This is a genomic window from Methanobrevibacter sp., assembly GCF_030539875.1.
Taxonomy (GTDB): Archaea; Methanobacteriota; Methanobacteria; order Methanobacteriales; family Methanobacteriaceae; genus Methanocatella.
Map to the genome: position 1 here is coordinate 1 of NZ_JAUNXI010000005.1, position 57,671 is coordinate 57,671.

Annotated in this window: 57 protein-coding genes, 1 pseudogene and 1 riboswitch (1 of these 59 running past the window's edge); of the genes and pseudogenes, 26 read left to right on the forward strand and 32 right to left on the reverse strand. The window is 32.1% G+C overall.

Annotated features, from left to right (window positions below; genetic code table 11):
- The first annotated feature begins 174 nt into the window (after positions 1–174).
- Both cfbB and Q4Q16_RS02600 read left to right on the forward strand, forming a co-directional pair.
- A complete protein-coding gene (gene cfbB / locus Q4Q16_RS02595) occupies positions 175–1,530 on the forward strand; it encodes a Ni-sirohydrochlorin a,c-diamide synthase (RefSeq protein ID WP_303346036.1) in 1,356 nt (451 codons plus the stop codon).
- A gap of 1 nt (position 1,531) precedes the next feature.
- On the forward strand, positions 1,532–2,593 hold the full coding sequence (locus Q4Q16_RS02600) for an oligosaccharide repeat unit polymerase family protein (RefSeq protein WP_303346037.1): 1,062 nt from the start codon (positions 1,532–1,534) through the stop codon (positions 2,591–2,593).
- Here the strand turns inward: Q4Q16_RS02600 and Q4Q16_RS02605 are convergent.
- Positions 2,579–3,490 carry a restriction endonuclease gene (locus Q4Q16_RS02605; RefSeq protein ID WP_303346038.1) on the reverse strand — a complete coding sequence of 304 codons (912 nt, stop codon included), beginning with the start codon at positions 3,488–3,490 and terminating at the stop codon, positions 2,579–2,581. The two genes, Q4Q16_RS02600 and Q4Q16_RS02605, sit on opposite strands and share 15 nt — an antisense overlap.
- 236 nt (positions 3,491–3,726) lie before the next feature.
- On the opposite strand from Q4Q16_RS02605, the gene surE reads away from it, so the two are divergent.
- Positions 3,727–4,503 (forward strand): 5'/3'-nucleotidase SurE, encoded by a 777-nt coding sequence (gene surE / locus Q4Q16_RS02610; protein ID WP_303346040.1) that lies wholly within the window; start codon positions 3,727–3,729, stop codon positions 4,501–4,503.
- A 5-nt stretch (positions 4,504–4,508) separates the two neighbouring features.
- Here the strand turns inward: surE and Q4Q16_RS02615 are convergent, their stop codons facing one another.
- Complete coding sequence (locus Q4Q16_RS02615; protein ID WP_303346041.1) at positions 4,509–4,652, reverse strand: hypothetical protein; 144 nt, start codon at positions 4,650–4,652, stop codon at positions 4,509–4,511.
- Between the two features lie 77 nt (positions 4,653–4,729).
- Here Q4Q16_RS02615 and Q4Q16_RS02620 point away from each other — a divergent pair, with 77 nt between their 5' ends.
- Complete coding sequence (locus Q4Q16_RS02620; RefSeq protein ID WP_303346043.1) at positions 4,730–4,930, forward strand: LSM domain-containing protein; 201 nt, start codon at positions 4,730–4,732, stop codon at positions 4,928–4,930.
- Between the two features lie 2 nt (positions 4,931–4,932).
- On the opposite strand, the gene Q4Q16_RS02625 is transcribed toward Q4Q16_RS02620, so the two are convergent.
- The 5 genes from Q4Q16_RS02625 to Q4Q16_RS02645 all read right to left on the reverse strand — a co-directional run bounded on the left by Q4Q16_RS02625 (position 4,933) and on the right by Q4Q16_RS02645 (position 9,844).
- Positions 4,933–5,940, reverse strand: a complete 1,008-nt coding sequence (locus Q4Q16_RS02625; RefSeq protein ID WP_303346045.1) for a methanogenesis marker 12 protein — start codon at positions 5,938–5,940, stop codon at positions 4,933–4,935.
- A 58-nt stretch (positions 5,941–5,998) separates the two neighbouring features.
- Positions 5,999–6,991: a ketol-acid reductoisomerase gene (ilvC, locus tag Q4Q16_RS02630; RefSeq protein WP_303346046.1), complete on the reverse strand. Its 993-nt coding sequence runs from the start codon at positions 6,989–6,991 to the stop codon at positions 5,999–6,001.
- 143 nt (positions 6,992–7,134) lie between these two features.
- On the reverse strand, positions 7,135–7,662 hold the full coding sequence (locus Q4Q16_RS02635) for a carbonic anhydrase (protein ID WP_303346047.1): 528 nt from the start codon (positions 7,660–7,662) through the stop codon (positions 7,135–7,137).
- A gap of 1 nt (position 7,663) precedes the next feature.
- Positions 7,664–8,149 carry an acetolactate synthase small subunit gene (ilvN, locus tag Q4Q16_RS02640; RefSeq protein WP_303346049.1) on the reverse strand — a complete coding sequence of 162 codons (486 nt, stop codon included), beginning with the start codon at positions 8,147–8,149 and terminating at the stop codon, positions 7,664–7,666.
- Positions 8,150–9,844 (reverse strand): acetolactate synthase large subunit, encoded by a 1,695-nt coding sequence (locus Q4Q16_RS02645; protein WP_303346051.1) that lies wholly within the window; start codon positions 9,842–9,844, stop codon positions 8,150–8,152. It lies immediately after the preceding gene.
- A 73-nt stretch (positions 9,845–9,917) separates the two neighbouring features.
- Here Q4Q16_RS02645 and Q4Q16_RS02650 point away from each other — a divergent pair, with 73 nt between their 5' ends.
- The gene (locus Q4Q16_RS02650) at positions 9,918–10,274 is read left to right on the forward strand and encodes a DUF2085 domain-containing protein (protein WP_303346053.1); all 357 of its coding nucleotides are present in this window, start codon (positions 9,918–9,920) and stop codon (positions 10,272–10,274) included.
- Positions 10,264–10,524, forward strand: a complete 261-nt coding sequence (locus Q4Q16_RS02655; RefSeq protein WP_303346054.1) for a zinc-ribbon domain-containing protein — start codon at positions 10,264–10,266, stop codon at positions 10,522–10,524. Before Q4Q16_RS02650 ends, Q4Q16_RS02655 begins: the two co-directional genes overlap by 11 nt.
- Here the strand turns inward: Q4Q16_RS02655 and argF are convergent.
- From argF to purD, 3 genes are all read right to left on the reverse strand, one after another.
- The gene (gene argF, locus Q4Q16_RS02660) at positions 10,521–11,429 is read right to left on the reverse strand and encodes an ornithine carbamoyltransferase (protein ID WP_303346056.1); all 909 of its coding nucleotides are present in this window, start codon (positions 11,427–11,429) and stop codon (positions 10,521–10,523) included. The two genes, Q4Q16_RS02655 and argF, sit on opposite strands and share 4 nt — an antisense overlap.
- A 66-nt stretch (positions 11,430–11,495) precedes the next feature.
- A complete protein-coding gene (locus Q4Q16_RS02665; RefSeq protein WP_303346058.1) occupies positions 11,496–12,323 on the reverse strand; it encodes a TMEM175 family protein in 828 nt (275 codons plus the stop codon).
- Positions 12,324–12,353: 30 nt separating this feature from the next.
- The gene (gene purD, locus Q4Q16_RS02670) at positions 12,354–13,664 is read right to left on the reverse strand and encodes a phosphoribosylamine--glycine ligase (RefSeq protein ID WP_303346060.1); all 1,311 of its coding nucleotides are present in this window, start codon (positions 13,662–13,664) and stop codon (positions 12,354–12,356) included.
- A gap of 104 nt (positions 13,665–13,768) precedes the next feature.
- Between purD and Q4Q16_RS02675 the strand changes: the two genes are divergently transcribed.
- The 3 genes from Q4Q16_RS02675 to Q4Q16_RS02685 are packed head-to-tail and all read left to right on the forward strand — an operon-like array spanning position 13,769 to position 16,075.
- Positions 13,769–15,139 (forward strand): MATE family efflux transporter, encoded by a 1,371-nt coding sequence (locus Q4Q16_RS02675; RefSeq protein WP_303346062.1) that lies wholly within the window; start codon positions 13,769–13,771, stop codon positions 15,137–15,139.
- Positions 15,129–15,545: a MarR family winged helix-turn-helix transcriptional regulator gene (locus Q4Q16_RS02680; protein ID WP_303346063.1), complete on the forward strand. Its 417-nt coding sequence runs from the start codon at positions 15,129–15,131 to the stop codon at positions 15,543–15,545. The genes Q4Q16_RS02675 and Q4Q16_RS02680 overlap by 11 nt, the downstream gene beginning before the upstream one ends.
- Entirely contained in the window at positions 15,542–16,075 is a 534-nt protein-coding gene (locus tag Q4Q16_RS02685) for a nitroreductase family protein (protein WP_303346064.1), read from the forward strand. The genes Q4Q16_RS02680 and Q4Q16_RS02685 overlap by 4 nt, the downstream gene beginning before the upstream one ends.
- Positions 16,076–16,297: 222 nt before the next feature.
- On the opposite strand, the gene argS is transcribed toward Q4Q16_RS02685, so the two are convergent.
- From argS to ilvD, 8 genes are all read right to left on the reverse strand, one after another.
- Positions 16,298–17,998: an arginine--tRNA ligase gene (argS, locus tag Q4Q16_RS02690; RefSeq protein ID WP_303346065.1), complete on the reverse strand. Its 1,701-nt coding sequence runs from the start codon at positions 17,996–17,998 to the stop codon at positions 16,298–16,300.
- Positions 17,999–18,018: 20 nt separating this feature from the next.
- Positions 18,019–18,444 (reverse strand): signal peptidase I, encoded by a 426-nt coding sequence (locus Q4Q16_RS02695; protein ID WP_303346066.1) that lies wholly within the window; start codon positions 18,442–18,444, stop codon positions 18,019–18,021.
- Positions 18,445–18,449: 5 nt separating this feature from the next.
- Positions 18,450–19,724, reverse strand: a complete 1,275-nt coding sequence (gene hemL, locus Q4Q16_RS02700; RefSeq protein ID WP_303346068.1) for a glutamate-1-semialdehyde 2,1-aminomutase — start codon at positions 19,722–19,724, stop codon at positions 18,450–18,452.
- Between the two features lie 9 nt (positions 19,725–19,733).
- Complete coding sequence (locus Q4Q16_RS02705) at positions 19,734–20,363, reverse strand: cobalt-precorrin-8 methylmutase (protein WP_303346070.1); 630 nt, start codon at positions 20,361–20,363, stop codon at positions 19,734–19,736.
- 53 nt (positions 20,364–20,416) lie between these two features.
- Positions 20,417–21,622: an aminoacetone oxidase family FAD-binding enzyme gene (locus tag Q4Q16_RS02710; RefSeq protein ID WP_303346071.1), complete on the reverse strand. Its 1,206-nt coding sequence runs from the start codon at positions 21,620–21,622 to the stop codon at positions 20,417–20,419.
- A gap of 17 nt (positions 21,623–21,639) precedes the next feature.
- Positions 21,640–22,959 (reverse strand): aspartate--tRNA(Asn) ligase, encoded by a 1,320-nt coding sequence (aspS, locus tag Q4Q16_RS02715; RefSeq protein ID WP_303346072.1) that lies wholly within the window; start codon positions 22,957–22,959, stop codon positions 21,640–21,642.
- A 188-nt stretch (positions 22,960–23,147) separates the two neighbouring features.
- Entirely contained in the window at positions 23,148–24,425 is a 1,278-nt protein-coding gene (hisD, locus tag Q4Q16_RS02720; RefSeq protein ID WP_303346074.1) for a histidinol dehydrogenase, read from the reverse strand.
- A 7-nt stretch (positions 24,426–24,432) separates the two neighbouring features.
- Positions 24,433–26,082 carry a dihydroxy-acid dehydratase gene (ilvD, locus tag Q4Q16_RS02725; protein WP_303346076.1) on the reverse strand — a complete coding sequence of 550 codons (1,650 nt, stop codon included), beginning with the start codon at positions 26,080–26,082 and terminating at the stop codon, positions 24,433–24,435.
- A 158-nt stretch (positions 26,083–26,240) separates the two neighbouring features.
- Between ilvD and Q4Q16_RS02730 the strand changes: the two genes are divergently transcribed.
- Positions 26,241–27,353: a radical SAM protein gene (locus Q4Q16_RS02730; RefSeq protein WP_303346077.1), complete on the forward strand. Its 1,113-nt coding sequence runs from the start codon at positions 26,241–26,243 to the stop codon at positions 27,351–27,353.
- Between the two features lie 148 nt (positions 27,354–27,501).
- On the opposite strand, the gene Q4Q16_RS02735 is transcribed toward Q4Q16_RS02730, so the two are convergent.
- The 3 genes and pseudogenes from Q4Q16_RS02735 to Q4Q16_RS02745 form a co-directional block, all read right to left on the reverse strand.
- Positions 27,502–28,020 carry an AAA family ATPase gene (locus Q4Q16_RS02735; RefSeq protein ID WP_303346079.1) on the reverse strand — a complete coding sequence of 173 codons (519 nt, stop codon included), beginning with the start codon at positions 28,018–28,020 and terminating at the stop codon, positions 27,502–27,504.
- Between the two features lie 102 nt (positions 28,021–28,122).
- Positions 28,123–28,887, reverse strand: a pseudogene (locus Q4Q16_RS02740) (ParA family protein); the annotation flags it as partial.
- Positions 28,888–29,299: 412 nt separating this feature from the next.
- The gene (locus tag Q4Q16_RS02745; RefSeq protein WP_303346081.1) at positions 29,300–30,601 is read right to left on the reverse strand and encodes a TrpB-like pyridoxal phosphate-dependent enzyme; all 1,302 of its coding nucleotides are present in this window, start codon (positions 30,599–30,601) and stop codon (positions 29,300–29,302) included.
- A gap of 90 nt (positions 30,602–30,691) precedes the next feature.
- Between Q4Q16_RS02745 and Q4Q16_RS02750 the strand changes: the two genes are divergently transcribed.
- Together Q4Q16_RS02750 and Q4Q16_RS02755 are read left to right on the forward strand one after the other, a co-directional pair.
- Positions 30,692–31,723: a DUF1786 domain-containing protein gene (locus Q4Q16_RS02750; RefSeq protein WP_303346083.1), complete on the forward strand. Its 1,032-nt coding sequence runs from the start codon at positions 30,692–30,694 to the stop codon at positions 31,721–31,723.
- Between the two features lies 1 nt (position 31,724).
- A complete protein-coding gene (locus tag Q4Q16_RS02755) occupies positions 31,725–32,381 on the forward strand; it encodes a PHP domain-containing protein (RefSeq protein ID WP_303346085.1) in 657 nt (218 codons plus the stop codon).
- Between the two features lie 84 nt (positions 32,382–32,465).
- Here Q4Q16_RS02755 and Q4Q16_RS02760 read toward each other — a convergent pair whose 3' ends face one another.
- Entirely contained in the window at positions 32,466–34,004 is a 1,539-nt protein-coding gene (locus Q4Q16_RS02760) for a 2-isopropylmalate synthase (protein WP_303346087.1), read from the reverse strand.
- 131 nt (positions 34,005–34,135) lie between these two features.
- On the opposite strand from Q4Q16_RS02760, the gene Q4Q16_RS02765 reads away from it, so the two are divergent.
- A complete protein-coding gene (locus tag Q4Q16_RS02765) occupies positions 34,136–34,849 on the forward strand; it encodes a sugar phosphate isomerase/epimerase (protein ID WP_303346089.1) in 714 nt (237 codons plus the stop codon).
- Positions 34,850–34,911: 62 nt separating this feature from the next.
- Here Q4Q16_RS02765 and Q4Q16_RS02770 read toward each other — a convergent pair whose 3' ends face one another.
- Positions 34,912–35,706 carry an HAD family hydrolase gene (locus Q4Q16_RS02770; protein WP_303346090.1) on the reverse strand — a complete coding sequence of 265 codons (795 nt, stop codon included), beginning with the start codon at positions 35,704–35,706 and terminating at the stop codon, positions 34,912–34,914.
- Positions 35,707–36,422: 716 nt separating this feature from the next.
- Here Q4Q16_RS02770 and gatA point away from each other — a divergent pair.
- From gatA to Q4Q16_RS02785, 3 genes are all read left to right on the forward strand, one after another.
- Complete coding sequence (gene gatA, locus Q4Q16_RS02775; RefSeq protein ID WP_303346091.1) at positions 36,423–37,793, forward strand: Asp-tRNA(Asn)/Glu-tRNA(Gln) amidotransferase subunit GatA; 1,371 nt, start codon at positions 36,423–36,425, stop codon at positions 37,791–37,793.
- 92 nt (positions 37,794–37,885) lie between these two features.
- On the forward strand, positions 37,886–39,382 hold the full coding sequence (locus tag Q4Q16_RS02780; RefSeq protein WP_303346092.1) for a cobyrinic acid a,c-diamide synthase: 1,497 nt from the start codon (positions 37,886–37,888) through the stop codon (positions 39,380–39,382).
- Positions 39,382–39,792 carry a hypothetical protein gene (locus tag Q4Q16_RS02785; protein WP_303346093.1) on the forward strand — a complete coding sequence of 137 codons (411 nt, stop codon included), beginning with the start codon at positions 39,382–39,384 and terminating at the stop codon, positions 39,790–39,792. Before Q4Q16_RS02780 ends, Q4Q16_RS02785 begins: the two co-directional genes overlap by 1 nt.
- A gap of 1 nt (position 39,793) precedes the next feature.
- Here the strand turns inward: Q4Q16_RS02785 and ribB are convergent, their stop codons facing one another.
- Positions 39,794–40,477: a 3,4-dihydroxy-2-butanone-4-phosphate synthase gene (ribB, locus tag Q4Q16_RS02790; RefSeq protein ID WP_303346096.1), complete on the reverse strand. Its 684-nt coding sequence runs from the start codon at positions 40,475–40,477 to the stop codon at positions 39,794–39,796.
- A gap of 53 nt (positions 40,478–40,530) precedes the next feature.
- Positions 40,531–40,662, reverse strand: a riboswitch (FMN riboswitch).
- A gap of 46 nt (positions 40,663–40,708) precedes the next feature.
- Positions 40,709–41,083 carry a DUF120 domain-containing protein gene (locus Q4Q16_RS02795; RefSeq protein ID WP_303346098.1) on the reverse strand — a complete coding sequence of 125 codons (375 nt, stop codon included), beginning with the start codon at positions 41,081–41,083 and terminating at the stop codon, positions 40,709–40,711.
- A gap of 157 nt (positions 41,084–41,240) precedes the next feature.
- Here Q4Q16_RS02795 and tfrA point away from each other — a divergent pair, with 157 nt between their 5' ends.
- On the forward strand, positions 41,241–42,884 hold the full coding sequence (gene tfrA / locus Q4Q16_RS02800; protein WP_303346100.1) for a fumarate reductase (CoM/CoB) subunit TfrA: 1,644 nt from the start codon (positions 41,241–41,243) through the stop codon (positions 42,882–42,884).
- Here tfrA and Q4Q16_RS02805 read toward each other — a convergent pair.
- Positions 42,877–44,181 carry an amidohydrolase family protein gene (locus Q4Q16_RS02805; protein ID WP_303346102.1) on the reverse strand — a complete coding sequence of 435 codons (1,305 nt, stop codon included), beginning with the start codon at positions 44,179–44,181 and terminating at the stop codon, positions 42,877–42,879. The genes tfrA and Q4Q16_RS02805 overlap by 8 nt on opposite strands.
- Before the next feature lie 42 nt (positions 44,182–44,223).
- A complete protein-coding gene (locus Q4Q16_RS02810) occupies positions 44,224–44,430 on the reverse strand; it encodes a histone family protein (RefSeq protein ID WP_303346104.1) in 207 nt (68 codons plus the stop codon).
- Positions 44,431–44,674: 244 nt separating this feature from the next.
- Between Q4Q16_RS02810 and hisG the strand changes: the two genes are divergently transcribed.
- Positions 44,675–45,535 (forward strand): ATP phosphoribosyltransferase, encoded by an 861-nt coding sequence (gene hisG, locus Q4Q16_RS02815; RefSeq protein ID WP_303346106.1) that lies wholly within the window; start codon positions 44,675–44,677, stop codon positions 45,533–45,535.
- A 241-nt stretch (positions 45,536–45,776) separates the two neighbouring features.
- Complete coding sequence (gene pyrB / locus Q4Q16_RS02820) at positions 45,777–46,712, forward strand: aspartate carbamoyltransferase (protein ID WP_303346194.1); 936 nt, start codon at positions 45,777–45,779, stop codon at positions 46,710–46,712.
- On the opposite strand, the gene Q4Q16_RS02825 is transcribed toward pyrB, so the two are convergent.
- Positions 46,705–47,868, reverse strand: a complete 1,164-nt coding sequence (locus Q4Q16_RS02825; protein ID WP_303346108.1) for a Cdc6/Cdc18 family protein — start codon at positions 47,866–47,868, stop codon at positions 46,705–46,707. The two genes, pyrB and Q4Q16_RS02825, sit on opposite strands and share 8 nt — an antisense overlap.
- A 633-nt stretch (positions 47,869–48,501) precedes the next feature.
- Positions 48,502–48,984, reverse strand: coding sequence for a DUF2299 domain-containing protein (locus tag Q4Q16_RS02830; protein ID WP_303346110.1), 483 nt, complete (start codon positions 48,982–48,984; stop codon positions 48,502–48,504).
- A 63-nt stretch (positions 48,985–49,047) separates the two neighbouring features.
- Between Q4Q16_RS02830 and Q4Q16_RS02835 the strand changes: the two genes are divergently transcribed.
- The gene (locus tag Q4Q16_RS02835) at positions 49,048–50,085 is read left to right on the forward strand and encodes a cobalamin biosynthesis protein (protein WP_303346112.1); all 1,038 of its coding nucleotides are present in this window, start codon (positions 49,048–49,050) and stop codon (positions 50,083–50,085) included.
- On the forward strand, positions 50,082–51,095 hold the full coding sequence (locus Q4Q16_RS02840; RefSeq protein ID WP_303346113.1) for a cobalt-precorrin 5A hydrolase: 1,014 nt from the start codon (positions 50,082–50,084) through the stop codon (positions 51,093–51,095). Before Q4Q16_RS02835 ends, Q4Q16_RS02840 begins: the two co-directional genes overlap by 4 nt.
- A gap of 23 nt (positions 51,096–51,118) precedes the next feature.
- On the opposite strand, the gene Q4Q16_RS02845 is transcribed toward Q4Q16_RS02840, so the two are convergent.
- A complete protein-coding gene (locus Q4Q16_RS02845) occupies positions 51,119–51,364 on the reverse strand; it encodes a UPF0147 family protein (RefSeq protein WP_303346114.1) in 246 nt (81 codons plus the stop codon).
- 141 nt (positions 51,365–51,505) lie between these two features.
- On the opposite strand from Q4Q16_RS02845, the gene Q4Q16_RS02850 reads away from it, so the two are divergent.
- A complete protein-coding gene (locus tag Q4Q16_RS02850) occupies positions 51,506–51,670 on the forward strand; it encodes a Met repressor (RefSeq protein ID WP_303346115.1) in 165 nt (54 codons plus the stop codon).
- Here Q4Q16_RS02850 and Q4Q16_RS02855 read toward each other — a convergent pair.
- Both Q4Q16_RS02855 and Q4Q16_RS02860 read right to left on the reverse strand, forming a co-directional pair.
- Positions 51,667–52,254, reverse strand: a complete 588-nt coding sequence (locus tag Q4Q16_RS02855) for a class II aldolase/adducin family protein (RefSeq protein ID WP_303346116.1) — start codon at positions 52,252–52,254, stop codon at positions 51,667–51,669. The genes Q4Q16_RS02850 and Q4Q16_RS02855 overlap by 4 nt on opposite strands.
- Before the next feature lie 9 nt (positions 52,255–52,263).
- Positions 52,264–53,922, reverse strand: coding sequence for a DNA-directed DNA polymerase II small subunit (locus Q4Q16_RS02860; RefSeq protein ID WP_303346117.1), 1,659 nt, complete (start codon positions 53,920–53,922; stop codon positions 52,264–52,266).
- Between the two features lie 326 nt (positions 53,923–54,248).
- Between Q4Q16_RS02860 and Q4Q16_RS02865 the strand changes: the two genes are divergently transcribed.
- The 4 genes in view from Q4Q16_RS02865 to Q4Q16_RS02880 are tightly spaced (at most 31 nt apart) and all read left to right on the forward strand, a layout consistent with a single transcriptional unit that may run on beyond the window.
- The gene (locus Q4Q16_RS02865; RefSeq protein WP_303346118.1) at positions 54,249–54,746 is read left to right on the forward strand and encodes a hypothetical protein; all 498 of its coding nucleotides are present in this window, start codon (positions 54,249–54,251) and stop codon (positions 54,744–54,746) included.
- A gap of 8 nt (positions 54,747–54,754) precedes the next feature.
- Positions 54,755–55,828: a precorrin-3B C(17)-methyltransferase gene (cobJ, locus tag Q4Q16_RS02870; RefSeq protein WP_303346120.1), complete on the forward strand. Its 1,074-nt coding sequence runs from the start codon at positions 54,755–54,757 to the stop codon at positions 55,826–55,828.
- A gap of 10 nt (positions 55,829–55,838) precedes the next feature.
- A complete protein-coding gene (locus Q4Q16_RS02875; RefSeq protein ID WP_368660207.1) occupies positions 55,839–56,438 on the forward strand; it encodes a potassium channel family protein in 600 nt (199 codons plus the stop codon).
- A gap of 31 nt (positions 56,439–56,469) precedes the next feature.
- Positions 56,470–57,671, forward strand: partial view of a magnesium transporter gene (locus tag Q4Q16_RS02880; RefSeq protein ID WP_303346122.1) — the 5' portion only. 61 nt of this gene lie beyond the right edge of the window; only the first 1,202 of its 1,263 coding nucleotides appear in the window; its start codon is at positions 56,470–56,472; its stop codon lies off the right edge, out of view.

A 57,671-nucleotide genomic window follows, 5' to 3' on the forward strand; every position in this document is an offset into this window, starting at 1 on the left:
TATTGGAATTTAAACAATGAAAAAGAAAAAAATCACACAAGTTTTTGAAAGAGCCACTAATTTATTCAATTTCAAATATAAATAGTGTTAATATATACATTATAAAATATTATTAACAAGTGTTTATTTTTAAAAAGATAAGTTAATAAAATACCCCCCACATATTATAATATCATGAGAATTATTTTAGCAGGAACCGGCAGTGCAGTTGGAAAAACGACAATTGCTACCGGAATAATGAAAGCTTTAAGTGAAAAATATAATGTTCAGCCATTTAAAGTTGGACCAGACTATATTGATCCGTCCTATCACACATTAGCTACAGGCAATGTTTCAAGAAACTTAGATTCTTTTTTTATGAAAGAAGGTCAAGTCAGAGATTCTTACCTAAAAGGAATGAACGGAAAAGACATTGCAATTATTGAAGGTGTGAGAGGATTATATGAAGGAATTGATTCTGTAAACGATATTGGAAGTACGGCTTCAATAGCCAAATCTTTAAAATCTCCAGTAATATTGATTATAAATTCAAGAAGTTTAGTTAAAAGTGCCGCAGCCATTGTTTTAGGTTTTAAAGCATTAGATCCTGAAATTAACATTGCAGGAGTTATTTTAAACAAAGTAAAAAATAAAGCTCATTATGAAAAAACTAAAAGGTCAATTGAAGAAATTACAAACACTGAAGTCATAGGTGGCATTGTGCGTGACAACACTATTTCAATTGAACAGAGACATTTAGGCCTCGTTCCTGCTCGCGAAAGAGAAAATTCACTTAAATTTATTGATTTATGGTCAAATGTAATTAAACAGTCAATTGATTTAGACAGATTAGTTGAAATTGCAAAAACTGCGCCAAAAATTAAGTCAGACATTATACCAATCTGGAATAAACTAAACAAACAACCAGTTAAAATTGGAGTTGCTTATGATGAGGTTTTCAATTTCTATTATAAAGAAAATATTGAATCACTAGAAGCCAATAATGCTAAAATAGAATATTTTTCACCTTTAAAGGATGAAAGTCTTCCAGATGTAGACGGATTATATATTGGTGGAGGATACCCTGAACTGTTTTCAAAGGAACTTAATGCAAATACAAATATGCTATCACAAATCAAAGACTTTCACTTAGAAGACAGACCTATTTTCGCCGAATGTGGTGGTTTAATGTATCTTATGAAATCCATCCATGAAGATGCAATGGTGAATATATATCCATACAAGTCAATTCTAACAGATAGAGTGCAGGCTCTGAAATACACCATCGCTGAAGTTAAACAGGACAATATAATTTCTAAAAAAGGTGAAAAATTCAATAGTCATGAATTCCACTACTCAAAAGTCCTTGCTGATAAGAACAATATTAAAAACGATTTTGCATTTAATATTCTAAGAGGAAAAGGCTCCTATAATAATCAGGACGGATTTATGCAGAGAAACACGCTGGCAAGTTATGTTCACACACATGTTGCCGCCATGCCTAATTTCGGTGGAAACTTCTGCATTTCATCATCAGAACTTGGAGGATAACATGAACTTTAAAGAAATTGATTTTTTTAATCCGTTAATTGTTGTGGTTGCAATACTCGTCTTTTTAGTAATGGGTTATATAGGATCATTTGACTATAGGTTTGACAGCCCATTGAACATTAGCGTGTTTTCAACAGTTATCTTCGTAAGTTTAATATTTATAGCTGGAGTGCTGATTGCAAAACGCAAAATCAGCATTAGTAAAACAAAAGAAATCGATATCTTATCTGAAAAAATATTAGTTGCTCTTGTTCTAATAGCATTATCCCTGCAAACACTGAATCTGTTTTTAATTGGAGGAATACCCCTTTTTGATAGTGTTTTAAAATCGAATGCAACAACAAACATTTGGAGAGTTGCATATCCATTATTTTTAATAATGATAAATATCCTACTTGCCAAATACTACAGCAAAAAATATTTAATTTTAATTGCTCTTGGAGCAGCAATATTTGGTCTTAACGGATATAGAACCTCAGTTCTGGGAATTTTGGGAAGTTCATTTATCACATTATATTATCTCAATAAAATATCTAAAAAAATGGGAGCGTTATTTATTGCAATAATGGCTATCGGATTTCTGGCTATCGGATATATTGCAACCCAGTCAATTGCAAATCAAAATTGGACACTGAATCCTCTTCAATTATTATTTTACAGAGCAGGATTTACCCTAAAAGTATTTGAAAAAATAATTCCACTAGCCGGAACAACAAACGGCCATATTTTTAGTATGATTTTCTCATCAGGAAGTCCCAGAACATTTATTGGTGAATATGTACTACATTACAACGTTTGTTTAACTTCCACATTATTCGGACCAGTTTATCTTGATTTCGGATTAATCGGCCTTGCAGTTCAGATGTTTTTAATGGGAATATTTTTAGGAACCATGAATAAATTAAAAAAAGGAATTGGAGTGGGGATTTACTCCATCATTCTAACACATACATTAATTTGGATAGAAACCGGACCAACAGACATTATGATTTGGTTTTTATATTTGCTTGGACTGATCTTAATAATAACCAATCACAATCATATTAAATTAAACAAAAATTAATATGATTAAGATAATTAATGAAATAAAGAATACGAATGTTCCTTTAACGATGAAATCCCTATTTCTATCTGTGTATAAGGATAAACCGTATGAAAGAAGCAATGCTACAATCATTTCAATTAAACCGGCAATTCCAGTATCCATTTTTAAGAGATTGCCTGCAATGTATGAACAAATGTATGAAATCACAACAACAAAAACAATTAAAATTATCGGGTTTTGAATTAAGTTATAAAGCAATGAACCTCTTTCAAAAGCGCTGTTTCTGGAATTATAATTGTATAATGTAGTCACATTTCTTGATGGTGCATTAAGCACCCTACTATTTCTATTGCCCTTGTTAAAAAGAGAAGATAAACCTTTTCGAGGATTTTCATCAACCTGCCTGTATAAAGTGTTCTTATACATGGCAGGATTTCTTTCTCTATGCATCACATATTCCATATCAGAAGCATCATATGAATATTCGGGATATTCCTCATCAATATATCTGGATGCACCCCCATCATAGAGAGTATTATCTAATGTAGTTTGAGAAGTCCTGTCCTGGTATTTTTTAGCAAGTTCAAGTAGATTATCCCTATCTACTAATTTAATATTTTTTCTATGAGCGTAGCTCTTTGCTTGTTCTGAAAAATAACAAGAAGCGACAATAGTAACTTTAGAAGCATTTAAACTTTGCTGGACAGCCTCCATTTCTCTTAAAACATCGACTCCAATTATAAAATTCTTATCATAATTTTTACATGCTACAACAACACCAAAATCCCCGATAGTTGTAGGCAAAATAGCATATATGTCTATAACCTTCTGAGAAGTTTCAAAATTCTTATGAACTTTAAAACCGGAGTCCTCCATCACCTTAGCTATGAAATTAATTAATTGTGGTTTTTTCAAATTTCCACCTGCATGTGTTTTTTGCTATTAGTATTATAATTTATACAATAAATTGTTATTAAACTTTTTTATAGGGCCTTTTCAAAAACTCAAAAATCAATTTTTTAAAAAAAGCAAATAATGCTTTGATTGTAAAATAAAGAAAATTCAGCACAGAAATTTACTTTTGGCAGTCATGATCAATAAATATAAAAAAATATAAAATTATTTTAACAAGCTCAACACTTATTATATTTATGAAAGCATTGATAAGTAACGATGACGGAATAACCTCTTCAGGTATTCTGGCTTCAAAAAAGGCCGTAGAAAATTTATGTGACACATATGTTATAGCACCGGAGACCCAACAAAGCGGAATAGGTCATGCACTAACATTATTTGAACCATTAAGAGTGAATAAATATACTTTAAGAGACGGCAGTCCCGGCTATGGAGTAAGCGGAACACCAACTGATGCCGTAACCATTGGATTATTTGAAATTATGGATGAAAAACCTGACATCATGATATCCGGCATTAATGTAGGTTTCAATATTGGAAAAGCCGAACTTACAACATCAGGAACAATAGGCGCAGCAATAGAAGCTGCAACATTCGGCATCCCGACAATAGCCATTTCTCAAGAAGTGATGCGTGACGATATTAAATTTGAAAATGGACAGGTGAAAATAGATTTTGATTTTGCAGGCAAAATGCTAAACAAATTAACAAAAATCGTGCTTAAAAAAGGATTGCCTGAAGGAATTGACTTATTAAATGTAAATGTTCCTGCAGACCCTTTAGATGAAGAATTTGAAGTTGCAAAGCTTGGAAAAAGAATGTACTGCCCAGTAGTTCAGCAGCGCTTGGATCCGCGTGGAAAACCATACTATTGGATTGATGGTGAACCTTATGAATTTGATGAACCCGGAAGCGACGGTTATGAATTGAGAAAAAAACAAAAAACTACAATAACTCCATTAAAAATTGATTTAACCGCTGATATGAACCCATTAAAAGAATGGTTTGATTAAAATGATTATAAGTTTAAATCTTTAAGCACTTTATCCCTTTCTTCCCTAAGTTCATTTAAAATTTTTTCATCAGTGCATCCGTCTTTTTTTAACTTGGCTATTGTACGAGTAATAGCTTCCAAATTACTTTCTAATTGATTGATTGGCATATTATATACTATAAATGTTAAACTATATAAAGATGAAACATCAAAATAAATGTAGAATAATCAGGGATTTGAAGAAAATGAGTAAAGATAAAGATAATGTAAACAAACTTTTTAAACAATTTAAAAATAAAAATGTAGCCATTGATTTAAGAGGAGATTATCAAATCGAAGGTAAAATAATAGCTATCGACAATTACTTAAACATCATCCTTGAAAATGAAAATGGTTTGGAAACCGTAAAAGGCGGAAATATTATTTTCGTTAGTGTAAAAGAATAGAATTAGGAAATATCAACTTCAATACCTAATATTTCCTTTTTACCATTATAAACATCCATTGCTATTTGAGCGGCACCAACAGCTCCGGATTCTTTAGAAATCACTTTTAAAGGATACTTATTTTTGAAATATTTATTGATTTCATCTTCAAAGTTAAATGGTTCGGTTGCACTTCCAATAGATCCGGTAAGCACGATACCTTCAACTTCATTTTCACATACAACATCCAAACCGGCAATTTCCATTGCAACGGTCATAATCAAGGTATCAATAGCCAATTTTGCTTTTTCATCACCTTTTTTATAATTTTCTAAAAGCTGGTCCTTCATATTAGCCACTTTACCATCAATTCCGGCTATTCTAACTGCACCTGCATGTGAAAAACAGTCGTTAGCCAAGACTCCGTTTTCATCAATGTCTCTTATCATTTCAAGGTCAATTGGTCCGTGAACAACACCCATTGCACCTAAACAAGCATCAATTGCCCCCTTAATTTTGCCATCTTCAATTAAAATATCAACACTGTTGGATGAAATATCCGCTACAATAAAATTAGACCATCCAGTTTCTCTTAAAGCATTATATGCAATGCTTACCTTCTCAGAACTGGCCTGATGAGAATAAGCCGCTCTGAATAATTTATCTAAAGAATCAGAATTTCTGTGAAGCCCGGGAATCATGATTGAACCAACATCCAATGATTCCAATTCGCTAAAAACAGAAGTTCCTCCGCCAGTAACTTTGCCTGCACCATTAATAGATAAAATTCCCCTGTTTTTAACTTTATTTGTAGGCATAATCTTGTTAATTCCATCACCCATAGCATAAGTAATAGCCATTAGTTTAACAGAATCCAAATCAACACGTTTTGTTATTTCTTCAGTTGCAGAAACCAGACCGTTTTTACTTTCTTCCCTTCCTATCTTAAAAACATCAAGTACTTCGCCTTCATCAGACATTATACAAAAAGAGATTCCGGTAGTTCCATGGTCCATTCCAATAAATACCATGATTACAACTCGTATAATAAAAATTCTTAAAAAAAAAATAGTAAAAGGATTTAAAAGACTATTCGTCTTTTTGTAATCCGCAAGCTTTTCTTAATCTTTCACCAACAATTTCAATTTCTTTTTTACCTTCAGCAGCCCTCATTTCTTTTAAGTTAGCGCCGTCAGTTGCATTTTCATCAGCAAATTGTTTTTTGAAGGTTCCATCTTGAATTTGTTTTAAAGCTACTTTCATACCTTCTTTAGCTTCATCAGTAATGATAGTTTTTCCTCTAGTTAAACCACCATATTCAGCAGTGTTACTTACATCATTCCACATTCCGGCAAAACCTTTTTCATAAATTAAATCAACAATGAGTTTTACTTCATGACAGGTTTCAAAGTAAGCAATTTCAGGCTGATAACCGGCTTCAACTAAAGTTGTAAATCCTGCATTGATTAATTCAGTGATACCACCACATAAAACAGTTTGTTCACCGAATAAATCAGTTTCAGTTTCTTCTTTAAAAGTAGTTTCTAAAACACCTGCTTTAGTCAAACCACATGCTTTTGCCATACCTAATGCAAGTTGTAAAGCATCGCCAGTAGCATCTCTTTCAACTGCAACTAAACCAGGAATACCGAATCCTTCTTCGTAAGTTCTTCTTACCATAGATCCAGGTCCTTTAGGTGCAAACATTACAATGTTTACGTCTTCCGCTGGCTGGATTAAACCAAAGTGGATGTTGTAACCGTGAGAGAATGAGATAGTGTTTCCAGATTCAACATAAGGAGCTATCTGTTCTTTATAAACTCTTTCTTGAATTTCATCAGGAAGTAAAATATGAATGATATCTGCTTCTTTTGCTGCATCTTCGATAGTTTTTACAGTCATGCCATCTTCTTGAACTAAATTCCAAGAACTTCCATTTTCTCTTACACCAACAATGACATTAGCTCCACTATCAGCCATATTTCTAGATTGTGCTCTGCCTTGTGAACCATAACCGATTACAGCAATGGTTTTTCCTTCAAGAGCATCTGTATTTACATCTGCATCGTAATACATTTTCATAAAATCATCTCTTATATTTTTAGTTAATTAATAAAATTGAATTGGACATATAATAAAATATTCAATATATTATTTGTGTTTTAATAATATATTAAGTTTTATATTTATATGAAATTTTTAAAAAAAAATAGATTATAGACGGATTAATAACCATCTACTAAAATTTTTAATTCACCGGTAACAATATCAATGATAAGACCGTGTACAGGCACATCAGGGATTAATGGATGGTTTTTAATTTTTTCTACAACGTTTTTAACGTTTTCTTCCTCATCGTCAAATCCGCCAATCCATTCAGCCAAATCATATTGAGCAATATCCTCTTCTTTAATACCTCTTTCAAGCATCTTCTCTTTTAATGCATCTACATCTGCACCAGCCATACCGCATTCAGTATGACCAACTACCAATACTTCTTCGGCGCCGAGATTGTATAATGCCGCACCAACTGATCTAATTGCATCTTCTCCGACAATGGAATTACCTGCGTTTCTAATAATCTTTGCATCTCCCCTTTTAAGACCTAAAGCAGGTTCGAAAAAGTCAATTAATCTACAATCCATACAGGTTAGGATAACTAATTTCTTTTGTGCATGGTGAGACATTTCTTTGCCTTCAAAGTTTTCTACAAAATTCTTATTATCACTTAAAACATCTTCTAATATAGTCATTTTATACACCTCTAGACATCGCGGTAAGACCGGTACGGGAAATCTTTTTGATTCCGTAGCTTTTTAATAAAGATATAAATGCATCAATTTTATCAATATCTCCAGTAAGTTCAATAATTAACGTTTCTTCAGAAACATCAACGATTTTTGCTCTGAAAATATTAGTATATTGCATAATTTCAGCTCTTGCTTTTTCGTTAGGGACCTTTACTTTTATAAGACATAATTCCCTATTAACTGCATTTTTAGTAATATCTTTAATCTTGATAACATCAACTAATTTATTTAATTGCTTTGTAACCTGTTCAAGGCCTTTTTTATCTGCATTAACAGTAATTACCATACGGGATAATCCTTCAACTTCAGACACTCCAACAGTAATGCTGTCAATGTTAAATCCTCTCCTATTAAATAATCCTGCAATTTTTTGTAAAACACCTGGTTTATCCTCTACTAATGTGGAAATAACATGATATTCATTAACCATTTAAATCACATCCTTTTCAAGTTTATATTCACCAATCATTTCATTAATTCCCGCTCCAGGAGGAAGCATAGGCAATGCCTCTTGAGAATCTATTACTACATTAAATAAAATCGGTTCATTATCTTTAATTGCAGAAGCCAATTCCTCTTTAGTTTCACCAGGTTTTGTAATTCTGACCGCATTTACTCCAAAACTTTCCGCCAGTTTAACAAAGTCAGGACTATTTCCAAGCAAAGTCTGTGAATGTCTTTCATTATACAGTAAGCTTTGCCATTGATATACCATTCCCAATGTCCTATTTTCAAAAACAACTGCAATAACAGGTATGTCATATTCACGAACAGTAGCCAATTCCTGACAAACCATTAAAAATCCGCCGTCACCACAAATTGAAACAACCGGATTCTCAGGACAGGCAACTTTAGCACCGATAGCCGCAGGGAATCCGAATCCCATAGTTCCAAGTCCGCCTGAAGATATGAATTTACGCGGTTTTTGAATTTCAAAGAAGTGTGCCGCCCACATTTGATTCTGACCAACATCAGTGGTTAAAATTGATTCTGGAGTTAGAACTTCAGCTATTTCTTTTATAACAGTCTGTGGTTTTAAGGGAATGTCTGAATAAGTTACTCTTGGACGCAATTCCTGCTTTTTCTCTTGAATCATATTGCTCCATTTAAGTACATCCGGTGAAACCTTATAATCTTTTAAAGAATTATTCAGCGAAGTTAAAACATTGTGAGCATCTCCTACAATAGGCAAGTCAACATCTACATTTTTACCTATCTCTGCAGGGTCAATATCTATATGAATAACTTTAGTATCAGGAAGGAAACTGTCCAATCTGCCAGTAGTTCTATCTGAAAACCTAATACCGATAGCTATTAACAAATCAGATTCATTAATATAATCATTGGAAACTTTTCTACCATGCATACCAAGCATCCCCAATGCCAAATCATCAGTTTCATCAATAGCCCCTTTACCTAAAAGCGAAGTCATAACAGGAGCATTGATTGTATGTGCAAGTTTTTCCAACTCACAACATGCATTAGATATAACAACACCTGCACCTGCCAAAATCATTGGCCTTTTAGCTTCTTTTATTAAATCACAAGCTTTTCTGATTTGTCTAATATTTCCTTTAGTGGTAGGGTTATAACCTGGAGTTTCAATTAAAGAATCATCAAAACTTGACAATTCACCTTCCTGAACTTCTTTTGGAACATCAATTAAAACTGGGCCCGGTCTTCCGCTGGCTGCAATTTCAAAACTAGATTTAATCATAGAAGGGATTAAATTAGGGTCTTTTGGTTGAAAACTGTGTTTTGTAATTGGCATTGTAATTCCAACAATATCGGCTTCTTGAAATGCATCATTTCCAATTAAATGAGTAGGAACCTGTCCAGTAATAGCTAAAATTGGAGAAGAATCCATATATGCTGTAGCAATACCAGTTACAAGGTTTGTTGCACCTGGACCGGAAGTTGCCAAACACACACCCACACGGCCTGAAGCTCTTGCATATCCATCTGCTGCATGAGCTGCGCATTGTTCGTGTCTAACTAATATATGATCCAAGTCTGCATCATATAACATATCATAGAATGGTATGGTTTGTCCGCCAGGATAACCAAATATTGTTTTAACCCCCATATTTTTAAGGGATTCGATTATTGCTTCTCCGCCTCTCATTTTAAAAACCTTTTTAAAGTATTATAATTTAAGTATGAATATAAAAATATATATAATTATTGAAATAATATTAATGTATTTAACCTGTGCTGATATAATGAAATTAACAAAATACATTTGCCATAGAAAACCTGAGAGAAGTTTCTTTATCGGAAATCATCAGTTTCCGGTTTGTGCAAGATGCACCGGATTTTATACCGGCTTACTGGTCTATTTAATTTACAATTATTTTTACCAACACAGTTACGATTTAAATATGCTAATAATTTCAATGATTCTGATGATACCTGTGGCAATAGACGGTTTTACCCAATATCTTGGTAAAAGAGAAAGTACGAATAATTTAAGATTTATCACAGGATTCATAGGTGGAATAGGATTAATAATATTCATGAAAATAATTATAAGGTGGATTTTATATGTTTTGTAGAAATTGCGGTGAAGAAAATCCTGAAGAAGCGGTATTCTGTAAGAATTGTGGAACAAAGTTAAAAGAAGAAGAAGTTAAAAAAGCAAGAGTGATTGAAACACCTGCCCAAGAAAAAACATATACTTCATATACCAGTACTCAACAAAGCACAACATCAGCCAGTTCATCCGATAGTAGCGACACCATTTGCTGCTGTTTATGTTTAATTGGTATCTTTATACTTTTTGCAATAGGATCACTTAGCCCCTAATCTTTCATATAATAATATAAAACTGCCTTTTGAGCATGCATCCTGTTTTCTGCCTCATCATAGATAACAGATTGCGGTCCGTCAATAACTTCACTGGTTACTTCCTGACCTCTAACAGCAGGCAAACAATGCATGAAAATAGCTCCATCATTAGCTATACTCATTAAATCAGAATTTACCTGAAATGGAGCAAAATCAATTTTTCTCTGTTTTGCTTCGACTTCATCACCCATACTTACCCAAACATCAGTATATACAACATCGACATTTTCAAGGGCAACACCGATATCATCACTTATGACAATTTCAGTATTGTTTTCTGCCGCATATTCCTTTGCGGTTTTTAAAATATCCTGTGAAGGTTCATATTTTTTAGGGCAAGCTACAGACATGTCCATGCCAAGAAGGGGAGCGATTAATAAAAGGGAATTGCATACGTTGTTTCCATCTCCTACAAAGCAGATTTTTCTACCTTTCAAACTGCCGAAATGCTCTTTGATTGTCAGCATGTCAGCCAGTGCCTGACAAGGATGTTCAAAATTGGTTAATCCGCTGATAACTGGAACATCAGAATGTTTAGCCAATTCAATTACATCATCATGTTCTATTGCACGAATCATTATTCCATCAACGAAACGGCTTAAAACTTTTGCAGTATCGGAAATTGGTTCCCCTCTGCCCATTTGCAAATCATTAGAAGATAAAAAGATTGCCCTTCCGCCTAACTGATACATTCCCACATCAAAAGAAACTCTAGTCCTGGTTGATGATTTCTGGAAAATCATTGCTAATGTTTTACCTTCAAGAGGCTTTTCCTCTACCTCACCTGCTTTAATTCTACAGGCCAAATCCAAAATGTGATTAACATCATCTTTAATGTCTGTAATTGATAATAAACTACCCATTATAATCCCCTTAATAACTATAATAAAAATATTTATATCTTAATAATACATATTAAAGTTTTCTATTCATTCATTTTTAAATCTTATATCCCTAATTGTGGAAATTATAGGAACTAATAAGAATAAATAAATAAAATTACCTGAAACCTTAAAATCCAGGAAATTTACAATAATAGTTAAAACCATTATCATTCCAAAAGTCTGATAAACATAATTCCTCTCCTTTTTTGAAGGTGAATTATCTAGAAAATCTCTGGAATAGGCATAGCTATACATCAATAAGAAAAATACAATTGTTAGGAAGATGTTCATCCCGAAAATTACTTCAGATAAAAAGAAATGAGAATAATTTCCTATTAATGAAGTTGTAAAAGGAACAAAGGATATGCAAATCAAAAAGAAGATATTTATCCATAAATAGGGAATATTAATATTATTTAATTTTATAAATTCATGATGGTAAATCCAAAAACAGCTCAATAAAATAAAACTGACAATGGTAATTCCGATAGTGGGGCTTAAACTTGAAAAAAAGGTTAAAAATGAAACGTAATTATTAATCTGCAATTCCGGAAGTGCAATACCAAAAACCAAAAGAGTCATTACCATTCCAAAAATTCCATCGGTAAGAGCCATTAATCTTCCAGGGTCAATGTCGATTTTTTTCTCAATGGCTTGTTTAAAACGCTGATAATAACTTAAACCTTTATTAAGTTTATCTAATTTTTCAGTTTTGATTTCATCGTCCTGAGCAAAATGAGTAGATAAATAATAAGTAAATTTATTTAATTTTTCTAATTCTTCCTGGGATTTGACATCTTCTTTTAAAATCTCTATTTTTTCATATATTTCAGATTTTATTTTACCCAAATCCTTAGAATCATCAGAAGTCATTTAAATCAAAAAAAAAAAGAAAAAAGAAATTTAGTTTAAAATTTCTTTCATGTGTTCAACACGTTTGCTAACAAGATCAGAAGTACCGACATCACTTCTGTGGTAAACATTACCTTTAACGAATTTGCAAGCTTCCTCAGCTATTTTTTCAGCTTCTTCGATAGTATTGCCACTAGCCACAATACCTAATGCCCTTGAACCGGACAGGTGAATTCCATCATCTTCAGATGATACTGCTGCATAAAATACTTTGGCGCCTAATTTTTCAATAGATTCCTCATCAACCTCTATTAATTCACCAGCAAATTCAGTTTCAGGATATCCGTCAGGTACAATGTATTTACATACACTAGCCTTGTCTTCAAATTCGGCTTCATCCAAGTTACCATCAACAATAGCCTGGCAGATATTAACCAATGGAGTTTTAAGTAATGGTAAAACGTTCATTGCTTCCGGGTCTCCAAATCTTGCATTGTATTCAATAAGTTTAGGTCCATCAGCAGTTAACATAAATTGACCATATAAAATACCTTTGTATGGTTCAGCTTCGCTAGCTATAGCCTTTAAGGTTGCTTCCATAATTTTAACTGCTTTATCATAATCTTCCTGAGTTAAAAACGGCAATAATCCACCAACATCAGAATATGAACCCATGCCACCAGTAATTGCCCCAACATCTCCTTCAAATGCATGAGGATGGTCTTGTGCTGCAGGCATTGGAGCCAAGTGTTCCCCATCACAAAATGCTTGAATAGTAAATTCTTCACCGATTAACCTTTCTTCAATAATTACTTGAGCAAATCCACCCATTACATTATCAATTACTTCACAAGAGTATTCTTTTGCTTCTTCATTATCTTTTAAATGGTCGCCGACAATTTTAACTCCTTTACCACCAGTTAATCCAACAGGTTTTACAACAACATCACGGTCAAATTCATCCAGGAATTCTGATACATCTTCAGAGTTATCAAATACTTTGTAAACAAGTGATCCTTCGATTTCATAGTCTTCAAAGAGTTTTCTCATAAATGACTTGTCAGTTTCAATTTTTGCCGCACTTTGTGTCGGTCCAACACAGCTTATTCCATTTTTTTGAAGTTCATCTACGATTCCTTTTCCAAGTGGAGCTTCAGGACCAATAAATGCAATGTCAATATCATTTTCAACGGCATATTGGGCTACCTTTTCAACTTCTCCTTCATCACCCTGTTTAAATTTGGCGATTTTGGACAATCCAGGATTTACCTTGCTCATATAACAGTATAAATCCACATCATCTTTTAAAGCATCAGCGATAGCATGTTCACGAGCACCTGTACCTACAACTAAAACCTTCATAATATAGTCTCCTATTAGTATATAGTTATGTTTGTGAAAATATTTATATATTAACACTTGCATATACAAGTGTATAATTGCATATGCAAGAATGAGGAAAAAATATGGAAAAAAATTCAAATATAGAAATAATTACAGGAGACCCAAAAAAGGCCATCAATAAATTGTCACTGCCGATTATAGCAAGTATGTTTTTAATATTTGCAAATAATATAATTGACAGCATATGGGTGGCAGGACTTGGTGCAGAACCGTTAGCAGCACTTGGATATGTTACCCCACTATTCATGGTGCTTATTGGAATCGGGAACGGAATCGGAGCAGGGGGCAATTCATTAATTTCACGATATATTGGAGCCGAAAATAAATCATCAGCAAATAATGCGGCGATACATAACTTAATTTTAGGAGTAATACTGTCAATCGCTGTTTCAATAATCCTACTTGGTTTTTTAAAGCCATTACTTACAATAATGGGTGCAACAGCTGTTTTGAATTATGCAATGGAATATGGAATTGTAATTTTTGCCTTTGCTTTTACAATGCTTCTTCCACCAATTTTTGGAGGAGCATTCAGAGCAGAAGGAGACGTTAAAAGAGCCACAGTCCCTCTTGCAGTCTCAGCAATAACAAACATGTGTATTGACCCGATTTTCATTTATACATTAAATTTAGGAGTTGCAGGTGCCGCATGGGCAACAGTAATTGCACATTTGTTTGCAGTTCTTACAATGCTTTACTGGATGTTTGTTAAAAAAGACACTTACCTTAAATACAACCGTGAAAGCTTTCATAATGATTTAAAAATGTATAAAGACATTTTAGTTGTAGGAATCCCTGCCAGTTTAGAGCAGTTAATCTTATCTGTACTAACAATTGTAGTCAATTTCATGCTCACAATTGTTTCAGGACCTGTTGCAGTGGCTGTTTATACTGCAGGTTGGAGAATAGTAAATATAGGAATGCTTCCAGCAATAGGAGTTGGAACCGCATCAATATCAGTTGCAGGAGTTGCATACGGATCACGCAAATATGAAAACTTAAGAATTACAGCAAGATATGCAGTTAAAGTAGCATTAATAGCTTCAGTTATTGTTTGCATTATTTTGAATTTATTTGCAAATCAAATTGCATTCATATTCTCCTACTCAGAAAGCAGTGCCCAGTTAGAACCGTTGATTGCGAGCTTTATACAACTCATGTGTTTATTCATATTATATGTCCCATTTGGAGCAAGTGCAGGAAATGTATTCCAGGGAGTTGGAAAAGGAACAATATCATTTATATTAACAGCATTTAGGGAATTTATATTAGTGCTTATCTTTGCATATGTACTTGGATTTGTCTTTAACATGGGAGAATTCGGAATATATTGCGGAATGCTTTTAGGTGGAGGAATAGGTTCCCTAATATGTTACGGATGTATTGAACTATATATAAGCAGACTATTAAGGAGAAGAGATAATGGAATTTGATGACAATGCACCTACAGCCCCATTTATTTCAATACTTCACAGAGAACATGCAAAATACATTAACGAAAATGTAAAAGAAGATGACTTAAGTTTTGGTCTTCATCCTCTTTTAATTGTAATATATGAAAGAAAAGGAATAAATCAGGAACAACTGGCGGAAATATTTCGTCTAAATGAAAGTACAATAGCAAGAAACCTTAAAAAACTCGAAGATAAAGGATTTATTGAACGGATTAAAGATAAAAGAAAAAAAATAATCAAAACAACACCGAAAGGGGAAAAAACCGCTCAAAAAGTTATGGACTATGACAGAAAATGGGACAATAAGATAAAAGAGAACCTAGCAGATGAAGAATACAATAATTTCTTAAAAACACTTAGAACCATATGTGAGGAATTAATATGAATCAGACAATTAACGATTTAAAATCAAGAAGAAGCATCAGGAAATTTAAAGACAAGCAAATTTCAGATGAGGATTTAAACATAATATTAGAAACAGGAACATATGCCCCAACAGCAAGAGGAGCACAATCTCCTAAAATAATTGTGATTCAAAATCCAGAAACAATTAAAGAATTATCTGCATGGAATAGAAGCTTTTTCCCAGTTGAAATGCCGGAAGATATGGATCCATTTTATGGAGCAAAAACATTGATAATAGTTTTAGCGGACAGTGAAATTCCAACATTTGTTGAAGACGGGTCAAGTGTTTTAACCGTTCTTGTTAATGCAGCCCATGCAATAGGTGTCGGATCATGTTGGATTCATAGAGCCCGTGACGAGTTTAGCAGCAAAAAAGGAAAAGAACTTTTAAGAAAATGGGGAATACCCGAAACTTATGAAGGAGTCGGCCATGTAGTACTTGGTTATCCCGATATGGAAACACCGGAGCCTATTCCAAGAAAAGAAGACTACATCCTCCGCATAGATTAATTCTTTTATTAAATAGTAAAAAATAGTCAACATACCTATTTTTTACCTTTTAACGGCATTAAAGTCATAGAACCAAAACCATTAATAAAACTAAAATAGTTAGAATTTTCTTTAATAGGCTTTTTTAATTGTAAATATTAAATAGCGTATATTTAATATAATATTTATTCTAAAGTGTGAATAAAATTTAAAAATAGAAATTAAGATGAGTTGAGAACCCATCTACATTTTTTCAGGTGCAGCAACACCTAAAATATCTAAAGCATTTTTTATAGTAGTTTTAGCCCTATCTACTAAAATCAATCTAGTGTCTTCAACATCAGAACCTATAACCTGTTCTGATTTGTAGAATTTATTAAAAGAACCTGCCAAATCCTGACAGTATTGTGTGATGTTGTGAACCCTCTGCTTATTTGCACAGTCTTCAACAATCTGTGGGAATTTAGCTATTTGCCTTACCAAGTCCTGTTCTGTTTCATTTAAAACCCAATCATCACTAACACTTAAAGAACTGATATCCTTGCCTGATTTTTTAAGTAATTTGCATGCTCTTGCATGGGCATATTGAATAGAAGCACATCCTCTCTCAAAGCTTAATGCCTCATCCCATTTGAAAGTTAAGTGTTTTTCAGGAGATAATTTAGCAATAAAGAATCTGATAGCTCCAACACCAATATCTTCAGCCATTGGCGCAATTTCCTCATCACTCAATTCAGGATTTCTTGATTTAATTTCATCATAAGCTCTTAAAATAGCTTCATCAATCAATTCATCAACAGACACGAACTTACCTTTTCTTGTTGACATTGAACCTTCAGGAAGTGTGATAAACTCATAAAATATTACTTCAGGAGCAGTTTGTCTGAATATTTCTTCAAATATTACTTTGATTTGTTTAGCTGCCAGTTTATGATCTGAACCTAAAATATCAAGAACAGTATCGCCCAAAGTAGCCTTATATTTATGATAAGCCAAATCTCTTGTTGAATAAAGTGATGTTCCGTTAGATCTTCTAAGTACAAACTCTTTTTCAATATTGAAGTCTGTTAAATCAATATATAATACATCATCTTCTCTTGTAAATCCTTCTTTCTGGATATAATCTACAAGTCCGTCAACATCACCGTTTCTTACAAATTGACCTTCCCATACAAAGTCATCATGTGAAATATTCATTCTTAAAAGGGATTCCTTCATTCCTGAAATACATTTAGAAACAACATCTTCAAAGATTTTATTTAGCTCTTCATCTGCTCCCTCTTCGTATTTTTGGATTAATTCGTCAACTTTAGCATTTAATGCCTCATCCTCTTCAACAGCACTATTTGCATCAAAGTATAATTTTCCAATCTTATGGTCAATTTTATCCCCTTCATAATCCTCAATATTCAATCCGCATTGGGTTATACCGCATACAATAATAGCTATCTGTCTTCCCATATCATTTACATAATATTGAGTAATCACATCTCTTCCAGCCAGTTTTAATAATCTTGCAAGAGAATCTCCAAAAATTGAGTTTCTGATGTGACCAATGTGTAAAGGCCCGTTAGGGTTTGCTGAAGTGTGTTCCAATACAATTTTTTCACCATATGCAGGAAGCTGACCATAATTTTCATCGACTTTTTCCAATAATAATTTAGAGAATTTACCATAATCAATGAAGAAATTAACGTAAGGACCAAAGTTTTGTACTTTAGAAAAAATTTCAGGCACTTCAATCTTTTCAACTAAATCTTTTGCAACTTCAGGAGGTGAAGTTCTTAATTTTTTAGTAAGTGCAAAAGCAATAGTACTTGCCAAATCGCCTAATTCAGGATTAGGTGGAAATTCTAACTTAAAGTTTCTATCAATTTCAACATCATATTGATCTAATGCTTTATTAATAGCATCAATCGCTTGTTTTTCAATTTCAAAATACATTAACTCACCTTAACAATAAATTATAACCCTCTTAACCAAAGGGAAAGATAACCAATTTTTGGAATTACGACTAAATTATCATCAAAAGTAACAACTTTTTCTTTAATTTGACTTGATTTAACATAATACGGATCAGGAGCATTATTATTATCTCCCTTAATCAGATACATCGTATTTCCATCAATTTCAGTAATATTAATAATTCTATGAATAACCGGTTGGTTAAACCAAGTTGCATCATAGACAACCACGTCCCCAACCTGAACATCATCAGGGTTAAACTCATGAATTCCCAAGAAATCTGCCTTTTGGACTAAAACAATGTCCCCTCTATAAAAAGCAGGCTCCATACTTCCAGATACAACAACATTCAAATGTTGAGCAGCTATTAAAACAATTAAAAGAATAATTACATAGGATGCAATTTCTTTCATATCAATATCCATTTAAATTACCTTCTTCTTTTTTTAAATGCAGCTTCCAGTGCTATTTCAATAGCCTCAGAAGTTTTTTGTAAATCATCCATACTGTGAGCATTTGATATAAAATTACATTCAAATTGAGATGGTGGAATGAAAACACCTTGTTTTAATAATGATTTAAAGTATCTTAAGAATTTTTTTCTATCAGATTCTTGGGCATCGGCATAGTCATAAACAGGTGCCGGATTGAAGTAAATCTGAAACATTGACGCAAGTCCAACCGGTTGGATGTTATATTCCTCATCGTCTATAATGGATTGGATATTTCCTCTAAGGAATTTTCCTTTCCGTTCCAATTCTTTATAAAAAGCATCATCGAGTTGTGTTAAAGTAGAAATACCTGCCTGTACCGATACCGGATTTCCGGAAAATGTACCTGCCTGATAAACCGAACCGTTTGGAGCAATCAATTCCATGATTTCCTTTTTACCACAAAATGCCCCCATAGGAAGTCCTCCGCCAACTATCTTACCAAGAGTAGTTAAATCAGGAGTAACACTATAATATTCCTGAGCCCCACCTCTGGAAGCTCTAAAACCGGTGATAACTTCATCAAATATTAAAACTATATCATTTTCTTCAGTAATTTTTCTGATAAACTCTAAAAATCCGGGTTTTGGTTCGATACATCCAACATTGCCCATTACAACTTCCATGATAATACAGGCAATGTTTTCTCCTTCTTTTTCTATTAAATCAGTTAAAGCTTCTTCGTTATTAAATGGAACTGATAAAGTGTTTTTAGTAGTATCAACCGGAATTCCCGCACTATCAGGTAAAGTTGCAGCGCCGGATCCTCCTTTAACCAAAACATAATCATGAGCTCCGTGATAAGCTCCTTCAAATTTAACAATTTTATCCCTGCCGGTAAACCCACGTGCCAATCTAATTGCACTCATAGTAGCTTCCGTACCGCTATTACAAAATCTTACCATCTCAGCACAAGGAATTCTATCAATAATTTCTTTTGCAAGAGTAATTTCATTTTTAGTTGGAGCGCCGTAAGCACTGCCGATAGTTAACTGATTAGAAACTTCCCTTACAACTTTAGGGTTAGCATGTCCTAAAATTAATGGACCATAAGCTAAACAGTGGTCAATATAACTTTTTCCATCTTCATCAGTGAGCTTTGAGCCTCCTGCACTTTTAACAAAAAACGGATATGGTTTAAAAGCACGTACAGGAGAATTTACTCCACCGGGGAAATAATTTTTAGATTCGTTGAATAATTCTTCAGAATACATTTTATCACGCTACAAATGTTGTATTAATGAATTTACGCAAGCTACTGCAATAGGTGTTCCGCCTTTAGGTCCCTGAACAATAACACTGGGAATACTGGAGTTATGTAAAGCTTCCTTTGAATCAGCAGCTCCAACAAAACCGACAGGAACTCCAACAATAGCTTTAAGATTCATTTCACCTTTTTGATATAAGTCCATAGCTTCGAAAACAGCAGTAGGAGCATTACCAGAGACAACAATTCCTTCAAAATCATTTAAAGCCGCATAACGCATTGCTGCTGCAGCTCTTGTAATCTGATTTTCTTTAGCAATTTTAATTACATCATCATTTCTAATATAACACTCAACTTCCCCATCATATCTTGTTATACCATATTTAACCATGTTGATATCGGTTAAAATGGTTTCATTATTTTTAAGGGAATTCATAGCTACATCTACAAAATCTGAACTGATTTTAACTAATTTTGCATACTCCGGATCAGCTGTTGAATGAACAATCCTCTCAACAATGTCTCTTTCGATTGGATTTAAATCTTTGACATCATCTCCAATAAGGTCACGAATAATTTCCCTACTTTTATTTGCAATATCCAAACCTTGTTTAGTTGATGCGCCCATGAACATTTTGTCTGTCATATTATAACTATTAGTAAATATCTAAGTTAAATATTTTGTTTATGGAGGTAAAATTATTTTTCACCTGCTGAAAGCCCTGCCAAATAGCCGGTTGAAAATGCGATTTTTAGATTATAACCTCCAGTAGGTCCGTGCAAATCTAAAATTTCACCTGCAAAATACAGATTAGGTATTAATGTTGACTCCATTGTTTTCGGATTAACATTAGTCAGGTCAATACCGCCAATGGTTATTTTAGCCAAATTGCTATTAAAACCCGCAATTTCAAAACTAAATCGTTTTAAATTATCAATTAATCTGTTTTTAGTCTTTTTATTAATTCTTGAAAGTTGAGTTTCGCCGTCAAGATCAGTTTCATTTAAAAAGAAGTCAATGAAATTATTAGTTAAGAATAATTTCAAATAGTTTTTAATCATTGTTTTTCCTTTAATTTGAAAATCACCATTAAATCTTTCCTGCAAGTCTTCGCGTGTGAGATTTGGACATAAATCAACAAATATTTCAAAATCGATATCAGGATTATTATTTTCTAATAAGTTATAACTTATACTTTGAGATATTTCATTACTTAAATCAATGATTCCAGGTCCTGTTAAACCCTCATGTGAAAATAAAACATTGCCTTGAATTTTAATTTTCTTATAACTTATAACAACATCATTTAATGTTATACCGGAAATATTTGACAAGTCTTTTTTGGTAATTAAAGGAGACAGACCATATTTAATGTCAGTTAAAGGTTGTGAAGTTAAATGATAGTTTTTTACATCACATCCGGTACGAGGATAGGTTATACCGCCGGTAGCGATGATAATTTTGTCTGCTTTAATTTCATCGTTTATAATGAAATCATCACTTATACTTTTAACTTCGAAGTTATAACTTATAATTACATCTTTTAAGTAATAAGTTAGAATGTTTAAGATATCACTAGATTTTTCACTTTCTGGAAATATTCTATTATTATCCTCTTCAACAAAAGCCAAACCTTTATTTTCAAAATAAGAAAGTAAATTTTCATTTGTAAATGTATAAAAAGAGTGTTTTAAAAAGTTTTTTTGAGGATAAAGGTTCAATAGCCTTTTAATTGGTTTGGAGTTTGTAATATTACATCTGCCGCCACCGGTCATCAGGAGTTTGCGTCCTAATTTGGGGTTTTTTTCAAGCAATATTACGCTAGATGAATTTTGACTGGCAGCAATAGCAGCCATAATCCCTGCAGGCCCTCCGCCAATAACGGCTATTTCATACTTATCCATATTATCAAAAAAAGAAATTAAGGGGTTAATCTGTGTCTGTCTCTAGGGAAGAGCACACATTCACGGATGTTTTCAGAACCGGTAAGCACCATAGTTAATCTGTCGGCACCTACACCCCAACCTGCGTGAGGAGGCATACCATATTCAAATGCTTTAAGATAGCTTCCAAATCCTGCAGGATTTAATCCTCTTTCTTCAATTTGTTTTACAAGTAAATCGTACTGGTGTACACGGGTAGCACCAGAAGACAATTCCAAATTATTGTACATTAAATCAAAAGCATGAGAATACTTATCATCATCTTCATTAGGCATTACATAGAATGGCTTAATTGCAGAAGGCCATTGGGTTAAGAAATAAAATCCTCCCATTGTATCTCCTAATGCTTTTTCAGCTTCACGGGATAAGTCTTCACCCCATTGCATTTCAACACCACGAGAGTTTACAATGTCAACAGCCTCATCATAGGTTACAACCGGAAAGTCGCCGTTAGGAACTTCCAATTCATGGCCTAAAATGTCCAATTCTTCACTGCATTTGTCATTGATGTCTTTTAATACTTGAATGAGCATGTCGTTTAATATTTTCATTACATCAACATCATCCATAAAGGAAGCTTCAGCATCGATGGAAACAGCTTCGTTTAAGTGTCTTAAAGTATCGTGCTCTTCTGCTCTGAAAATTTGACCAATTTCAAATACCCTATCCATTCCTGAACCCATCATCATTTGTTTGTATAATTGTGGAGATTGGCCCAAGAATGCTTCTTTTTCAAAGTAAGTGATTGGGAATAATTCTGTTCCTCCTTCAGTAGCTGAAGCTACGAGTTTAGGAGTGTTAATTTCAAAAAATCCATTATCGTAGAAGTAATCTCTGATAGTATGGAACATTTGACCTTTAATTTTGAAAATAGCTGAAACATTATCTTTTCTTAAGTCTAAGAATCTTGAGTTTAATCTAGTGTCAATTTCAGCTTTTACTTTTTCAGTAGGATCCATTGGTAAAGGTTGATTAGCTAAGTTTAATACTTTAATTTCTTTAGGAATAATTTCAACACCATTTGGTGCTTTTGGAGCTTCTTGAACTGCTCCTTTAATAGCTACAACGGACTCTTTTCTGAATTTTCTTAAATCTTCTAATATTTCTGAATCTACTTTTTTACTTGGAGCAGTAATTTGAACTCTGCCGGTTACATCTCTAATAATAACAAAGATAATTCCGCCTAAATCACGAATTTCATGTACCCAACCCATGATTGTAACATCACTACCTGCAATTTCAGGAGTGGTTTGTTTAGCGTAATGAGTTCTTCTCCAGTCATTTAATAAACCTTGCAAATTATTCACCTCGGTTATAAAAATAAAATAATGATAAAAATTTTCATTATATTTTTAATTTAGATTTAATCTTTTATAAAGATATGTAAAAAAAGGATATTTATAATACAAATTTTAAAAAAAATTGATAAATGATTTAAAGTAAAAACTCATTTTAAAGCCATTAAATCAAATCATTTGAAATAAAGTTAATCGTCCCTCAATCTGGTTTTAAAAGAATTGGCATGGGCAAAAAAGCCTTCATATTCGGCAATAGGTACTGAAGTTTTAGACAACTCTTTAAGCCCGTCTTTAGTAATTCTTTGAACTGTTGGCTTTTTAATAAAAGCTTCGGTGGAAAGACCTGAATACATCTTAGCCCCTCCTCCAGTTGGAAGAACATGATTAGTACCTGATCCATAATCTCCAGCCGCTACCGGAGAATAAGAGCCTAAAAATATGGAACCTGCATTATTGATTTGTGATAATGTCAAATCATCATCTTTTGTGGATATGATTAAATGTTCGGGAGCATATTCATTTGTAACATGAACTGCCTCTTCAAAAGTGTCAGTGATAATAATTTTTCCACCTTTAGACAGTGATTCTTCAATAATCTCGCGTCTTGGAGCAATTTCTGTTAACTGTTTTACAAATTCATCAGTTTCAATAGCCAAATCTTTAGAATCAGTAACCAAAAAGCAGGATGCATTAGGGTCGTGTTCGGCCTGAGCCAATATATCAGTTGCTAAAAATTCAGGTTCAGCGCTGTCATCTGCTAAAATCAGCACTTCAGAAGGTCCTGCAGGAAACTCAATATCTACCTGACCATATACCAATTTTTTAGCGGCAGTAACGAATATATTTCCCGGACCGACAATTTTTTCGACTTGTGGAATGGATTCTGTTCCATATGCAAGACCGGCTATTGCCTGAGCTCCACCAACTTTGTATATTTCATCAGCTCCTGCAATATCTGCTGCAACCAATATTGCATCTAATATTTTACCGTCATTTTGAGGAGGTGTAACACATACAACATTTTTAACTCCGGCAATTTTAGCAGGAATTACGGTCATCAAAATTGATGAGGGATAAGCAGCCCTTCCACCGGGAATGTAACATCCTGCAGAGTTAATTGGTCTTACAATCTGACCTGCAACAATACCGGGATTTACTTCAATCTCCCATTCTAATGGAATCTGCTTTTTATGAAACTTTTCAATATTTTCTGCAGCTTGTTTTAAAGCAACAAGCAATTCATCGTCTAAAGTGTCATAGGCCTGTTTAATTTCATCTTCTGAAACTTTTAAATTTTCTATTGTAACACCATCAAATTTCTCAGTATATTCCCGAATAGCTTTATCCTTATTATTTTTAACATTATTCAAAATGTCAGAAACAATATCTAAAACATTATTTACGTCCTGTTCTGATCTTTTGATAGTTTCAGCTAAATTGATATCTGAATAATTTAATATTTTCATTTTAATACTACCTTAAAATAGCACCTGTGTCGGCAGAGTGAACAAGTTTTTGATATAATCTTAACCAGCCGTCTAAATCTCTTTCAGGGTGTTTGACTGCATTTAATCGATTTTGAATTTCTTCATCTGAAAGTTCGACATTAATGGACCGGTTAATAATATCAATTTCAATTATATCTCCGTTTTGAACAGCTGCAATTGGACCGTCTTCCATTGCTTCAGGAGATACGTGTCCAATACATGGACCTCTTGTTCCTCCAGAAAATCTTCCGTCTGTTATTAACCCAACGTCTTTGATATTCATTCCAGCAAGGGCAGAAGTTGGATTTAGCATTTCCCTCATGCCAGGACCTCCTTTTGGCCCTTCATATCTAATTACAACAATATCTCCTTCATCTATTTCATGGTCAAATATTGCTTTTGTAACGTCTTCTTCACAATCATATACTTTAGCAGGTCCTTTAAGATACATCAAATGATCTGCAACTGCACCTTTTTTAACAACACTTCCATTTGGTGCAAGATTTCCTTTTAAAATAGCTATTCCGCCATCTTCATGAACCGGATTATCCAGGGTATGAATTACCTCAGGGTTTTTATTTTCAACATTTTCCAGATTTTCTTTAATTGTTTTTCCAGTAACAGTCAACTGATTAGTATCGATTTTTTCACCTAATGTTTTCAGCACAGCCTGAATACCACCAGCCAAATGCAAATCCATCATAGAATCTTCACCAGCAGGAGAAATAAGAGCGATATGAGGTACGTTTCTAGAAATTTTATCAAATAATTCTAAATCAACATTCAAACCTTTAACTTCACTGGCTAAAGCAGGAATGTGAAGTGCAGTATTGGAAGATCCTCCTAATGCCATATCAACGGCAATAGCATTATTAAATGATTCCTGAGTCAATATATCTGAAGGTTTAATGTTATCCTCAACAAGTTTAACAATTTGCTTACCTGATTCATAAGCTATTTGATTATTTTCCTCAGTTCTAGCATGAGTAGTAGCACAAGAGGGTAGAGAAAGTCCTAAGGTTTCTGTTATACAAGCCATTGTATTTGCAGTAAATAATCCAGAACAGCTACCTGCTCCAGGACAAGCGCATCTTTCAAGTTCATAAACTTCATCTTCAGATAATTTACCTGCAGAATTAGCACCGACAGCTTCAAAAACAGTAATTAAATCAACATTTTTACCTTTATACACACCGGATTCCATTGGTCCGCCTGTAACAACGATAGAGGGAACATCCACTCTAGCCGCACCCATAATCATTCCCGGAACAACTTTATCACAGCTTGGAATTAATACAAGACCATCAAAAGCATGTCCTTTAGTCATGCTTTCAACAGTAGCAGCAATAATTTCCCTTGAAGGAAGAGAATATTTCATACCTTCATGGTTCATACTGATTCCGTCACAGATAGCCATTGTATCAAATTCAAATGGAATACCGCCGGCGGCAATAATACCTTCTTTTACAAACTCAACAAGTTCTTTTAAATGAATATGGCCCGGTACAATGTCTGTAAAACTATTTGCTATGCCGATGAAGGGTTTTTTAAAATCTTCATCGTCAAGCCCGCAGGCTCTTAAAAGAGATCTGTGTGGGGCTCTTTGAATTCCTTTTTTTACACTATCACTTTTCATTCAATCACACATTTAATTAAATCATAATAATATATGAAGTTAATAACTTTTAAAATATACTATAAGATATATATTACCTTAAAAAAAGGGCGAATATTGCCAAAATAAGAATTTTATAGAAAAATTTTAAAACCAAATAAATATAATATAAGATTACTATGAGTACTTTAAAAAAGATGAAAATCCTAACAGATTCAGCACAATACGATCTCTGCGACTATGTTAGTCATCATAAAAGCTCACAAATAAATTTACCAGGGATTTATGAAGCTATTGGCCATAATGGATGTAAGGTTCCTCTATTTAAAACACTTTTAACCAATAGCTGTAAAAATGATTGCAAATATTGCATTAATCAGTCAAAAAGAAATTTTACAAGACTGGAATTAGCACCTGAAGAACTTGCAAAATCATTTCTCGGATACTATAACAGAGGATTGGTAAATGGTTTATTTTTAAGTTCAGGAATTTCAGGTGATGTAGATTCTACAATGGAAAAACAGATAGAAACCGTAAGTCTACTTAGAAAAAAATATGGATATGATGATTATATTCATCTCAAAATTGTACCTGGGGCAAGCAAAGATTCAATTAAAAGGGCAATGGCTCTATCGAACAGGGTCAGCATAAATATTGAAGCTGCAACATCCTCCGGTTTAGCCGAACTATCATCTACTAAAGATTACAACAAGGATATTCTAAAAAGATTATCATGGATAAATTCTCTACAAAATAAAAGTTCAACATATCCAAATTCTACCCATACTACACAATTGATTATTGGGGCGAATAACGAAAGTGACAAGGAAATATTGAGTAGAATGGAAAAACTCTACAAAAAATCGAATTTAAAAAGAACATATTTCTCAGCATTTACACCGGTTGAAGAGACAGAATTTATGAATAAGGAAGCCTGTTCAACTGATAGAACTGCAAAGTTATATAATGCCGATAGCTTACTTAATGAGTACAATTATAAAGTTAAAGAGCTAGTTTTTGATGAAAATGATAAGCTATCACTTACCCAGGATCCAAAGATTTTAGCTGCAAAAAACATGAATATATTTCCTGTAGAAATTAACAGTGCACCACTTGTGGAATTAATAAGAGTTCCTGGAATAGGTGTTAAATCGGCACGAAGAATTATTTCTATTCGAAATAAAATACCATTCTCCAATAAAGAACAGCTTAGAAAATTAGGTGTTATAGTGGATAGAGCTGAACCTTATATTAAAATTAGTGGAGAATTTCAAACAACATTCGATTATTAGACTTAGAACCAATAATTCTATAAAATAAAGAATTTGATTAAAAATAAATAACTTAAAAAAAAGTAAAACAATATAAAATATTATTTTACAATAGATTATAAATGAAGTATACTGAGTATAATTTCATATATAATAGAATAAAAAAAAGCTAGTAATCTTCAAATAATGCCCATATTTCAGGGTACTTTTTAGAAACCGCTTCTTCAATTAAACTTGATGCTTCCTTTGAGATGCTGAATTCAGGTTCGGTTTTTCTTAAATATCTAAAAACTGCTGAAGACCTTGAAGACCATAAAGTGATTCGGGGATTTTTATCAACGATTTTTTTAACCTCAGCTATATGTTTTTCCTGAAGTTCAAGTTCCTGTGAAGGTATGCTTTCATCATCTGAGACTTCTTCGGATTCATCATCCTCCGGACGTTCTTCTTTAACATCATCATTTTCTTGTTCAGGACTAGTAGTAGAAGCATCATCTTGATTATTTTCTTCTTCTATTTCTTCAAATATATTTTTTTCATTATCGCCGTCATCTACTACTTCAACATCGTCATTTTCATTTTCATTTAATAAATCTTCAAGAGATTGTGTAGAATTACTGTCAAAATCTTCATTATAAAAATCAGGAATTAATGAATCCAATCCTTTTCCAAGTCCTTTTCTAGCCATTATTTACCCCCAAACTCCTTGTAAATCTCTTTTAACTGTTTTGAATTGGCTTTTACCATTTTTATCGATATTATTTTTAGCCACATTTAATTCAACATTTTCATCCCTTTGAATAATTTCATCAGCTAATTTCAAATAAGCTTTAGTACCTGTACTTTCAGGATCGTAAATTAAACAAGGTTTACCAAAACTAGGAGCTTCTGCTAATCTAATATTTCTTGGAATGATTGTTTTAAATAACAAATTAGTTTCACCAAAGTAAGTTTTAAGTTCCTTATAAACATCTTTGCTAAGTCTGGTTCTTTGATCGTATAGAGTAAGGAGAATCCCTTTAATTGGAGTTGGACTTCTAAGTCTTCTTTCAACTAATTTTATTGTATTAATTAAATCAGCCACTCCTTCAAGTGCATAATATTCAGCCTGAATGGGTATTAAAACACTATCTGAAGCTACTAATGCATTAACTGTTATAACACCTAATGAAGGAGGCAAATCTATGAAAATGTAATCAAATAAGGGTGTAACATCTTTAAGAGTTTCTTGCAAAACAATATGGTAGTTTTCACGTCTGGAAAGTTCCATACCTGCACCACTAAGGGATATATTGCTTGGGATAATAAATAAATTTTTAATAAACGTAGGAATTGTTGCTTTTTTAACGCTTATATCCCCAATGATAGCATCATATATTGTATTTTCAATTTTAGTCTTATCTATTCCAAAGCTAGTAGTAGCATTAGCTTGCGGATCCATGTCAACAACTAAAACAGATTTACCCATTACAGCAAGAGAAGTAGCGGTATTTACAACTGTAGTAGTCTTACCACAACCTCCTTTTTGATTCATCACTGCGATTACTTCACTCATTTAAAGAATTCTCCTATATCTAAATATATTTTAAGTTATCAGTTATGATTTTATAACTTAAAAATTCTAAGGGTTTAAAGAATAACTTCTAGTTATCCAGTATAAGTTAAAAGGATTAAGTTAAATCTTTTTTATTAAAACTTATAGGGAAAAACTTATCAGTTTTAACTTCTAAGGGATAGGAATTAAGTTTTAAGTTAAAACATTTAAGTTATAAAAAATAAGTTTTAAGAAATAACTTATCATAACTCACTTTTAACAAATAAGTTATATTTTATAACTTCTCTCTTATAAATTATTTGTTTTCATTAATAAGTTATTAGTTAATAGTTATAATTTATAATTAAAATTTAATGATAAGTAATAAGTTATAAGTTATAATATAAAAAAAATAAAAAAAAATAAATAAGGATTATTTGGCATTTGACATTGTACCGTCAAAATAGCTTCTATATCCTTTAATATCCAACATTCCATGACCTGAGAAGTTCATTACAATAGTTTTTTCTTCGCCGGTTTGTTTGCATTTCAATGCTTCATCAATAGCTACTTTAATAGCATGTGTAGTTTCAGGAGCTGGTAGAATACCTTCATTACGTGCAAATGTAATACCTGCTTCAAAGACATCTCTTTGATGAACAGACCTTGGCTCGATATATCCTTCTTTAGTTAAAAGTGAAACTTGTGGTGACATACCATGATATCTTAATCCTCCGGCATGTACAGAAGGAGCAACAAAATCATGACCTAAAGTGAACATCTTAAGCATTGGAGTAAATCCGTTTACATCACCAAAATCATATTCATAGCTGCCCTTTGTTAATGTAGGACATGCACTTGGTTCAACAGCAATGAATTGGGTGTCGGATTTTCCGTCGATTTTATCTTTAATAAATGGGAATAAAGATCCGGCCAAGTTACTTCCCCCACCGGCACAGGCAATCATGACGTCAGGCTCTTCACCAGCAATATCCAATTGTTTTTTGATTTCCTGACCAATAACAGTTTGATGTAACATTACGTGATTGAGAACACTGCCTAAACTGTATTTGACTTCATCATTTTCTAAAGCTTCTTCCATAGCCTCAGAAATAGCAACACCTAAAGAACCAGGATGGTCAGGATTTTTAGCTAAAATTTCACGGCCGATTTTTGTATTTTCACTTGGAGAAGCAAAAACGTTACCATTGTAAATGTTCATAATGTTTTGTCTGTCTGGTTTTTGGTTAAAAGAAACTTTAACCATGTAAACGGTACAGTCCAAATCAAGTAAATTACATGCGAGAGATAATGCAGTACCCCATTGGCCGGCACCGGTTTCAGTAGTAATTCTTTCGATTCCCTCTTTTTTGGCAAAGTATGCCTGTGGAATAGCAGAATTTAACTTATGAGACCCCGTTGGAGAAGTATCTTCCCGCTTATAATAAATTTTGGCAGGCGTATTTAAAAATTCCTCAAGTTTAGTGGCTCTAAACAAGGGAGACGGTCTTCCCATCTGCATGTAAAGCTTTCTAACCTCTTTTGGAATTTTAATAAAACGTTCAGTGGAAAATTCTTGATCTAAAGCTGCTTTACTAAAAGCCTTTTTAAGGGAAGAAATCTGATCTTTTCCTTCACTGTTTTTAGGCATTGGAAGTTCAACAGGCAAATCAGCATTAATATTGTACCATTGCTTTGGCACTTCATTTGAGTTTAAAGTTATTTTGTAATCCATAATAATAATTACTATAATGTATTATTTAAATCTTTGGTGTACAAAAGTGTACTATTTAATTATTAATATAATAAAGAACAATAAAAAATCATGAGAATCTTAGCAATAGACGTTGGAACAGGCACACAGGATATGATGATTTATGATAGTGAAAAAGAACTAGAAAATTCAATTAAGCTAGTTTTGCCTTCACCTCATTTGTTTATTTCCCAACAAATCAGAGAGATTGAAAATGACATTTATTTTAAGGGAGAAATAATGGGAGGAGGAAAAATAAAAAACACTATCCTTGAACATATGGAAAAAGGATACAAAGTAGTAATGGAACCTCTATGTGCAAAAACAATAAGGGATAATTTAGACCAGGTAAAATCATTTGGAATTGAAATAGCTGATGAGACAAAAGATTATTCACAATACACAATAATCAATATGGGAGACATAAATATAACAAAATTGTCAGAATTCCTGTTAGGATATGATTTAGAATTTGATTTTGATAAAATTGCAATAGCTGTTCAGGACCACGGTTACAACGAAAATATGGGTGATAGGGACTTTAGATTTGAAAAGATAAGAGAAAAAATCAATAAGCCAATCTCCCCATTAGAATTCGGATTTATGGAAGATTTGCCTGAATACTTTACAAGAATGAATGCTGTTAGAAGAACAGTAAAAGATGAGGGAATTAGTGAAATTCCATTGATGATGGATACAAAATTTGCTTCTATTGCAGGAATGTGTTTTGATGAAGTTGCTGAGAAATTGCAAAGTTATGTTGTAATAGACATAGGAAATGGACATACAACAGCAGCTACAATCGAAAATGGAAAAATTCAGGGAGTGTTTGAACATCACACTTCCAGTTTAACAAGCGAATCCCTTGAAAGGTACATTAAAAGACTTGCTGAAGGAACAATAACAAATAAAGAGGTATATGATGACCATGGTCACGGCGCACATGTTTTAAATCCTATAAATGAAATTGAAAAGGTAATAGTCAGCGGTCCGAAAAGAGAGTTAATTGAAAAAACAAATCTAGACTGGCATCATGCCGCTCCCGGCGGGGATGTAATGATGACTGGAACCGTAGGTTTAATAAAAACAATACTGGAAAGATAATATGCTTAAAATGGATTCTCATATTCATAGTAAATACTCACATGATTCTAATTCAAAACTGGAAGATATTATAAAAATCGCAAAAAAGGAAAATATAGATATAATAGCCATTAGTGATCATAATACTGTAGATGGAACAAGTGAAATATTAAGTAAAACAAGGAGTACAGATATACTGGCCATTCCTTCTATAGAAATTTCTTCGACACATGGCCATATACTTGGATTTGGGTGTGAGGAAATTATACCTAAGAACTTATCACCTGAAGAAACAATAGACAAAATTCATGAAATGGCAGGCATTGCAATTATCCCCCATCCGTACTGTTTTTACAGACACGGACTTTTATGTGAATGTGATTATAAAGATTTAAAAATTGATGGGATTGAAACTAAAAATGCAAGATTCATAATAGGGCATTCAAATAGAAAAGCGAAAAAATTATCACAAAAGGAAAATATACCTTCATTAGGTGCAAGCGATGCCCATTACTGGAAATTTGTTGGAGATTGTTATAGTCTGGTCAGTTGTGAAAAGGACATTGACAGTGTATTAAAAGCAATAAGAAAAGGAAATATTGAGGCACACGGAAAAGGCACTTCAAATATATTGCTTTCTAAATACCTATTTGAGAAGAATGTATTAAAAAAATTTTAAGCAGAGTTTAGCAAGTCGTTTTTAAGAATAATAGACGGCTCCAAGACATTCTCAGGTATGATTCTAATTAAAAATAAAAAAAAGTTAGATTGACCGTTTAATCAATAATAATTTGTTTATTGAATCCAATACAGCCAGTATACTTGCCATTACTATATCCTGATTAGTTGAGCGTCCGGTAGATCGGTTGCCGTTTGAATCAGAACTTATAACAAATACTTCTGCCAATGCATCTGTACCACCTGTAATAGCTTCTAAATTATACTCTTCCAATTCAATATCCAAAGTATCCTGAATCAACTCCCTAACCGCATTTAAAGCTGCATCGACAGGTCCCACACCAGTACTAGCAGTTTCTTTTTCAACACCATCAATTTCCAATTTAACAGTTGCAGTTGGAGAAACGTTAGCCCCCATAGAAATGCTTAAACCTTTAATAACAATAGGAGTTTCACGTGCAGAAGAGAGTTCAGTAATGGCAATAGCTATTAAATCATCATCAGTAACACATTTTCCGCTGTCACCTAAAGATTTGATTTCATCAAAAACCTTACGGAATTGGTTTTCATTTAAATCAATGTGATAATCCTTTAACTTTGATTTTAAAGCATTAACTCCTGTGTGTTTACCTAAAACAATGCGTCTTGAATGGCCCACCATTTCAGGAGACATAGGTTCATAAGTAGAAGCATTATTTAAAATTCCATGAACGTGGATACCTGATTCATGAGCAAATGCATTGGCACCAACAATCGGCTTATTAATAGGCATTTTAATACCGGTTAAACGGCTAACCAAAGTAGATAAACTGTAAAATCTGGCAGTATCTAAACCTAAATCAATACCATAAGCAACTTTAAGAGACATGACGAGTTCCTCTAATGAACAGTTGCCTGTACGCTCACCGACACCGTTGACAGTGACGTGAGCCTGATTGGCGCCACATTCAATGGCTGTTAGTGTATTGGCAGTGGCCAGTCCGAAATCGTTGTGGAAATGTACACTTAGAGGAGTTTTGAAATTGTTTTTAAGGTCTGTAATCAATTCATGAGTGACAATAGGTGTTAAAACACCGACAGTATCCGGAATATCCAAAAAATCAGCACCCGCACCGACAACTTCATTAAAGATTTCAAACAAGAAATCCCTTTCGGTTCTGGTTGCATCTTCTGCTGAAAATTCAACGGTTAGGCCATGGTCTTTAGCATATTCAACAATATTGACGGCTTTTTGGACAATTTCATCTTTAGACATTTTAAGTTTATAATCACGATGCAAAGGGGAAGTACCAATGAAAGAATGAACATAATCTAAATCCGCATCGATAACAGCATCAATATCACTTACTAAACAGCGTGCCAAACCCACAAGTGTAGAATCCAGATCTCTGGCCTTAATTTTTCTTGCTGCATTAACCTCTCCAGGTGATGATGCGGGAAATCCGACTTCAATCTTGTCGACGCCAAGGTTGTTGAGTTTTTGGGCAATTTGAATTTTTTCATCAACTGTTAGGGCAACCCCTGGTGTTTGTTCACCATCTCTTAAGGTGGTATCAAAAATATAAATTTTATCAGCAAGATTCATATCTTCTTTTTTTAAAGTTTCCATATTTTTTAAAGTCATGAGAATACTTCCCTAGTAATTAATTGATTTAAAATTGAATATTAATAAATTTTTCATTTTAATAAAAATATTTTAAAAATTGAATTTTAAGTTAAAAGGTATAATATAAACAAAATACAAATATAAAAAATATGAAATTGGGTTTTACAACACTGGCATTGTTCATGGAAGACAATAATAAAATAATAAATCTGGCAAAAGAGCACGGCTTTGAAATAATAGAAATTCTTGGAGAAGGTCCGTTTTTTGGAAAAAATAATATGGAATACAAAAACTGTGGCCTGGATATAAGAATTCATGCCGCAACTGTAGACATTAATATTGCAAGTCTTAACAGAGGAATAAGAGCTGAAAGCGTAAAGCAAATGATTCAATGCGGACAGTATGCAGAAAGTATTAATGCAAAAACAATTACGGTTCATCCCGGAATAATCGGACGTAACGAACCGCGTATCAGAAAAGCAGCACTTGAAATTGCAATTGAAAGTGTTGGAGAAATTATCGACAACACAAATGTTGAGGTGTCTGTTGAAAATATGCCTGTCAGGGCTAAATTTTTAGCAAATAAAGTTGAAGAGCTTGAAATGATTCAGAATGAAACAGGCTGTTGTCTAACGATTGATACCGGTCATGGAAATACATGCGGAAACTTAAAAGAGATGCTGGATTTAAAAAATATTAGTTATTGTCATTTAAATGATAATGACGGTGAAAAAGATCAGCACATTACCTTAGGTGAAGGTACGCTTGATTTGAATTTACTAAAAAAGATTGACACAGCCATTATTGAGCTAAACAACTTTGACAATATATTAAAAAGCAAAGAAGTCATTGATAACTTATAACATTTTATTTTATTAAAAGTTATAAATAATAACTTATAAGTTAAAACTTATAAAAAAATAAACTAAAAGTCAATGTTCGTAACTTCAAAAATATCCCGAATAATGTAGTCTGTTTTATCCATCATTTTAGGAGATACCTCTTCCTGCTGCTCGATGGTCAACACACTGATATCAGCTCTGTTAAATGCAAGTATATCATTAAGCCCGTCACCGACCATCATTACTTTATAACCCCCATCCTGAAGAATAGAAACCAGTTCACATTTACCTCTGGTTGAAACAGTGCCGTAAGCATTGTCAAGGGGAACATCAAGCATGCAGGCTAATCTATTAATGGCACCTTTTCTATCTCCGGAAGCAATATATATTTCAATACCACGAGATTTTAAGATTTCAATTGTTTCAAAGACTTTAGGGAAAAATTTACCTGCAGATGTGATGGTGTATGCAACAACACCCGAATTCATATCAACAATCAGCGCAGATCCATTGCATAATTCCATATGGGGAATTTTTTCTCTTAAAATGTCAAAACCGTCGGTAATGTCTGAAACCTTAGTTGAATTATCTGCAAAAAGGATATCTTTAACTTCAGCCTTTGAAAACTGTTTTGTAGAATAACTTATATCAAAATCAATTTCACAATTTTTAATAACATCTGAAATTAAGGTATCTGGATCCAGATTTAAAAGCTTATTAGTGTTATACTGAAGAACAACTAAAGTCAATGCATCAGCTGAGTCAATTAAATCAAGAGAGTTGATGTCTGTAAATATCTCATCATTAATCACATCTTTAATAACTCTGAATCGTTGGATTAAAGTTCCTGAGTTATCAAATACAATGGCTTTTTTCATAATTAATAATAGTTAAAAAAAATATTTAAAAGTATTTAAAAATGGGACTTTCAAAAACTTTCTATGCTTTTATGTGAGATTTCAACATTATATTCTAGTTTTAAGTCAAATCATATTTTATATGGTCCATCCCCATAAATTTGATATAAATTCTCAATACAACCAATAACAGTCAATGCAATATTGGAATATAAGTAAACAACAGATTTTTAAATCTGTATAGAGGACATAACCACATTTTTACATTTACATTTTTAAATAGTACAAATTTGTTCTACAATTCTTAAAATAAGTTTACATTCATAAGTTCCATTTTAACAGCACGATTAGATACAAGAAGACAAACAGCATATATTTAAAAGGAATTTTACCCATTTCTCTAATTTAATTAGTTATCCTCAATATTTTCGCCTAAAACGATAAAAATCATCAGATTGACGGAATTCAGAAAACTCAGGTACAAAATTGGAAAGTTTATATTCTTTTATTTCTATGCATCAATATTGGGCTTTTGTTTTGATATTGATATATTAATTTTACTGCTTTTAAATTAAAAAATAAGAAAAAATAGAACTAAAAAATTTCGTGACGCAAAAATTAGAGAAAATTCAAATCACACAGTTTTTGAAAGTGCCGAATGATTTAAAAAAAACAACTTTATAAACCTTAAAAAATAAAATAATAATATTACAAATTACGATTATTTAGGTGTTTTAATGAAGGTTATTGAGAAGTTAAACTCCATTAAAAATGGAGAAATGACAGCTAAAGAAAATGTTGAAAGCTTCATTAAAGTTATTGATGAAAATAACGAAAACATTAATGCATTTATTGAATTAAACTATGAAAATGCATTAAAACAGGCCGAAGCTATTGATAAAAAAATTGCTGACGGAAGCGATGTTGGTGCTTTAGCTGGACTGGTATTTGGTATAAAGGCAAACATTAATGTTGAAGACTTAACTATTTCTGCAGCTTCAAAAACTTTAGAAGATTATATTGGAAGCTACAATGCAACTGTTGTTGATGATATTTTGGATGAAGACGGAATAATCATCGGTATTTTGAATATGGATGAATTTGCAGCAGGAAGTTCAACTGAAACTTCATACTACGGACCAACACAAAACCCTGCCGCAATGGGAAGAATACCTGGAGGTTCATCTGGAGGAAGCGCAGCGGCAATTGCAGCAAAAATGTGTGATATTACACTTGGATCAGATACCGGCGGGTCTATCAGAAATCCTGCTTCACATTGTGGTGTTTTAGGATTCAAACCAACATACGGTGCCGTTTCAAGACAAGGTTTGCTTGATTTATCTATGAGTTTAGACCAAATCGGACCGCTTTCAGATGACGTGAGCGGTATTGCTCTTGCATTAAATACTATTGCAGAATATGACAAAACCGAGTGCACAACCTTAAACTGGGAAAAACCAGATTTCACAAGCGTATTGGAAGATACCAGTTTGGAAGGAATGAAAATAGCCGTGTGTAAAGAATTCATTGATGTAACCGATGATGAAATTAACAAAACCATCAATCAGGCTATTAATAAATTAGTTGATGCTGGCGCAGAGCTTGTTGAAGTAAGTTTTGACTACATTGACTTATGCCTGCCGACATATTACTTAATCAACTATGTTGAATTCTTCTCTGCAACAAGAAAATACGATGGAAGAAAATACGGTTCTAAAATTGAAGATGTATGTGGAGAGGAAGTGCTTAGAAGAATAAAAATAGGTTCCCACATTGCAGAAGCTGAATTTAGCGGCAAATACTACAAACAAGCTTTAAAGGCAAGATCAGTAATCAGGTCTGAAATTACTTCAATGCTTGAAAATGTAGATTTGATTGTTGGACCAACCGTGCCTAAACTTCCTCATGAAATTGGTACTGAGTTAGAACCAATGGAAATGTATGCTTATGATGTTTTAACTGTAATAGCTAATTTAGCAGGTATTCCGGCAGCAAGCATACCTGCCGGTAAAGTGGAAGGCATTCCAGTAGGATTGCAACTACAGGCAAAACCATTGGATGATTTAAAAATTATTAAAGCTATGAGTGTATTTGAAAACACTCAATAACCTCTTTTTTTCATAACTTTTTTTACACTTGAAATACATCTCTTTAATATTTATTATTTATAAAAAACAATAGAATATCAAGAGGTATTTTTATGACAAGAATTGGACTTGCCTATGTCAGTGGAGCCGTTCCGGGATTTGAAGATTTTGGAAATCTGCCGACAGATATTGTTAGAGAAAATGGTCTTATCGATGGATTTAAAGCTAGTGAAAAGCTAGATGCATTAATTATTCCCGGCGGAACATTAATCGAATCTAATGACATCAGCATGGACTTAAATAGCGAAATTAAAAAGATGGCCCGTGATGGAAAACCAGTTATCGGAATCTGTGCAGGATTTCAATTATTATCAAATCAAATAGATATCGGCAGAAAATCTCCGGTGCCTATTCTAAAAGAGGGCCTTGGCATAATTGACGTTAATTTTTCACCGTTAATTACAAGTGACCGTGTTAAGGCAAAAGTATTTAACAACTCATTTTTAGTCAAAGACCAAAAAGAAGACATCGACGGATTCCATACACATACTTACGGAAAAGTCGAAGGAGATGCTAAACCATTGTTTTATTCTAAAGTTCAGAGAATGAATTACGGAGATGCAAACGAAAAGGGCGAATATAATATCTTTTCAGGAGCATGTAACGATGACGGTAATGTTATTGGTACAATGATTCATGGCCTGTTAGATGAAAATCCGGTTCTTGTAAAAAATCTATTAGAACAAATAGATGCTAAAGATATTGATGAAATATACAATAGAAATATCGAAGTTAAAAGATTCCTGAATAGTGAAGTCGGAATAAACACCAACATTAAAGTTCCCGAATTAAAAACAAAAGCTAAAAAACCTAAATATTTAATGATAGGAAGTAACGGATCAGATTCGGGTAAAACATTCATACTAACAGGTCTTGCAGGAGCCTTAAGAAAAAGAGGCTATAAAATAGCGTTGCTTAAAGTAGGTCCTGATGTACGTGATATTATACCTGGATTATACTTGACAAAAGGTAAAATGGAAGACTTTGCCTCAATAAAAATTGGCCATTTAGGGTGGATGGATATTGAATCTGCAATTTCCAAACTTAATTCCTCAGACTATGATATTGTATTGATTGAAGGAGTAATGAGTGTATTTACCGGTCTTTTAAATGAGAAAGTGCCGTTTTCAGCTGCTGAAATCGCAATGTCGTCAAAAATCCCAATGATACTGGCATCCGGTGTTAATAAAGGAGGAATAGAATCTGCAGCAATTGACTTAGTTTCACATTCCAATATGCTTGAAAAGCTTGGAATTCCGGTAGAGGCAATACTGCTTAACAAAGTATACAATGAAGATATTTTCAATGAAGTAGTTCCTTATATTAAAAACAATACCAATGTCGGCAAAGTGTTAAAATTGCCAAAATTGAAATCCGCCGATATGAGAGGATTTATCCCTGAAGTCGAAATAAGATACGACCTGTTTACAAGCCATGCAATGGAACTGGTTGAAAATAATTTAAACATTGATGAAATAATAAATATGGCCCGTGAAGTAGAATTTGAAAAAATATATGGATTTGATGAAATCAGAAATAAAGTGATTTAATGGCTCTTAGTTTAAGTCCGCAGACAGGAGTGAAACTTACTAAAAAGGATAAGGCCGACGTCTTAAAAAAAATAAATCGCGGATGGAAATCGACTTGTCTTATTCCTGATTATGTTTTTGATGAATCCGGGAATATTCAAATAAATTCTGATAAAAACCGACGTTTAATAAAAATCGTCAAGATTCTCGATGACGGAATTCACATTGAAAAAGCACTGAAAAACAAAACATTGAGAATCAGATGGAATTTAATATCCTCAATAAGTCAGTCAAAAGAAATCAAAAACTCCTTAAAAATAGAATTGAAAGATGGAAAGTACGTTGCTTTTGAAATATATAATTCATATAAAATAAGGCAGATAACCCAATTTATAGCAAATTATATAGCAGAAAAAGCTAATGAAAATTAGCTTATTCTTCTAAATACTTATTAATGATATCTTCACCTTTAAGTAAAACTAAACCATTTTCCTCTGCATATTTGCGGGCATCAGCAACAGATGTGGCCTGTCCAGTTTCGCCATCCATCATTTCACAAACTACACAAACAGGAGTAACACCTGCCATCTCACATAAAGCAAGACCTATTTCGGTATGTCCTCTTCTATTTTTAACAAGTCCTTCTGCTCCTCTTAAAAGACAGACATGACCTGGGGATCTGAATGTTGATCCGAATTCATCGAATCTTTCTTCTTTCATCATTAAAGCCAATTCACTAATGGTCATTGCCCTATCATGGTCGGTAATGCCGGTGAATGATTTTCTATGATTTACCCAAATGGAAAATGAAGACCTTTCATCATAGGGAATATCATTTGGTGCAAGTTTAGCCAAATCAGGATATTTCTCACAGGCCGCTTGCATAATGTCTACCATGAAAGGCAACTTGATTTCATCACAAAAATCAGAATGGATACAATTACAGATTAAACCGCCTGCATTATATCTCATTGTTGCAACAGATTCAGGAGTTACAAATTCAGAAGCGATAATCATGTCAACTTCCCCTTCCCTATCGTCATCATCAAAAACTAGTACGAATTCACCATTTCTAATAGCTTCTAAAGCTGCATCTAATTTATTTTCTTGATTCATAGTAATATCTCCTTATAATACTAGAACCAGGGCTAAAAATAACTAATTAAATTATTACTTCTCTTCCATCCGGACTATCACCGTCGGTTTTGGACTTTCACCAAATCAACACATTTGTGCTCGTGGACTTATTTTAATAAAAAATCACCACCGGTGGAGAATTCCACTCCGCCCTGAGAACGTGATTAATAGATATATCGATGATATATAAAAAACTTTACTATTTAATGTTTAAAATTCAAGAGACACAATATCCCCATCTTTTAGGGATAATTCATCTCGCAATTTATTTTTCGAAATAAATTCTAAATAATTTTCTTCATGAGTGGTTTTAGCTGGAAATACAATTGCTCCGTGAATATCATCATTCAATTTGGCTTTAATGTACTTAACAGCACCAAATCCTTCATCAGGTTTAATCAAATTCTGACAACTGTTTTTAATCCCATTAATTTCTTCCAAATATTCTTCACTAACAATTACATTTAAGGTTCCGGGATATGGAATAAAGCCCAAATTACTTTTAAATTCCTTAGTGTAAAATTCCTGTGATAAAAAATACGCTGCCTTTCCCAAACCGGTTGTAACTTCCCCATCAATTTTCATGAAATAGCCTCTAAATTAGTTAGAACTTGAATCTATAATAATATTTTTAATCAATACTATATCTTAATACATTTTAATTAATAAAGATTTTTGAAGAAATTTATTTAACAATTGAAAAATAAATATAAAGTAATAATGAATTTTACAGGGTAATATAATGGAAATAAAAACTATCTCAACAGATGTATTAATTATTGGATCTGGTGGAGCAGGCTCAAGAGCTGCAATTGAAGTTGACAACAATGGATTGAATTCGATAATTGTCTCTAAAGGCCTTTCATTTAGATCAGGATGTACTGGAATGGCAGAAGGTGGATATAATGCAGTATTTAAAACTGTAGATAAGGATGACTCTATTGAAGCCCATATTAAAGATACACTTAAAGGCGGAAGTTTCCTTAATGACAAAAGGCTTGTAGACATTCTCATCAATGAATCACCAAAAAGATTAATAGATTTAGAGAATTATGGTGCTTTATTCGACCGTCAGGAATCAGGAGAAATAGACCAAAGACCATTTGGAGGACAGACATACAGAAGAACCTGCTATCAAGGAGATAGGACTGGTGCTGAATTATTAAATGCCCTTAAAGAAGAAATCATTAAAAGAGATATTGAATGCATCGAAGAAGTTATGATTACATCACTTGTAACCGATGAAAATCAGGTTATCGGTGCAACCGGTCTTGATTTAAAAGATTCCAGTTTAATTTATTTTAAAGCCAAAGCAGTAATATTAGCTAGCGGAGGGGCTGGACAACTATACCCTGTAACATCAAATACCTTCCAAAAAAATGGAGATGGTTTTGCAATAGCTTATAGAGCCGGAGCTAATTTAATAGATATGGAGCAAATCCAGTTCCACCCAACCGGTATGGTAACTCCAGAATCTAAAAAAGGAGTCCTTGTAACTGAAGCTGTAAGGGCTGAAGGAGGAAAGCTCATAAATAAAGACGGAGAAAGGTTCATGAGCAAATATGCACCTGAAAAAATGGAATTAGCTACCCGTGATGTTGTTGCCCGTTCTATTTATCAGGAGATTATTGAAGGCCGGGGAACTGAAAACAATGGAGTTTACCTTGATATTTCACACTTAGATGACGATTATATTGATGAAAAGCTGGAAACAATGGTTCTTCAATTTGAAAACGTGGGAGCAGATATTAAAAATGAACCGATTGAGGTTGCACCTACTGCACACCACTTTATGGGTGGTTTAAAAATCAATACTGATGCTTCCACTTCATTGAAAAATTTATTTGGTGCTGGTGAAGTCTGTGGAGGTGTTCATGGTGCAAACCGTTTAGGTGGAAATGCACTTGCCGACACACAGGTTTTCGGAAAAATAGCCGGTGAAAGTGCAAGCGAATGCTGTGGCAGAACAGAATTAAAATCAAATGAAAAACAAGTTGAAAAAGAAGCCTTAAGAATTGAAAGTTTAATTAAAAAAGGAACTATCAAACCAAATAAATTTAAAGAGAACATTAAAAAATTAATGTGGGAAAAAGTGGCTATTGTAAGAGATGAAAAATCCTTAAATGAAGCCTTAAAAATTCTTCAGGAAATGCAGGATGAATTAAATAACTTAGACGTTAATGATAAAAAACAATACAATGATGATTTAGTTGCTGCTCTTGAAGTAATTAATATGGTCGAAGTATGTATTTTAGTTGTAAAGTCAGCTATTTTACGTAGAGAAAGTAGAGGAGCTCACTTTAGATCAGACTATCCTGAAAGTAAGGACGAGTGGAAAAAGAGCATAATATTCAATAAAAATAAAATAGAATTTGAAGCTAGATAGCTTCTTTTAATTCTTTTATAGCTTGTCTAGCTTTTTTATAGATTTCCTCTTCATCCAAAATAGTTAATTTTTTATTCTCCATTAATATTTTACCATCACAAATAGTAGTATCTACATTTGAACCGTTTGCAGAATAAATTACATTAGAACTTAAAGAAGAACTATCCGGAACCATATTGGCCGAATTAGTATCGATTAAAATAATATCTGCTTTTTTACCTACTTCAATAGAGCCAATTTCAAAATCAAGACCCAAACTCTCTGCACCTTTAATTGTTCCCATAGCCAATGCTTCATCTGAATTTAGAACTTTAGGATCTAATGTGGATACTTTTTGAAGTAAAGAAGCTGTTTTTAACTCTTCTATTAAGTCCAAATTATTATTGGAAGAAGCACCATCAGTTCCAATAGAAACACAGATATCATTTTCAATTAATTTAGAAACAGGACAAATACCAGAAGCCAATTTCATGTTACTGCAGGGATTGTGTGAAATCTTTACATTGTTTTTCTTAATGATTTCAATTTCTTCATCACTTAGCCATACACTGTGAGCAGCAACAACATCAGGACCTAAAAATCCGATTTTATCCAAATATTCAAATGGCCTTAAACCTTTATCGGCTGAAACATCATCTATCTCTTTTTGAGTTTCAGAAACATGGATATGAATTCCCATATTATGCTTATCGGCCAATTCGCGTACTTTGATTAATAGCTCTTCAGAAGCGGTATAAGGGGAATGTGGTCCTAAAAACACTTTGATTCTACCATCAGCCATTCCATCACATGAATCAAATAAAGTTAAGTTTTCACTGATTTCGTTTTTTCTCTTTTCCTCATCGCCAAAATCAATCATACCATAGGATAAAACTGCCCTAATTCCGGCTTCATCAACTGCACGGGCAACATCCTCCATATAAAAATACATGTCAGAAAATGTGGTTGTTCCTGATTTAATAAGTTCAACGGCACCTAAAAGAGCACCAATATAACAGTAATCACCATTTAAATTAGCTTCCATTGGCCATATATGATCGTTTAGCCAGCTATCCAAACTTAAGTCATCAGCTAATCCCCTAAATAAAGTCATAGATAAATGAGTATGAGTATTGATAAATCCCGGAAGTAAAATCTTACCCTCTGCATCAATAATTTTATCTGCATTGTCTTGTTCAATTTCCTGTGAAATTTCAGCAATAAGATTATCTTTAATTAAAAGAGACTGTTTACCTTCAAAATTTGTATTTGGACTTAAAATTAATGCATTTTTAATAAGAATTGAATTTTCTTTCATAAATAACACCTAAAAATAAAAAAAAGAAAGATTAAAAACTATTTATAAGTTTTTAATAGCTAATTTAATATCCTCTGCTTTTACAGTTTTACGTTTAGCGATTTTAGCAACATTATTAGCTTCTTTAGCTACATCACGAGCAACTTCGTCTAAGTATTCAGCTAATGCAACTTTTGCATCTTCACTAACTCTTTCTGCACCAGATTCTTTAATGATTCTTGCAACAGGAGCTTTTGGAATTTCAGACATACTTTTCACCTCACTCTATTGTTTATAAAAACTTATGACAATACAAACAAAATCATAAGTTAAATTACAATTTAAGATAACTTAATATTTAAATATTTTGTATTTACTTGATTATTATTTAAAAATAAGAAGTCTTGCTTTAAATAAATAAGAAAATAATAATTAAAAATATTTATCCTTAAAAAAAACTTTTTTATAAAACAATTATAAAACATAATATAAGAAAAAAATTTGAGAAGATATGATGAAAATTAAAATTGCTATACCTTCCAAGGGAAGAATAAGTGAACCTTCCATAAACATGTTAGAAAAAGCAGGTTTGGGGTTAGTTGATAAAAATAACAGAAAGCTTATTTCTAAAACTTTTAACGAAAATATAGAAGTCATGTTTGCAAGAGCATCAGACATACCTGAATTTGTCAACGATGGCGTTGCAGATATAGGAATAACAGGTCTTGATTTAATAAAAGAAAATGAAGCGGAAGTTGTTAAACTACTTGATTTGAAATTTGGACAAACAAAACTGGTTCTTGCAGCTCCTGAAGAGTCAAACATAAACTCTGTTGATGATATCACAAACGGCATGAAAGTGGCAACTGAGTTTCCGGTGCTAACTAAAAAATACCTGGATGAAAAAGGCCTAAACTTAAAGATCGTTAAACTGAGCGGATCAACAGAAGCAGCACCATTTATAGGAATTGCTGATTTGATAACCGACCTGACAAGTACTGGAACAACTTTAAAAATGAACCATTTAAAAATCATAGACAATATTCTAAACAGTACTATCGAACTGATTGCAAACAAGGACAGTCTGAAAAATAAAAAAAATCTGATTGAAGCTGTCAGCACAAGCATAAAAGGAGTTCTTGATGCTGATAGGAAAAAATTAATCATGATGAATGTAAAAAATGATGACTTAGATAAAGTCAAGGAAGTAATGCCGTCAATGGGTGGTTTGACAATATCAGAAGTATTGTCTAATGAAAAAACTGTTGCTGTTCAAGCGGTTATTGATGAAAAAGAAGTGTTTGAACTTGTAAATGACTTAAGAAATGCAGGTGCTAAAGATATTCTTGTTGTACCTATTGAAAGAATTATATAAATCGAAATACACAAAACTTTTAGAGGAACAGTTGAAATAGCTATCAATGGAAAATATTTATAAAATATATTAAATCATATATTTATCCAAAATATTGTAAATTCATCATACATTACTCAAAGGATATGGGTTAAGCCTGATGCGGACTTAATCATGAAAAAATTGGAAAAATTTTCAAGTTTAAATATTTGGCTATATCAATAAAACTAGCGATTGCATAAACAATTTGATTGAAAAAGGGTTGATTAAAATTTTCAGATTAAAAAACATAATTTCAGTAAAAGATTTTGAGAGAGAGGATATTGAATATATTCTAAATGAAGCATCAAAATTAGAAAATATTGCAAAATCTAAAGAAACTTCTGAAGAACTTAAAGGAAAAATTCTAGGATTAATGTTTTTTGAACCTTCAACAAGAACTAGAATGTCTTTTGAAACTTCAATGAAACGTTTGAATGGAGAATGTATCGGATTTGAAAATAGTAAATCCAGTTCTGTGTCTAAAGGAGAAAGTATTGCCGATACTGCTAAAATGATTGAAGGCTACAGCGACGCATTGGTTATCAGACATGAACTTGAAGGAGTATCTAAATTCATTTCAGATATTGTGGAGGTACCTGTAATTAATGCAGGTGACGGTGCAGGACAACACCCTACTCAAACATTGCTTGATTTATACACAATTAAAAATGAAATAGGTTTTATTGATGATTTGAAAATTGCCTTAATTGGGGATTTGAAATTCGGCCGTACAGTCCATTCACTAGCTTACGCCTTGGGACTATTCAATAATGTTAAAATATACTTAGTATCACCACCTGAGCTTGAAATGCCTCAGGAAGTTCTTCATGATTTGGATAAAACCAACGTCAAATATGAAAAAGTAGATTCAATTGAAAAAATAATTGATGATATAAATGTTTTATATGTAACTAGAATACAAAAAGAACGTTTTGGTGACATTAATGATTACTTAAAAATAAAAGGTGCATATATCATTAATAGAAAAATGCTGGAAGGCAAAGATTTAATTGTTATGCATCCGCTACCAAGAATAGATGAGATAGATACTGATGTGGATAACACAAAATACAATAAATACTTTACACAAGCAGAAAATGCCGTTCCTGTGAGAATGGCTATTTTAAAGACATTGATAAAAAACAACCCTAAATAGAAAAGAGGGTTGTTTCAAGTAATGTTTCATCGCATTGAAGCTTAATAATGTTGGTTCTTCCTTTTCCACGTCCACGTGAAATAGTGTTTGTTGAAATAATTCCCAATAATTCAAGCTCATTAATAAAGTCAAATATTCTTCTATAGGTAACAGCATCTTTTTTATATAAATCGGTGTAAGCTTCGTAGAGTTTACCTGAAGTAATTTCCTCATTTTGTTTTGTTAAATTTAAAATAGATTCTAAAACCCTTTGTTGTTGAAGAGGTAAAGTGGATATAATTTCAATGACTTTATTGTGTTCTATTTCATCTTTTGCTTTTTTAACATGTTCACTTGTAACTTTCTTTGAATCCTCATCGAAAGCTAATTCGCCGGCATTCTTAAGTAAATCAAGAGCATATCTTGCATCACCTTCTTCTTTAGCCGCCATTGCTGAACATAAAGGAATAACATCACCATCTAAAACATCATCATTAAAAGATAATTTTGCTCTCTCATTTAAAATGTCAGATAACTGATCAGCACCATAAGGGGGAAATACGATTTCCTTATCTTTAAAACTACTAGTAACTCTGGATTTAATTAAATTTTTAAAATCAAGATAATTACTAATACACAATACTGAAACACCGTCAGTTCTTGTAAGAGTATATAAAATTCCATCTCCATCCTTATCAAGCAAAATATCAATTTCGTCCAAGATAACAATTAAATGCATCTTTTTACCAAATGCGTTAGTTTTAAAAATATCTCTAAATGTGTTTACAACTTCTCCTTTAGTCCAACCACGATTTGGAACATTACGACCAAGCTCATTACATAACTGGGCAATTACCTGATACTCGGTTGTATAATCAGTGCATCTGATATACTCGACTCTGACAAAAACATTTTTCTTATGGGCAATATCCATCAATTGCTCACGAGCGAATTTTGATGTTGCAGTTTTACCTGTTCCGGTTTTACCATATAATGTAACGTTAGATGGTGTTACACCATTTAAAACATCAATCCAATTTTTTGCTATTTGTCTAATCTGTTCTTCTCTGTGAACTAACTTATCAGGCAGCCATCTATGATCTAGAGGAACTTTATCCTTAAATATAGAATGACTCATTGAGTCGTTTTTTTCCAATTCTTCAAAAATATTTGTCATATATCCACCTTAAAATTTATAAAAAAAATAAAGTATAATTTCCAGTGTTATTAATTTAAAATATATTATAAATAAAGTTTTTTATTACAATTTTACAAAAATGTATGAAAATTGATAAAAATGTAAAAAAATAAATCGATTAAATTCTTTTAAATTATATGAATCAAAATAAAAATTACTATTATTCTATAATAATTATTCAAATATTATTAATTTGAAAAATATTGGCTTGAATCAAATTAAAATTTAAATATGAAATTATACCATTTCAAATATAAGATAACAATTTCAAGTGTAAATTTCTATCAAAAACAGTGAAAATACATTGGATATAAGCTCTAAAAAGAAAATTTTAAAAAAAATTATCACGGTTTTAAATTAAGAGAGAGACATGTGTTTCAAGTGTAAACATTTTATTCAAAAAACAAAATTGAAGACATGCATTTCAAGTGTAAAAATATTAAAAAATTAAAACAAAGATTAAAAAACAAAAATTAGTGAAAAAGAGCATAAAAAACAAAAAATTAAGAGGAAAATAAAATGAGATAAATTTCAAATGTTACAGTTGAAATACACCTCTTCATTCTTAATATACCTTCGGAAATGTTATACTTGAAATGCACCTCTCCCTCTCTAAATGAACATGTCATTTTCATTAGAATAATTAGGATGAGGAATAATGCTGCCAAATTTTTTGTCAATTAACCAGATACAATGCAATTTTGACTTGAATACTCTTTTTAATGTTCTGATAAACATATCTTTTGTTAAACCGTCTTCAAAAATTTGATCTGTAATAATGAACTGATGCAATATGTTATTATTAATTTGAAGCTCATAATCAACTAAAAAATTATTCAAACCGAAATTCACTTCAGAAATAAACTCACTGTTTACTTCAGGATCTGCTGAAATCATTAAATTTTTGTGTTCAGGTGAAACATTGGTTGCACAAATAACAACTATGCAATCTTTCTGTTTCGGTTTTATAATATCCATAATGTTTTCTTTCGGAAACTCTGCAATGATGTGAAAATCAGCATTTTCATCATAAGTCATTTCTTTAAGCAAATCTTCATCAAGTAACCATTTTTTAATAGTATCTTCACTAATCATATCAATCATCATTTAAAATTTATAATAAATTATTTATTTTTTTATTTATATATAATAATAAATATGATTGAATATAATGATTTGGTAAGTAATATATTTTTAATAAATCCCAATGATATTGTTTCATTAAATTTATTTTTATTTATTATATTATCATTTCTGTTTTCACTTGCAATTGATGTCTTTTATGGTGAACTTCCAGCTAAGATACACCCTGTTGTGGTAATGGGTTCAATAATAAATTTTTTCAAAAATAAGTTTATAAGCATAAAAAGCAGAATTTCAGGTATGATGCTTGTATTTTGTTCAAGTGTTATTTCAAGTGTATTATTATTTATTATTTATCTAATTAGTAAAAATAATATTATTATATTATTTATAATATTTTCATTAATATTATCATCAACATATTCCCTGAAAATGCTTCTGCAAACTGCAACTGATGTAAAAAATGATTTGAATAAAGATATAACAATTGCAAGAAAATCAGTTTCATTTTTGGTCAGCAGAAACACAACTGAATTAAGTGAAAGTTTTATTGTATCTGCTGTAATTGAAAGTTTAAGTGAAAATATAACTGATTCATATGTTGCACCTGTTTTTTATTATTTTGTTTTTGCAATATTCATTTTATTCAATCCAGTTCAATTTCAACTGTATTTTTTATTATTAATTCCAGTATTTTACAGATTGTACAATACTCATGATGCAATGGTTGGTTATAAAACAGATGAATTGGCATGCATAGGTTTTGTTCCGGCAAAAATAGATGATATTCTAAATTATATTCCCTCAAGAATTGCAGGATTATTCATTGTAATTTCAGCTTATTTAATTAAATTGGATGGAAAAAATAGTTTTTGTATAATGTTGAGAGACTCCAGAAAATGCCCATCTCCAAATTCAGGTTATACTATGGCATCTACAGCAGGAGCATTAAATATCCAATTAATAAAAAAAGATACATATGTTCTGGGAGACAACAATAGAGAAATTACAGCAGAGGATATTTCAAAAGCAGTTAATTTATCTGAAATGTCAATTACATTATTTACAATAACAATTATAGTATTATTTACATTGATTTATGTGATATTATGAAAATAGCAATTATTTCTGTTTCAAATGAAGGTCAAAAATTAGCTTTTAAAATAAAAGAAAAATTAGATAATGATTCAACAGTTATAAAAACAGATTTATATCATAAAAACGTTAAAAAATATTTTCCGATTCTGTTTAATGAATATGATGCGATAATTGCAATAATGGCATCTGGAATTTTAATTAGGTCAATCGCCCCGTTAGTCGAATCAAAAGTGTCTGATCCTGCTGTTTTAAACATTGATGATAAAGGTAATTTTGTTATTTCGGCTTTATCAGGGCATATTGGTGGTGCAAATAAGTTTGCCAAAAAAATAGCCGGTTTAATTAATGCAGCACCTGTTATTACCACATCTACTGATGTTAACAGTAAATTAGGAATAGATGTTTTAGCCAGAGATTTATATTTATCAATTAATAATACCAAAGAGATTTTATTTTTTAATAAGGCTATTCTTGATGAAAAGCAAATTACATTTACATTAAATCCAAATAAAAATTTTGATTATCTCTTTGAATATTTAAACAATAATACACTTGAAATGCATGTCTCTTTTTTTTATTCCCCTGAGGTGAATGAAGATGAAATATGTATTGCATTAGACAATCATGAAATTATTTTAAAAGAAAAAAAGCTTGTTGTTGGAATAGGTTGTCGACGTGGAAAAAAATGCAGTGAAATCTATGAAGGTTTAATCAGTTCAATTGGCGATTTAAACATTGATAAATCAAGAATAAACATGTTATCTTCTGCTGAAATAAAAAATGACGAACATGGTATTTTAGAACTTTCAGATAAATTAAATATACCTGTTAATTTTGTTGAAATGGACAAATTAAAGCTATTTAAATCAAAAGATATTGAAAAATCAGAATTTGTATATTCGAAATTTGGTATTTACGGTGTTTGTGAACCTTCTGCATTGATTACAGCCGGTTTTGACTCAAAGTTAATATATAAAAAAACATCATATGATGGCGTTACAATTTCGATTGCAGTTTCAAAATAATAATAAAAAAAGGAAAAATGAATCTAGATAGATTCTAATTTAGATAAAACTTCCCAAATTAATGTTCTTGCATGAACCGGAATGTTTGGATCGTTACTTATTTCATCTAATTTTCCTAAAACAGTACTTATCTTTACAGATTGATCTTGATCCTCATCTTTTAATAAAGTACAAGACTTCGCTGCAGCCTCTCTGATATTACGAGGTACAGTGTTATTATCAGCAATATATTCAAGTATTTCACAAACTTCATCAATTTGACCACTCATAATACTCCCTCCAATTAATTATTAAAAATAAGTTCAAATATAATTAATATCTGTTATTAATATGTTTAAATATTTTGTGGTATAATGTGATATTTCAGGCAGTAGAAAAAAATATATATTAATTAAAAATGAATTATATTCATGTCTGATGTAAGTAAAACAACTATAAATATTCCTGTTGATTTGAAAAAAGAATTAAAAATAATGGCGATTCATGAGGATACTTCATTGTCTGGTCTGATTCTTCAAATGATTGAAGAAGGAATGAATAAAAGAAATAATAGTAATGTTTTAGATGAAGATTAATTTTTATCTTCAACTAAATCCAGCATATATGTTACAAACTGTGTTTTAGCAGACTCTTCAACAAAGATAGCTAATGATTTTGCTTCATTTAAATCGTCATTGACACAAATAACACCATGATTTTTTAAAATAAGAATATCTTCACCAATCATTTTTTCGCTTGCATTTTCTGCAAGTTCAATACTGCCCGGCTTTTCATATTCAATATAATCTAAATAGGGATTTTTAATCTCACCAAAGCCTTCTAATCTTTTGAGCTTTTTAGATGAAAAGGCAAATCCTGTTGCGTATGGTGAATGAGTGTGGACAATAGCATTAACATCAGGTCTTTTTTTATAAATTTCCAAGTGCATATTCACTTCTGAGGAGGGTTTTCCTTTTGTCAATAAGTTTCCGTCCATATCCAACATGACAATATCTTCTTCTTTTAAATCAGCAAGTGATTTTAAGGTAGGTGTAATAGCTACAACATCACCAATACTGCTTTTGATTCTTTTACTGATGTTTCCGGCTTTTCCAGAAACCAATCCTTTATTATAAACTTCCTTTGAAACTCTAATAATTTCATTAACATGTTTTTTCATTAAAATACCTCATTCAATAAATTTTAAATGCTTGTATTTTCCTTTATGAAGCACTGGAACTTGTGCAGGTGTTGGTTCAATATTGTAAATTTTTTGAAACTCTGTTTGAGTCTGAAAAGTACCTGAATTAATTAAATGTATTCCTTTGAATTTTTTATATGTATTAATGTGAACATGACCTGTATGGAATACATCTGGCAATTCATCAATTACTAAATAATCTTCAAGCTCTGATGCAAGGGGAGTTCTTTCTCCGTAAATCGGTGCTAAATGTCTTTTATTAAGTAATTCTTCCATCAACAAATCATTTCTCTCATGACTAAATTCTTTAACTGCCATTACAAGATCATCAAAACTACGTCCGTGGTATATTAAGACGTTGATTCCATCAAGTGACACGACACCCGGATTTGAAATGAACTCTACATTATCAAGTTCATACAATGCATTTGCATATTCTTCAGGTACAGCAGGTTGCGGTTCTGCTACTCTTGATGCGTCGTGGTTTCCAGGAGCAATAATGATTTTAATATCTCTTCTAATATTTCCTAAAAATCTAGCAGCTTCATTGTACTGTTGGGTAATATCCTTAATGGCCAGTTCCTTTTCCTGATTAGGATATACACCAATACCGTCCACAATATCTCCACCAATAACGAGATATTTAACGTCCTCCGCAATTTTCCTCTGCTCTTCTGAACCATATTCACAGTTAATCCAGTCAATAAATTTTTGAAACGCACCTTCTAGGAAAGTTAAGCTTCCAATGTGAATATCGGATAAGAATACAATTCCAAAATCCATTTCTTTTTCAGGAACAGTTAAAACACCCGGATTAATAATTTGCTGAGCAAATGCAAATTTCGGATCGTCACTTTTGTTTGCTATAACACCGATAACTTCATCTTTAACAAGTTTTTCAGACTCGGCAAACAGTTCTTCATTTTTATTGGAGAATAAAATTGAAATTGTTCCGGTATCATCTTCAAATTCGATAATTTTATGACCGTTTTTACTTGTTCTGATTTCACGAATCATTAAAATTAAACTTAAAGATTCCTGTGAATCATCAATATCAGCTATTTTAGTGTAATTTCTAAGTTCAGGTCTTTTTGATAAAATATTTGCCAGTTTATCATATCTGCTTTTGAAATATGTTACCAGGTTTTCAATCTCACCGCTTGTATATGATTTTTTAGATGTGTCCTGTATAATTTTAAAATCATATTTAACATTGGTTTTTTGTTCATTTCTTTTGAATTTGATTTTTGTATCTTCAACAGTTTCTGAAGCTTCCAGTATTTCTTTGTTGATGTGTTTTTCAACTTCATCGCTTTCTTTTTTTAATTTATCAATTGACTCTATCTTTTTAGGTGGTGTTTTAGATTTTTTTTTAACTACCGGTTCTTCCCTGCTTTTAGAAGTTATGTCATCCGTTAATATTTTCTGACTGTTATCCTCTTCGCTTTTAATTCCTGTAATTTTATCAACTGTTTCACCACTAACAGAAATTAAATCTTTTGATGAGAATTTATCACCTTTTAATTTAACTATTAGAGATGATGCGAAATTTAAAGGATTCTCAGCATTTATGACTCTATTATAAGCTTCTGGTGATAGGTTGATTCCTTTTTTTGCAAATTTTAATAAAATTTTATTAGTTGACATATTAATTAAAATTTTTATTTTCTATGTTAATAAACTTTGAGAATTTTATTTTTAAATTTTTATTTTTTATTGAAAAATTTTATTTAACACAATTTTCAAGTATTCAAATACAGTATTCAACGAATTTTAATGGCTTTATCAGGCATTATGTCTTTGATTATTTCTTTAATAAATATTGAAAAAATAGAATTTCTGCCATGCCTTAAAAATTAAAAATATCATACTTAAAACCTTAAGTTTCTGGAAATGTTATTTATTAGTTATCTTTATTATATATTAAAAATAAAAACTATTTCATTATAAGTTAAAATAATGATTGTGATAAAATGGCGAATAAATTTGTTAGAATTATTTTAATAATTGTTTTATTTATTATATTTTTTGAAGTAGGGCTATTTAGTTCATATACTATTGTTACTGCTGAAGCTCCTAACATTCAGGGATTAATTGATATGCAAATAGATAAAATATCTTCCATTGTCAATCCTCAGACTGTTAACGACGCTTTAATCAAAGATCCAACTCCAGTTAATATCAGTAATAAAAAAGACGTTGCCATGCAGATGGAGAGTTTATCGAAGGTTGACGGAGTTAATGTTGATTCAATGAACGTATCTACACGTGATGATACTGATAATAAGAATTTAACAGTGACAATAGAGGCTTTAGGTTATGCTTCTCCTAATTCAACTTCAGGACAAATTGTTATTAGTCAAGATCCATCCTATAAAATCATTGCAACAGCGGTTGCTTCATTTAAAAATAACGGATTGAAAGTAGATACTAATACAATGGTCATAACTTCTGTTTTAAAATTATACTAGTGATTAAAATGATTAATGTAATAGGAATTGGTCAGAATAGAGAAAACATGACTTTAGGTGCTTTAAAAGCCATTGAAGAATCTGATGTTATTATTGGTTATAAGAAATATATTAACCAGATTCATGATTTAATTCAGGATAAGGAAATTATTCAAAAAGGTATGGGCGATGAAATATTCAGAGCCGAACTTGCTATTAAAAAAAGTTTGGAAGGCTTAAATGTTTCATTAATTAGTTCCGGAGATCCGGGTGTCTTTGGAATGGCAAACGTGCTATATCAAATTGTTAGTAAATATGACGATGTTGAAATTAAGGTTTTTCCAGGTGTTTCTGCACTAAATTATGCCTCTAGCATTTTAGGAGCTCCTTTAAATGATTTCGCAGCAATTAGTTTAAGTAATATTTTAACTCCATTGTCCGAAATCGAAAAAAAATTGAAATATGCACTTGAAGCTAATCTGATTGTTGCAATTTATAATCCTATTAGTAAAACTCGTAAAGAGCCTTTTAAAATCTTTAAACAATGTGTTTTGGATATTAAAGGAGATGATACATTAGTTGGCATTGTTGACAGTACTTTTGAACCTCCTAAATCAACAATTACTGAAATTAAAGATTTAACTGAAGACATGGTTAATATGTCCTGCACATTAATCGTTGGAAATGATTTAACTTATGTTCTAGATAATAAACTTATAACACCTAGAGGATATGTAATCAGGTCTAAAATCCATGAATTATCACGAAATCATTATGAAAAATTCTTAAATGGCGAAATTGCACATGGTCCTAACAGGGAATGCGAATTCTACCCATGCCATTATGAGGGTCAATATTGTGACTTCTGCTATTGTCCGTTTTATCCATGTGGAGACTCTTCAACTTGCGGAACATGGATTAAAGGTAAAAATGTTTGGAATTGTAAAGATTGCACATGGCTACATGAAAAGGAAAGCGTTGAATGTTTACGCCAACCTTTAGAAAATATTTTAGAAGAAGTTGAAGATTTAAAAACAAAGAAAAAATCATTATTAAAACTTAGAAGGGCTTGTTTATTGAAAAATAATCCAAACAATCTTTAGGGGTATTTAATTGTCAATTAAAAATCTTTTAATAGAAATGAAAAATATGTCGGAACTAATGGTTGATTTAGCTTATTCGGCTGTTTTGTTTAATAGTAAAGCCGCGGCAGAAGAAGTAATTACATTAGAAAACGAAGTTAATGCAATGAATTATGAAATTAAAAAGCAATCATTGGTTGCAGCACGGTCATATGAGGATGCTGAGAAATTAACAGCTTTACTTGAAATTGCAGAAGCAGCTGAGTCCATGGCAAATGCTGCAAAAGATATAGCTGACTTAGTAATAACTGGTTTTAAACCACATCCAGTTTTTAAAAAAGTAATGGAAGAATCTGATAAAAGTATTGTTAGAGTAACAGTTGATGAATCATCTGAATTAGCCAATAATACTTTAGGGGATTTGCTATTAGTTAATCGTACTGGTATGAGAGTAATAGCTATTAGACGAGGTGTTTCCTGGATTTACGGCCCGGATAAGAATACCATGATTTTAGCTAATGATATACTGATTTTAAAAGGTACTGATGAAGGCGGAGAACTGTTAGAAAAACTTGCTAGCGGAGCTTGTTCTTTAGAGGATATTCCAGAAGAATTAGAAGATGAAGAATAGAGAGTGATTAATATGGTAGGTAGTGATATTTGTGAAAGGTCAACAGAAGAAGAAACGCAGTTCACTATCTATTCAGGCATTATCTAAGTTCTTTAGGGAACATGATCATGTCATAAAAGAAGGATTAATTGCTCTTTTAATTTGTGCAACTGGAGATTTAATAGCAGGTATTATCTTAGGCAGGATGACTTTTTTCCTTGAAACATTTCCTGGTTTATTGGTTGTTATTCCTGGCGCTATTGGGATGAGAGGAAATATTTTCGGATCATTTGCTTCAAGATTATCTACCAACTTACATATCGGTTTAATATCTCCAAGATTTGAATTTTCAGATGATTTAAACAGTAATATCTTTTCATCATTTGTTTTAACCCTTGTTTTATCAATATTTTTAGGTATAGTAGCAAAGATATTTTGTCTTTTATTGCGTTATCCGTCAATGGACTTGATTGACTTTATATTGATTTGTACAATTGCAGGATTAATCTCTAATATTATCATGCTTCCAATTACCATGTTTATTTCATTTAAAAGCTTTGAACATGGATGGGATCCGGACAATATTACCAGCCCTATTATTGCAGCATTTGGAGATTTATTTACCTTGCCTGCTATTATCCTATCAATTTTTGTTCTAAAAGCTTTAGATGTTAATTTTATCATTAAGGATATGGTTCTTGGCATAATTTTACTTTCTGTATTAATAGGTTTTATTTACTGTTATAGATTTTCTGATGAAAGCAGGACAATTTTAAAACAGTCAACACCAATTTTGCTGTTATGTTCCTTTTTAGGAGGTTCTGCAGGTGGAATTTTAAACAGTTCTGTTGAAACATTGCTTTCCAATCCTAGCTTACTTACTTTATTGCCGTTATTCTCAGGTGAAAGCGGAAGTTTAATTAGTATTTTAGGTGCGAGACTCTCTTCAGCCCTTCACTCTGGTTTAGTTGAACCATTTTCCAAACCTGAAGGGGAAGCACTTCATAACTTCGGAATTTGTTATATATTCGCTCTTGTTGTATTCCCATTAATTGGAATACTTGCTGAGGCATCATCAATTTCATTTGGAACAGTTGGTGTTGGATTTGATAAGATTGTTGAAATCAGTGGATTGGCGGGCTTTATTTTAGTTTCAATCATGGTATTTGTTGTTTATTATATTTCAATAATTTCATATAAAAATAATTTAGACCCTGATAATATTGTAATTCCGATTTCAACAAGCATAACAGA

Bases quoted from the DNA above. Each gene is read 5' to 3' on its own strand.
- cfbB (WP_303346036.1), top strand. From the start codon at position 175: ATGAGAATTATTTTAGCAGGAACCGGCAGTGCAGTTGGAAAAACGACA.
- Q4Q16_RS02600 (WP_303346037.1), top strand. From the start codon at position 1,532: ATGAACTTTAAAGAAATTGATTTTTTTAATCCGTTAATTGTTGTGGTT.
- surE (WP_303346040.1), top strand. From the start codon at position 3,727: ATGAAAGCATTGATAAGTAACGATGACGGAATAACCTCTTCAGGTATT.
- Q4Q16_RS02615 (WP_303346041.1), bottom strand. From the start codon at position 4,652: ATGCCAATCAATCAATTAGAAAGTAATTTGGAAGCTATTACTCGTACA.
- Q4Q16_RS02620 (WP_303346043.1), top strand. From the start codon at position 4,730: ATGAGTAAAGATAAAGATAATGTAAACAAACTTTTTAAACAATTTAAA.
- Q4Q16_RS02625 (WP_303346045.1), bottom strand. From the start codon at position 5,940: ATGGTATTTATTGGAATGGACCATGGAACTACCGGAATCTCTTTTTGT.
- ilvC (WP_303346046.1), bottom strand. From the start codon at position 6,991: ATGAAAATGTATTACGATGCAGATGTAAATACAGATGCTCTTGAAGGA.
- Q4Q16_RS02635 (WP_303346047.1), bottom strand. From the start codon at position 7,662: ATGACTATATTAGAAGATGTTTTAAGTGATAATAAGAATTTTGTAGAA.
- ilvN (WP_303346049.1), bottom strand. From the start codon at position 8,149: ATGGTTAATGAATATCATGTTATTTCCACATTAGTAGAGGATAAACCA.
- Q4Q16_RS02645 (WP_303346051.1), bottom strand. From the start codon at position 9,844: ATGAGAGGCGGAGAAGCAATAATCGAATCCCTTAAAAATATGGGGGTT.
- Q4Q16_RS02650 (WP_303346053.1), top strand. From the start codon at position 9,918: ATGTATTTAACCTGTGCTGATATAATGAAATTAACAAAATACATTTGC.
- Q4Q16_RS02655 (WP_303346054.1), top strand. From the start codon at position 10,264: ATGTTTTGTAGAAATTGCGGTGAAGAAAATCCTGAAGAAGCGGTATTC.
- argF (WP_303346056.1), bottom strand. From the start codon at position 11,429: ATGGGTAGTTTATTATCAATTACAGACATTAAAGATGATGTTAATCAC.
- Q4Q16_RS02665 (WP_303346058.1), bottom strand. From the start codon at position 12,323: ATGACTTCTGATGATTCTAAGGATTTGGGTAAAATAAAATCTGAAATA.
- purD (WP_303346060.1), bottom strand. From the start codon at position 13,664: ATGAAGGTTTTAGTTGTAGGTACAGGTGCTCGTGAACATGCTATCGCT.
- Q4Q16_RS02675 (WP_303346062.1), top strand. From the start codon at position 13,769: ATGGAAAAAAATTCAAATATAGAAATAATTACAGGAGACCCAAAAAAG.
- Q4Q16_RS02680 (WP_303346063.1), top strand. From the start codon at position 15,129: ATGGAATTTGATGACAATGCACCTACAGCCCCATTTATTTCAATACTT.
- Q4Q16_RS02685 (WP_303346064.1), top strand. From the start codon at position 15,542: ATGAATCAGACAATTAACGATTTAAAATCAAGAAGAAGCATCAGGAAA.
- argS (WP_303346065.1), bottom strand. From the start codon at position 17,998: ATGTATTTTGAAATTGAAAAACAAGCGATTGATGCTATTAATAAAGCA.
- Q4Q16_RS02695 (WP_303346066.1), bottom strand. From the start codon at position 18,444: ATGGATATTGATATGAAAGAAATTGCATCCTATGTAATTATTCTTTTA.
- hemL (WP_303346068.1), bottom strand. From the start codon at position 19,724: ATGTATTCTGAAGAATTATTCAACGAATCTAAAAATTATTTCCCCGGT.
- Q4Q16_RS02705 (WP_303346070.1), bottom strand. From the start codon at position 20,363: ATGACAGACAAAATGTTCATGGGCGCATCAACTAAACAAGGTTTGGAT.
- Q4Q16_RS02710 (WP_303346071.1), bottom strand. From the start codon at position 21,622: ATGGATAAGTATGAAATAGCCGTTATTGGCGGAGGGCCTGCAGGGATT.
- hisD (WP_303346074.1), bottom strand. From the start codon at position 24,425: ATGAAAATATTAAATTATTCAGATATCAATTTAGCTGAAACTATCAAA.
- ilvD (WP_303346076.1), bottom strand. From the start codon at position 26,082: ATGAAAAGTGATAGTGTAAAAAAAGGAATTCAAAGAGCCCCACACAGA.
- Q4Q16_RS02730 (WP_303346077.1), top strand. From the start codon at position 26,241: ATGAGTACTTTAAAAAAGATGAAAATCCTAACAGATTCAGCACAATAC.
- Q4Q16_RS02735 (WP_303346079.1), bottom strand. From the start codon at position 28,020: ATGGCTAGAAAAGGACTTGGAAAAGGATTGGATTCATTAATTCCTGAT.
- Q4Q16_RS02745 (WP_303346081.1), bottom strand. From the start codon at position 30,601: ATGGATTACAAAATAACTTTAAACTCAAATGAAGTGCCAAAGCAATGG.
- Q4Q16_RS02750 (WP_303346083.1), top strand. From the start codon at position 30,692: ATGAGAATCTTAGCAATAGACGTTGGAACAGGCACACAGGATATGATG.
- Q4Q16_RS02755 (WP_303346085.1), top strand. From the start codon at position 31,725: ATGCTTAAAATGGATTCTCATATTCATAGTAAATACTCACATGATTCT.
- Q4Q16_RS02760 (WP_303346087.1), bottom strand. From the start codon at position 34,004: ATGACTTTAAAAAATATGGAAACTTTAAAAAAAGAAGATATGAATCTT.
- Q4Q16_RS02765 (WP_303346089.1), top strand. From the start codon at position 34,136: ATGAAATTGGGTTTTACAACACTGGCATTGTTCATGGAAGACAATAAT.
- Q4Q16_RS02770 (WP_303346090.1), bottom strand. From the start codon at position 35,706: ATGAAAAAAGCCATTGTATTTGATAACTCAGGAACTTTAATCCAACGA.
- gatA (WP_303346091.1), top strand. From the start codon at position 36,423: ATGAAGGTTATTGAGAAGTTAAACTCCATTAAAAATGGAGAAATGACA.
- Q4Q16_RS02780 (WP_303346092.1), top strand. From the start codon at position 37,886: ATGACAAGAATTGGACTTGCCTATGTCAGTGGAGCCGTTCCGGGATTT.
- Q4Q16_RS02785 (WP_303346093.1), top strand. From the start codon at position 39,382: ATGGCTCTTAGTTTAAGTCCGCAGACAGGAGTGAAACTTACTAAAAAG.
- ribB (WP_303346096.1), bottom strand. From the start codon at position 40,477: ATGAATCAAGAAAATAAATTAGATGCAGCTTTAGAAGCTATTAGAAAT.
- Q4Q16_RS02795 (WP_303346098.1), bottom strand. From the start codon at position 41,083: ATGAAAATTGATGGGGAAGTTACAACCGGTTTGGGAAAGGCAGCGTAT.
- tfrA (WP_303346100.1), top strand. From the start codon at position 41,241: ATGGAAATAAAAACTATCTCAACAGATGTATTAATTATTGGATCTGGT.
- Q4Q16_RS02805 (WP_303346102.1), bottom strand. From the start codon at position 44,181: ATGAAAGAAAATTCAATTCTTATTAAAAATGCATTAATTTTAAGTCCA.
- Q4Q16_RS02810 (WP_303346104.1), bottom strand. From the start codon at position 44,430: ATGTCTGAAATTCCAAAAGCTCCTGTTGCAAGAATCATTAAAGAATCT.
- hisG (WP_303346106.1), top strand. From the start codon at position 44,675: ATGAAAATTAAAATTGCTATACCTTCCAAGGGAAGAATAAGTGAACCT.
- Q4Q16_RS02825 (WP_303346108.1), bottom strand. From the start codon at position 47,868: ATGACAAATATTTTTGAAGAATTGGAAAAAAACGACTCAATGAGTCAT.
- Q4Q16_RS02830 (WP_303346110.1), bottom strand. From the start codon at position 48,984: ATGATTAGTGAAGATACTATTAAAAAATGGTTACTTGATGAAGATTTG.
- Q4Q16_RS02835 (WP_303346112.1), top strand. From the start codon at position 49,048: ATGATTGAATATAATGATTTGGTAAGTAATATATTTTTAATAAATCCC.
- Q4Q16_RS02840 (WP_303346113.1), top strand. From the start codon at position 50,082: ATGAAAATAGCAATTATTTCTGTTTCAAATGAAGGTCAAAAATTAGCT.
- Q4Q16_RS02845 (WP_303346114.1), bottom strand. From the start codon at position 51,364: ATGAGTGGTCAAATTGATGAAGTTTGTGAAATACTTGAATATATTGCT.
- Q4Q16_RS02850 (WP_303346115.1), top strand. From the start codon at position 51,506: ATGTCTGATGTAAGTAAAACAACTATAAATATTCCTGTTGATTTGAAA.
- Q4Q16_RS02855 (WP_303346116.1), bottom strand. From the start codon at position 52,254: ATGAAAAAACATGTTAATGAAATTATTAGAGTTTCAAAGGAAGTTTAT.
- Q4Q16_RS02860 (WP_303346117.1), bottom strand. From the start codon at position 53,922: ATGTCAACTAATAAAATTTTATTAAAATTTGCAAAAAAAGGAATCAAC.
- Q4Q16_RS02865 (WP_303346118.1), top strand. From the start codon at position 54,249: ATGGCGAATAAATTTGTTAGAATTATTTTAATAATTGTTTTATTTATT.
- cobJ (WP_303346120.1), top strand. From the start codon at position 54,755: ATGATTAATGTAATAGGAATTGGTCAGAATAGAGAAAACATGACTTTA.